Genomic DNA, 57,671 nt, shown 5'->3' with positions numbered 1-57,671 from the left:
GCGCCCGGCGGCGTCCTGGAGCGGCTGCGCGCCCGGCTCCGCCGCGGCCCGGCCGCCCCGGCCCACGGGACGGGCCCCGGCACCACCTCGGCGGCGGGCTCTCGCCCGCCCTCCCGACCGGGTGCCGGATCGGGTTCCACCACGGCCTCGGCATCGGGACAGGGACGGGGACCGGGACCGGGTTCCGCCACGCCCCCCGACGCGCACCGTACGGGCGCCGGCCGCCCCGGGTCGGCGTCGCCGGCGACGCCGACCCGGGCCCGGGGGGCCCACCGGGCCCAGCCGGCGGGGACGGTCTCGACGCTGGGGTCGGTCGCCACGCACGCGGCCGCGGCGCCCGGCGCACGGGGGTCCGCCGGGTCCCCGGGCGCATCCGGAGCGTGGTCCGGCGAGGGCCGCGTACCGCGCCAGGGCGCCGACCCCCGGCCGGCGCCGCCCGCGGTCGGAGACGACGCGCACGGCCCCCACGGGCCCGCGAGCCCCGCACGGGCGGCCGCCGCGCCCGCGGCCGGCACCCCGCCGGCGGCCCCGGGCCCGGCCCTCGGTCTGGCGCCCGCCGACGCGGCCCGGCACGCCCTCGCGCTGCCGGTCCCGCTCGTGGACCCGGCCGACCCCAACGCGGGCTTCCTGGCAGGTCTGATCGCCTCCGCGCCCGCCGAACTCGTCGGCGCCCTGGGCGCTGCCCCCGCCGACTCCGTCGAACTGCGGCTGCGCGAGGTGCGGGCCCGCCTGGAGCTGGGCGAACCCGGCCCGGCCGAGCGGCTGCTGGACCGGCTGGAGGACGAGCACCCCGACGACTGGCGGGTGGTCTGGGCGCGCGGGGTGACCGCGCTGGCCACCGGCGACGACGCGGCTGCCGCGCTGTCGTTCGACGCGGTCTACGACGCCTTCCCGGGCGAGCCGGCGCCGAAGCTGGCGCTCGGTCTGTGCGCCGAGGTGCTGGGGCAGTTGGACAACGCCGCCGAGTACTACGGGCTGGTGTGGTGCACCGACCCCGGGTTCGTGAGCGCCGCGTTCGGGCTGGCCCGGGTGCAGTTGGCGAGCGGGGACCGGGCGGGCGCGGTGCGCACGCTGGAGTCCGTACCGGAGTCGTCCATCCACTGCACCGCGGCGCGGGTCGCGGCGGTCCGCGCGCGGCTGCGCGGGCGGTCGGCCCACGAGCCGCTGCTGGCCGACCTGACCGCCGCGGCCGGGCAGGTGGCGGGGCTGGAGGGGTTCGGCCTCGACGCGGTCCGCCGTGAGCACCTGACGACCGAGGTACTGGGGTCCGCGCTGGACTGGGTACTGTCGGGTAGCCCGGGGGCGAACCCCGGGCGCACCTCGCTGTTGGGCAGTCAACTGGACGAGCGGGGGCTGCGGTTCGGCCTCGAGCGGTCGTTCCGGGTCCTTGCTCGGCTGGCGCAGCGGGGTGAGGAGAGGATCGAACTGGTGGAGCGGGCCAACCGCTTCCGTCCCCGGACGTGGGTGTGAGTATGTCGCGGATGCCATGGCTGTCGGGGTGCCCCAGCTGCGCCGAACCCCTTGAGGAGGGCGACCGCTTCTGCGGCCGCTGCGGGTACTCGCTGGTGGGCGGCCCCGACCGCCCGACGATTCCCCTGCGCTCCGCGGGGGCCCACCCGGCCGGCCCGGCACCGGCCGGCGCCGCGCCGGTCCCGTCGGGCGGCGGGTTTCCGGCGGGCGCGGCCAGTTACGCGCCGCCGGCGCCCCCGGCGCCCCGGGCGGGTCCGTCCCGCCCGGACGCCGGCGCGGCGGGCCGCCCCGCCGCCCCGCTCGCCCCGCCGGACCCCTTCGGCGTGCCCCGGCCCGCCGCCCCGCCGGTCCCGCCCGTCCCGCCCGCTCCGCCGTCGGCGACGGGCCCGTACGACACGGCGGCCACCGCGCCCCACGTCCCGCCGCCCCCCGCCGCGGCCCCGCCCGGCGTGCGCTTCGACGGCCCCGACCACGCGCTGCCCGCCCAGACCGCCGGCTCGCCGGCCGGGCCGTACCCGGCCCCCGGGTACGGCCCCGCGGAGCCCGGCGGCGCGCCGGACGGCCCGTACGCGCCCCGCGCCGAGCACGGCGGCATGGCGGAGCCGGAGGGCCCGTACCCGGTCGCCGGCGACGGGCACCCCGCCGGCCCGCACCCCTTCGGCGGGACCGAGCCGGGCCCCGGCCACCCCGCCGACGGCACCGGTGCGGGCTCCGGTCCCGGTCCCGGCACCGGCACCAGCACCAGCACCAGCACCAGCACCGCCAACGGCACCGTGTGCGTCGCCTGCCGCGGCGGCCGCGTCGACACCGACGGCTACTGCGAGAACTGCGGCCACGCCCAGCCCCGCGAGCGGGACCACATGGAGGAGGCCCTGGAGACCGTGGCCGCGGTCAGCGACCGCGGCCTGCGCCACCACCGCAACGAGGACTCCTTCGCCGTGGCCGCCACCGCCCTGCCGGACGGGTCCACCGCGACGGTGGCCGTCGTGTGCGACGGCGTGTCCTCCGCGAGCCGTCCCGACGACGCCTCCGCGGCCGCCGCGCACACCGCGAACGAGTCGCTGCTCGCCGCCCTCCCCCGCGGCGCGCACCCCCAGCAGGCCATGCACGAGGCCATCCTCACGGCGGCGAACGCCGTCGCGTCCCTGTCCGCCACCCCCGGCCACCAGAACGCCCCGGCCTGCACCCTCGTCGGCGCCGTCGTCATCCGCGGCGTCCTCGTGATCGGCTGGGTCGGCGACTCGCGCGCGTACTGGGTGCCGGACGACCGCTCGACCCCGCCCGCCCGGCTCACCGAGGACGACTCCTGGGCCGCCCAGATGGTCGCCGCGGGCCTGATGGACGAGGCCGAGGCGTACGCCGACGTGCGCGCGCACGCCATCACCGGCTGGCTCGGCGCGGACGCGTACGAGGTGGAACCGCACACCGCCGCCTTCCGGCCCGACCGGCCCGGCGTGGTCGTGGTGTGCACGGACGGCCTGTGGAACTACGCCGAGTCCGCCGACGAGATGGCCCGGGTGCTGCCGGCCGACGCCGCCGCACGGCCGCTGCACAGCGCGCAGGTGCTGGTCGGACACGCGCTGGACGGCGGCGGGCACGACAACGTCACCGTGGCCGTGGTACCCGTCCCGCTGGCGGGCCCGTCCGGACCCGGCGTCCCGCTCCCCGCCCCCGCCCACCCCTGAGCGGCCCCCGCGGCCCTGCCCGCGGCCGCCGTCGCAGTCCGAGGAGCCCGCACGTATGGCCAACTTCGCCAAGCCCCGCGCTCCGCGCTTCGCCGTCGAGGTGTACCAGAACGAGTTCCTGCCCGACGGCGGCCGGGACGTCCACGCCGTCGTCACCGTGACCGCCTCCGGCGGCGCGAGCCTGGCCCGGGCGGCCGGGCCCGACGCCGCCGTGGTGGTGATGGTGGACTGCTCGGGGTCGATGGAGTACCCGCCCACCAAGATGCGCGGGGCCCGGGAGGCCACCGCGGCCGCCCTCGACACCCTGCGCGACGGCACGTCGTTCGCGGTGGTGGCCGGGACGCACAAGGCCCGGGACGTCTACCCCGGCGGCGGCCGGCTGGCCGTGGCGGACCCCGCCACCCGCGCGGCGGCGAAGGAGGCCCTGCGCCGGCTGGGCGCGGGCGGCGGCACCGCCATCGGCACCTGGCTGCGACTGGCCGAGCGGCTGTTCGCCGCCGACGGCCCGGGCTCCGGGGCCGCCGTCCGGCACGCGGTCCTGCTCACCGACGGCCGCAACGAGCACGAGAGCCCCGAGGAGCTGGCCGCGGCCCTGGCCGCCTGCGCGGGCCGGTTCACCTGCGACGCGCGCGGGGTGGGCACGGACTGGGAGGTCAAGGAGGTCACCGCCGTCGCGGAGGCGCTGCTCGGCCGCGCCGACATCGTGGCCGATCCGGCGGGCCTGGCCGCGGACTTCACCGGGATGATGGCGGCGGCCATGGGCAAGGGGGTCGGGGACGTCGCGCTCCGCCTGTGGACGCCGCTGAACGCCGAGGTCCGCTTCGTGAAGCAGGTCTCCCCCACGGTGGTGGACCTCACCGACCGGCGCACCGGGGCCGGCCCGCGCGCCGGGGACTACCCGACCGGTTCGTGGGGCGACGAGTCCCGGGACTACCACGTGTGCGTACGGGTGCCGGCCGCCGGACTCGGCCAGGAGATGCTGGCCGCGCGGGTCTCCCTCGTGGTCCCCGGCGGCCCGGCGACGGTTCCCGGCCGGGGTGCAACCGACGGGGGCGTCCCCGCCGTCCTGTCCCAGGGGTTGGTACGGGCGGTGTGGACGGACGATCTGGTCGCATCGACCGCGATCAGCCCCCAAGTGGCGCATTACACAGGTCAGGCGGAGCTGGCCCAGGCCATCCGGCAGGGACTGGAAGCCCGTAAATCGGGAGATTTCGACTCTGCCACGGCCAAGTTGGGACGGGCCGTACAGCTGGCGAGTGCGTCGGGGAACGAGGACACTGCGAAACTGCTTGCGAAGGTGGTCGACGTCGTCGATGCCGCGACCGGTACTGTGCGGCTGAAAGCGAAGGTGGCGGATGCGGACGAGATGACTCTCGAGACGCGTTCGACGCAGACCGTGCGAGTGAAGAAGTCCTGAATTGCGGCCCCTGGGGGGCCCGACGGGGAGAGGGGGAAGGGCCGACATGCCGACCTGTCCGAACGGACACCATTCGGTCTCCGAAGACTGGTGCGAGGTCTGCGGCCACCGCATGGCCGGAGCGGGCGCGCCCGCCGGGGCGATGCCTCCCCCGCCGGGGCCCTCGTACGGCGGCTACGGCTACCCGGGTCCCGATGGCGGGGCCACGATGCAGGCCGAGCTCTGCCCGCAGTGCCGCACCCCGCGCGAGGCCATGGCGCCGTTCTGCGAGGAGTGCCGCTACAACTTCCAGACCCGGACCCCGAGCCCGTTCCCGCCCGGCCGCCCCGGCCCCGGTGCGCCGGTACCGCCGCACGGCACCGGGCCCGGCGCTCCGGTGCCCCCGCACGGCACCGGCCCCGGCGGACCGCACCCCGGCGCGGGCATGAACATGCAGCCCGGCTACCCGCAGACCCAGGGACCGCGCCCGCAGGACCCGTTCGACTACCAGGGCTCCCGGCCCTCGCAGATGAACCGGCCGGCGGAGCCCCTCCACGGCGACCCCGCCGGCGGCTACCCGCCGCCCGGGCAGCCCGGCGGACCGCAGGGCGGCTACGGGGGCGGCCACCCCGGCGCCCCGGCGCCCGGCCCGCAGCAGCCCGGCGCGGACGACTGGATGCTGCCGCCGCCCGGCGGCCGCGTGCCGCACCCGCAGCAGGCCTACCAGCCCGCCGCCCCGCCGCAGCCGCACGCCCCGCAGCACCAGCAGCCGCACCCGGGCCAGGGCATGCCCGGCCAGCCCGTGCCCGGCCAGCCCGTGCCGGGCCAGCAGATGCCGGGCCAGCCCATGCAGGGCCGGCAGATGCCCGGTCAGCCCATGCAGGGCGGGCACCCCGGCAACCCCGGTCACCCGGGCGCCGGCCACCCCGGCCAGCCGCAGCAGGGCCAGGCCATGTACCCCGGCCAGCAGCAGCCCTACCCCGGCCAGGGCGGCTCCTGGAGCGCCACCATCGGTCCGGACCGCGCGTACTTCATGGCGATGATGCAGCGCAGCGGCCCGGAGGCGTCGGGCCTCAACCTGCCCGCGTACTCGCCCGAGCAGCACCTGCCGCTCACCGGCGGCCAGATCACCATCGGCCGGCGCCGCCAGTCGACCGGGGAGTCCCCCGACATCGACCTGTCGGTGCCGCCGGAGGACCCGGGCGTGTCGCACCAGCACGCCGTGCTGGTCCAGCAGCCCGACGGCAGCTGGGCGGTCGTGGACCAGAACTCCACCAACGGAACCACGGTCAACGGCGGCGACGAGCCCATCCAGCCGTTCGTGCCGATTCCGCTCGGCGACGGCGACCAGGTGCACGTCGGCGCCTGGACCACCATCACCATCCGCCGCGGCTGATCCGCCCCCGGCCCGACCTCCCGGTCGGGCCGCCGGTGCGGTCGGCCCCGGGCACGGTCGGGCCCCGGCACGGTCGGGGCCGTCGGCGCGGTCAGGCCGTCGGCGCGGCGGGACCGTCGGCGCGGCGGGACCGTCGGCGCGGTCAGGCCGCCGGTCTCCCCAGGGGCCACACGTAGGGCCCTCGGGGATCGTCCAACCACGCCCACTCCCCCTCCGCGTTCACGGTCACCCCGAAGCGCTCCCGCCCGGGCCGCCCCTCACCGCGCCACAGGTCCAGGGCCTCGCGCGGGTGCAGCGCCTCGCCGGCCAGCGCCAGCAGGAAGTGGAAGCGGTCGTTCTCCAGCACCTCGTACGGCAGGTGCGCCGGCGGACCCCCGGCCACCCCCTGCCCGTCCCCCGCCCCTGCCCCCGCCCCCGCCCCCGCCGCACCCACGCCCGCGGCCGGCGCGCGTTCCCCGCCCCGCAGCGGCACGAAGTACGCCGGCGTGTGCAGGAAGCGCCCCTCGGCGAAGGCCGCGTCCCGCACCGTCAGGGCGAGCAGCCCGGTGGCCACCGGGCCCAGGATCCGCGCCCCCGGCACGCACTGGCCGAGCCACGCGTGGGGGATCCGGGGCAGTTCGCAGGTCGCCAGGATCCGGTCGTACGGCGCCCGGGCCGGGCAGCCGCGCGCCCCGTCGCCGGTGACCACCGCCGGGTGGTGGCCGAGCCGTGCCAGGTGCGAGCGGGCCGACTCGGTGATCTCCTCGTCCAGGTCCACCGTGGTGACGTGCTCGTCCCCGAGCCGGTGGCAGAGCAGCGCCGCGTTGTAGCCCGTGCCCGCGCCGATCTCCAGGACGTCGTCCCCGTCGCGCACGTCGAGGGCGTGCAGCATCCGCGCCATGAGGGACGGCTGGGTGCTGGACGAGAGCAGCTCGGCCCCGCGCACCCGCGTGGCCAGCGGAGCGTCCGTGTAGACGCCGCGCAGCCAGCGGGCCCGGTGGCCGGGGTCGGGGTCCTCGCCCCAGAGCCGCTCGTACCCGGCCCCGCGGGCGACGTAGAAGTACGGGACGAACACGTGCCGCGGCACGGCCGCGAAGGCCGCCCGCCAGGCGGGGTCCGGCAGGTCGCCGGCCGCGGTCAGCTCCCGCACCTGCGCGGCGTGCGCCACCTCGCGCTCGACCTCGTGCGCGGCGCTGTCCGATCCGTGCGCGCTCCGTGCGCCCATGGGTCCACTGTCCTGCCCCGGGGCGCGCACGGCGAACCGGCCGCGCCCGCGCACCCGCCGCGCGCCTGCGCCCCGGAGGCCCGGGAGAAGTCCTAGGTCCGGGGTCCTCCGTCCGGGTGTCTGAGACCATGGTCGGGTGACTGACATTCCCAAGGGCACGCTGCAGGAGCAGACCTTCTTCGAACAGGTGGGCGGCGAGGAGACCTTCCGGCGCCTGGTCCACCGTTTCTACGAAGGCGTGGCCGAGGACCCGCTGCTGCGGCCGATGTACCCCGAGGAGGACCTGGGGCCGGCCGAGGAGCGGTTCGCCCTGTTCCTGATGCAGTACTGGGGCGGTCCCACCACCTACAGCGAGCACCGCGGGCACCCGCGGCTGCGGATGCGGCACGCACCGTTCGTGGTGGACCGGGCCGCGCACGACGCGTGGCTGCGGCACATGCGGGTCGCGCTGGACGAGCTGGGCCTGGCGCCCGAGCACGAGGAGCAGCTGTGGCGCTACCTGACCTACGCCGCGGCCTCGATGGTCAACACGGCTGACTAGGGCGCCGTCGCGGGTACCCGCCGGGGTACCCGCGCCTCAGACCGGCCGGACCTGGAGCGCGCCCAGCCCGCCGCCGGGTCGGCGCAGGGCGACGGATCCGTACGGGGTGCGCAGCCGCAGCCAGCCGCCGGCGGCCAGCAGCGCCACCGGCTCGGGGGCTCCGGCAGACCCGGCGCCGCCCGCGAGGGCACGCACCGGGCGCAGGAAGCCCAGGGACTGCGCGGCGTGCACGGCACGCAGCGGGAGCTCGGTCCCGGCGACCGTACGGGACCAGATCTCGCGGCCGATGCGGTCGCGTTCGGCGCGCGTGCGCCGATCGGCGGGCAGGGCCTCGTCACGGGCCCGGAACTCGGCGACGGCCGCGCCGACGGCGGCCCGCATGGCCTCCGCGCCCGGCAGGCCGGTGACCTGCTGCCAGCCGCCGCGCGGCGGCAGCACCCCGGCCCACGGCGGGCCGGTCACGGCCGCGGGCACGACCGCCGTACCGGCGGCCTCGTCCACGGACTCCAGCAGCTCGCCCGCCGAGACGGTGACGTCGAGGGGCGCGGCCGGCCCCGGCCCCGCGAGCCGGGCGGTGCGGATCGCCAGGACCTCGAACGACGGCGGCCGCCCGAAGACGGCCAGCGCCGCCCCGCCCGCCTGCGCCTGCAGACGGACGGCGGCGGCCCGGTCGTAGTGCACCAGGCGACCCAGGAAGGCGGCGAGGTCCGCCGCCTCCCCCGAGTCGGCCAGGTGCAGCGGGATCGTCATGCGGCGGCGCGCCCGTCGGAGCTCGCGCTGTCGTCGACGTACTCCTGGAGGAACGTGCGCTCCTCCTCGGTGATGCGGCGCGGCCGCTGCGCTTCGAGGTCGAAGGGCACGACCACCGTCTCGGCGCGCACGTAGACCTGCTCGGGGTCCTTGATCTCGTAGGCGATGACCAGCGAGGCCGCGCCTATCTTCTTCACCCAGGACTCGATGGTCACCGGCTCGTGCCGGTGGACCAGCGGACGGACGTAGTCGATCTCGTGGCGGGCCACCACGGAGCCGCCCTGGAACGACGTGGAGCCGTTCCCCGGTGCCAGCCGGAACATGAAGTCGATCCGGGCCTCCTCCAGGTAGCGGAGGAACACCACGTTGTTGACGTGCCCGAAGGCGTCCATGTCCGACCAGCGCAGGGGGCAGCTGTAGATGTGACGTGCCACGAGTCGATCTGCCTCGGTTTCCTTCTCGGCGGCTTCCCTCTCGACGGAGGCGACGGCGGCGGCCCGGGGACGAGCCCGGGCCGCCGCCCGCGGCCTCAGCCTCGGGTGAGCTTCTTGTACGTGGCGCGGTGCGGACGGGTGGCGTCCGGACCGAGCCGCTCGATCTTGTTCTTCTCGTACGACTCGAAGTTGCCCTCGAACCAGAACCACTTCGACTCGCCCTCGTACGCCAGGATGTGCGTGGCGACTCGGTCGAGGAACCAGCGGTCGTGGGAGACGACCACGGCCGCACCGGGGAACTCCAGCAGCGCGTTCTCCAGGGAGCCCAGGGTCTCGACGTCGAGGTCGTTGGTGGGCTCGTCGAGGAGCAGCAGGTTGCCGCCCTGCTTGAGGGTGAGCGCGAGGTTCAGGCGGTTGCGCTCACCGCCGGAGAGCACGCCGGCCGGCTTCTGCTGGTCCGGGCCCTTGAAGCCGAAGGCGGAGACGTAGGCGCGGGACGGCATCTCGACGTTTCCGACGTTGATGTAGTCCAGCTCGTCCGACACGACCGCCCAGAGGGTCTTCTTGGGGTCGATGTTGGCGCGGCCCTGGTCGACGTACGAGATCTTGACGGTCTCGCCGACCTTGATCTCGCCGGAGTCCGGGGCCTCGAGGCCCTGGATCATCTTGAACAGCGTCGTCTTGCCGGCGCCGTTCGGGCCGATGATGCCGACGATGCCGTTGCGCGGCAGGGTGAAGGACAGGTCGTCGATGAGGACCTTCTCACCGAAGGCCTTGGTGAGGTTGTTGACCTCGACGACGATGGAGCCCAGGCGCGGGCCCGGCGGGATCTGGATCTCCTCGAAGTCCAGCTTCCGCATCTTGTCGGCCTCGGCCGCCATCTCCTCGTAGCGGGCGAGGCGGGCCTTGGACTTGGCCTGGCGGCCCTTGGCGTTGGAGCGGACCCACTCCAGCTCTTCCTTGAGGCGCTTGGCGCGCTTCTCGTCCTTCTTGCCCTCGACCTTGAGGCGCTCGGCCTTCTTCTCCAGGTAGGTGGAGTAGTTGCCCTCGTACGGGTGGGCGCGGCCGCGGTCGAGCTCGAGGATCCACTCGGCGACGTTGTCCAGGAAGTAGCGGTCGTGGGTGACGGCCACGACGGCGCCCTTGTACTGGGCGAGGTGCTGCTCGAGCCAGTTCACCGACTCGGCGTCGAGGTGGTTGGTGGGCTCGTCGAGGAGCAGCAGGTCGGGGGCCTCCAGCAGCAGCTTGCAGAGGGCCACGCGGCGCTTCTCACCACCGGAGAGGGTGGTGACCGGCCAGTCGCCGGGCGGGCAGCCCAGGGCGTCCATGGCCTGCTCCAGCTGGGCGTCGAGGTCCCACGCGTTGGCGTGGTCCAGGTCGTCCTGGAGCTTGCCCATCTCCTCCATCAGCTCGTCCGTGTAGTTGGTGGCCATCTCCTCGGCGATGGCGTTGAACCGGTTGAGCTTGGTCTTGATCTCGCCGACGCCGTCCTCGACGTTCTGCAGGACGGTCTTGGACTCGTCGAGCTTGGGCTCCTGCATGAGGATGCCGACGGAGTACCCGGGCGACAGGAAGGCGTCGCCGTTGGACGGCTGCTCGATGCCCGCCATGATCTTCAGGACGGTGGACTTACCGGCACCGTTCGGGCCGACCACACCGATCTTGGCTCCCGGCAGGAAGTTCAGGAAGACATCGTCAAGGATCACCTTGTCGCCGTGCGCCTTGCGCGTCTTGCGCATGGTGTAGATGAACTCAGCCAAGAGAAACCGTCCGGCAGATCGATGGGTGGGCAGATACACCCCATCTTGCCAGCCGTCCACCCCAGGGGTGAAACCCATATGGTCAGCCCTTGATCGTCCCGGACCACCGCCCCTGCCCCCGCCCGGCCCGGCGCCGGAACGATCACCGGACCCCGCTCCGGCCGCGCGGGGGACCGCTGCTTCCGCCACGCCGTCCGCGACCCTCCGTGACCGCCTGCTACGCACCGTCCCGGCCCCTCCGCCCGAACGCGGCTGCGAGGCGGCCGCGAAGGCGACCGCGAAAGCGGTGACCAGCCGCGCGAACTCGACCTCGGTCCCCGTTTCCCCTCCTGCCGGTCCGCCGGGCTGTCAGTGGTGCCTGCCACGATTCCCGCCATGACTCCGTGGAACCTGCTGGACCTCGACACGGCGCTCCGGACGAGCTGGGCCGCCGACACGTCCACCCCGCCGGAACTCAGCGGGATCGGGTGGAGCCCCGACAACCCCTCGTGGGGCCACTGCGACATCACGGCGCTCCTCGTCCACGACCTCTTCGGCGGCGACCTCGTGGTCGGCGAAGTGGACGTCGACGGCACCGCCGAGGGCTACCACTGGTGGAACCGCCTCCCCAACGGCGTGGAGCTCGACCTGACCAGGGAGCAGTTCCGGCGCGGCGAGCGGGTGACCGCACCCCGGGTCGTCCAGCGCCCTGCCGGGCCGCTGTCCCACCGCTGGGAGGAGTACCTCCTCCTGCGCTCACGGGTCGGCAAGCTCCTCGGCACCCTGCCGGACCCGACCTGACCATCCGGGCTCGCGCCCGAGGCCCGCGCCCGAGGCCTGGGCCGTGCCCGGGCCCGAGCCCGACGCCGGGCAGTCAACGGCGCAGGGGAACAGGGCCCTTGGCATGCTGCTGCCATGCGTGCGATACCTCCCGTGCTGCCGGCCGGCGCGATGAACAGGACCGGCCAACCGGCCTTCACCCTCCCCAACGGCTTCCACCTGCGCCCGTGGCGACCGGACGACGCCGAGGTACTGGTCCGGTCGTGCCACGACCCGGAGATCCGGCGGTGGAACCGGACCGATCCCCTCTCACCGGACGAGGCACGAGCGAAGATCGCGCACTGGGGCCGCCGTTGGCAGGACGAGCAGGCCGCGATCTGGGCGATCGCGCCGTCCCCCGGCGCCGGACCCGTCGGGCTCATCGGGCTCGCGGACATCGACCTCGCCGGCGGCAGCGCCGAGTTCCTCTACTGGCTGCTGCCCGAGGGGCGCGGCCACGGCGCCATGGTCGACGCGACGGTCCGGGTCAGCCGGTGGGCGCTCGACGACCTCGGTCTGCACCGGCTCCGCATCACGCACTCCGTGGCCAACCCGGCGTCCTGCCAGGTCGCGGCGAAGGCGGGCTTCACCCTCGAAGGCACCCTGCGCAGCGCCCTGCTCCACGCGGACGGCTGGCACGACGAACACCTCCACGCCCGCGTTCACGGCGACCCGTGACGGCCCCGGGGCGCGGCTGCTACTCCTGCCGGTCGGGGTCGACCGGGGGCTTGCGGAGGAGGAAGACGACGCCGGCGCCGAGGACCACCAGGCCGACGGCCAGGGCGGCGATGACGGGGGTGGCGTTCGAGCTGCCGCTGGCTGCGAGCCGGGTCTCGGCGGTTTCGGGGCCCTCCCCCTCCCCTCCCGCCGCCTTCGGGGCCGAGGCTCCCGACGTGGTTTCGGGCAGCATCAGCGCATCGGCGTACGTGCGTGCCGCCAGGCGGGTGGGCGCCCACACGCCGGTGGCCGTGGCGGTGGCCGCGGACTCGCTGGAGCCGGCCACGATCTGCGCCTGGCCCGCGCCCTCGCTGGTCAGCACCCGGCCCACGGGTACGCGGGTGGCACCCTGCACCGTCACCGCGCCCACCCCGTCGGGCGTGCCCTCGGGCACGTCGAAGTACAGGCGCGTGCCGTTGGCGGCCCGGGTCACCGGGGTGCCGTCGGCCCCGGTGATCCGCACACCGGCGGCCTGGGCCGCCTGGTCAGGGGCCACCGACACGCTCTGGGCACCGGTGCGCACGGTGACCGGACCGATGCGCCCGCCCGCCGGACCCGTGACCGTGCCGGGCGTCAGGGTCAGCGAAGCCGGCGGCTCGGGCAGTCGCCTGGCCGCCTTCTGCAGGTAGTCGGCGAGCTTCTCGGCCGCCGGGTCCGCCGCCGTCACGGCGACGTGGTCCGAGAACCGCCAGATCGCCACCTGCGTGCCGGCCGCCGCCGCGTCGGCCGTCAGCGCCCCGGCGCCGGCCCGGCGGGCGAGCCCGGCCAGGTCGTTGAGCTGCGGATAGGAGTGCTGCAGGACCCACCGGATGCGTCCCGCGTCCTTGTTGCCCGCCAGCGCACTCCCGCCCCACGCCGATTCCGTGTACCGCGCCTCGCGGGGGGACAGGCCCGCGATGCCCACCCCGTACGTCTGCAGCGTCCCGCCGCCGTCCACCTGCAGCTCGTACAGGCCGGCAGGGATCCGCCGCACCCCGGTCGGGGTGTGCAGCACGGCCTCGCCGCCGGTACTCAGCCCGGCCAGGACCGCCGTCGTGCCGCCCGCGGGCCTGACGATCGGTGCACCGGTCGATCCCGCGTCCGCCCAGGCCACGCCCGCGGAAGCGGAACCCGTGAGCGCGGCGGCGAGGAGGGTCGCGGCCATGGCCGACGGGCGCAGCGCCACGCCCGCCGGTGTGCGGACCGCACGGACCGTACGGACCGTGAGAGATGAGAAACGTGCGAGAGGTGAAGCGGAAACGACGCCAGACACAGTCTTCCCCTTCGGGCCAGCGGCCCTCGTGCCCACGAGTACCGGGGAATCCTAGCGGTCTCGAACACTCAGACCACCGCCACCTTCTGAGCTCCCATCAGTCCCACCTCTCCCCTGGGTAGCCTCCGGAAGGCCGAAGTGCCGCGGCTCAGGTCGTGTCCCACGGCCCACGCGTCCACGTCCGCGGAGAACCAGCGCTTCCCCTCCTCGTCCCCTTCCCTGTCGCGCACCCGCAACCGCCCGTACACCACGAGCGGTTCGCCGACCGATACGGATCCGGCCAGGTTCGCGGCGAGCGCCCGGCGCGCCCAGACCGTGTAGAAGCTGGTCGGCCCGTCGGTCCAGGCCTGTTTCTGGCGGTCCCAGTAGCGCGCCTGGACCGCCAAGCGGAATCTCGCGACGGCCCCTGCGGCCGCCTCCCGGTAGTCGATCGCGGTCGCCGCGTTGCCCATCAGTGTCACCAGCGTGTCGTGCATCCCCGCCCCCTCCACGGTCCGGCCCGACGGGCCGGCGCCCCCGGTGCGGCCGCCCGCGGGGGGCGGCCGCCGGACCGGGCTGTCCGGTCCGGTCTTCATGCTGCGGCCGGGGCCGGGTGCGGGTGTTCGGCCTGTGGACGACGACGCGGCTGTGGACGAGTTTTGGCCAAAGGTTGGTGGGTCGGGTGGTCGGCGCCGCTATCCCGTCGCCGTCGGGAGCTTCGCGACCGTCGCGTACTGCTCCCGCACTTCCCGGTACCGCAGCAGTTCCGCCGCCACCGGCTCCAGGACCCGGGCCCGGCCGCAGCCGGCCGCGGCCTGGCGCAGCCGGTCCTCGGCCTCCTGCCCGTAGCGGCGGGCCGGGCCCCGGGCGGCGACCGTGCACATCCACTCGACCAGGGGACCACCGACGATCCCGGCGATCATCAGCAGGACGGGGGGCAGCAGCCGTGGTTCGAGGACGCCGACGATCTGGCCGACCAACCACAGCCCACCGAAGATCTGCAGCAGCGTCATCGAGGCCTGGGCCAGGACCGCCACCGGCCACCACGCCGGCCGCGGCGGCTTCCCGCCGGGCGCCCCCGCCCCGACTCCGGCCGTCGGCGCACCCCCACCCGCGGTCGCCGCGGTCGCCCCCGGCCCGGCTCCGGCCGCGGACCCGGCGCCGTGGCCCGGTGCGGACCCGCCCCCGCCCCCGGACCCGGACCCGGAACCCGCCCCCGCGCCGACCACGGCGCCGAAACGGATGCCGACCGCGAGCTCGTCCAGTTCCTCCGGCAGCCGCTCCGCCCCGCGCACCGCCGTCTCGCGCACCGCCTGCGCCCACGGCTCGGGCAGCCCGGCCGCCGCGTCGTCCGCGATGATGCGGACGGCCTGCTCGACCCGCTGCCGCGCGGTGACCTCCTCCTCGGCGGGCTGTTCGGGCGCCACCGGGCCCCGCCGCAGCAGCTGCGGCGTGCGCTTGTCGTCGTACCAGCGCCACAGCCGCAGCCAGGGCGTGCCGCAGGCCTTGCCGGCGTTGCGCCGCCAGGCGCGTTCGGCGGCGAGTCCGGCCGCGTGGGCGCCCACGGCCTCGGCGATGCGGTCCTCGAACTCCGCCCGGGCCCGCTCGCCGATCTCGGGCCGGCCGTCGGCGACGTACAGCGGGCGCAGCCGCAGCGCGGCCCGGTCGACGTCGGCGGAGATGCGGCGGGTGGCGGCACCGCGCTCCTGGGTGAACTGGCCGAGGAGTTCGCGCAGCTCGGGTACGCCCTCCCCGGTGAGCGCGGAGAGGCCGAGGACGGTGGCTCCGGGGTCGCCGTGCTCGCCGAGGGCCATGCCGTCCTCGTCGAGCAGCCGGCGCAGGTCGTCGAGGACGAGGTCGGCGGCGTCCGCGGGGAGCCGGTCGATCTGGTTGAGGACGACGAAGGTGATCTCGGCGTGGCCGGCGAGGGGGCGCAGGTAGCGCTCGTGGAGGACGGCGTCGGCGTACTTCTCGGGATCGACGACCCAGATGACGGCGTCGACGAGGGCGAGGACGCGGTCGACGTGGGCGCGGTGGCTGGTGACGGCCGAGTCGTGGTCGGGCAGGTCGATGAGGACGAGGCCGGCGAGGCTCTCGTCGCGGTCGCCGTCGCGCGGGCGGCGGCGGAGCCGGCCGGGGATCTCCAGGCGGTCGAGGAGTCCGGCGGCGCCGTCGGTCCAGCTGCAGGCGATGGGGGCGGAGGTGGTGGGGCGGCGCAGGCCGGTCTCGGAGATCTGTACGCCGGCGAGGGCGTTGAAGAGGGTGGACTTGCCGCTCCCGGTGGCGCCGGCGATGGCGACGACGGTGTGGCGGGGGGACAGTCCGCGGCGGGCGGCGGCCTCGTCGAGGACCCGGCCGGCCTCGGCGAGGGTCAGGCCGTCGAGGCGGGTGCGGGAGAGGCCGACGAGCTGGCGCAGGGCGTCGAGGCGGACGCGCAGGGCGTGCGCCTCGGTGGCGTCCGCCGGGCCGGTGCCGTCGGCGACGGCCCGTACGAGGGCGCCGGTCTCGTCGACGGCGCGGGGGCCGGTGCCGTCGGGGTCGTCGCCGTCGAAGTCCTCGTCGGCGGCGGGCTCGGCGAGGAGGCCGCGGATGCGGGTGCCGGTGGGGCGCTCGCCCTTGGCGGCGCGGCGGGCGATCAGTCCGTCGTCCCAGCCGGTGCGGCCGGTGGCCCCGTGGTTCTCGTGGTCCTCGCGGCCGGGGTCTCCGTACGGGCCCGCGTCGCCGGCGTGGCGGGCCCGATTCCGGTCCCGGCGCCGGTCGCCGTCGCGGCCCCGGTCGTCGGCGCGGTCGGTCATGGTGGTCACCGCGCTCACCTCTCCTTCTGCAGCACGGACAGCGCGGCGATCAGTTCGGCCTGTGGTTCCGGGGTGACGTCGAGGGCGTCGAGGGGGGCCAGGCGGCGGTCGCGCTCGGCCCGCAGGACCTTGTCGAGGTGGCTGGTGACCAGCTCGTTCCCGCGGTCGCGCAGGCGTACGGCCGCGTGCACCCCGATCCGCTGCGCGAGCCGGTCCCCCGCCTGACGGGCCCGTTTGCCGCCGAGCAGGGCCGCGACGAGCAGCGCGGCCACGGCGTCGGCGGCGGGGGCGGACTGCTTGTCCATGTGGCCGACCTCGTCCTCGGCGAGTTCCTCGAGGACGCGCCGCCAGCGGCGTACGGCGATGCCGATGCGTTCCCCCGCCTCGTGGTCGGGGGTCGGCAGCGGTACGGCCCCGGCGGCCGGCTCCCGGCGCCAGGCCTCGGCGATGCGTTCGTCGGCGGCGGCGACGGCGCACTGCAGCAGCGCGGTCAGGCTCTCGGCGAGGGAGTCGAGGAGTTCGTCGGCGGTGGTGTCGAGGGGGTAGCCGCGCCAGCGGGTGAGGGCGTCGCCGGCGAGGACGGCGCCGGCCTGGAGGCGGGCGCGCACCCGCTTGCCCTCGCGCAGGTACGCCTCCTCGACCGCGGTGGTGAGCCGGACGGCGGCGGCGTGCTGGGCCGCGACGGCGGAGGCGAGCTCCGGCATGCGGCTGCCGAGGGACTCCAGGACGCCGACGGCGGTGCGGCCGACGGCCTGCTGGCGGGCGGCGGGGTCCTGGGCGCGGTGGGCGAGCCAGGCGTACAGGGGGGCGACGGCGCTGGCGGGCAGCAGTCCCCCGCCGCCGGCGGACTCGGGGAGTTCGGGGACGGTGAAGCGCGGTACGTCGCCGAGTCCGGCGCGGGTGAGGAGGGCGGCGTACTGGCGGGAGACCTCGGCGAGGAGCTGGTGGGGCACCCGGTCGAGGACGGTGATGAGGGTGGCGTCGTACTCCTTCGCGGTACGCAGCAGGTGCCAGGGGATGGCGTCGGCGTAGCGCGAGGCGGTGGTGACCATGACCCAGATGTCGGCGGCGCAGATCAGTTCGGCGGCGAGGGTGCGGTTCTCCACGACGAGGGAGTCGATGTCGGGGGCGTCCAGCAGGGCGAGGCCGCGGGGCAGGGTGCTGACGGTCTCGATGCGCAGCTCGCGGGTGGTGTCCGGGGCGCCCGGGGCGCCGTGGCCGCGGTCGCGGGCGCGGGCGCGGGCGCGGGCGCGGGCGCGGGCGGCGCCGGGGAGGAGTTCCTCCTCGCCGTGGGGGAGCCAGACGCGCATCAGGTCGGGCAGCACGCGCATGCCGGCGTACCAGTGGTGGTCGTCCGGGTGGCAGACGAGGACCGGGGTACGGGTGGTGGGGCGCAGGACGCCGGCCTCGCTGACCTGACGGCCCACCAGGGAGTTGACCAGGGTGGACTTTCCGGCGCCGGTGGAGCCGCCGATCACGGCGAGGACGGGAGCTTCGGGGGCGCGCAGGCGCGGTACGAGGTAGTCGTCGAGCTGGGCGAGCAGCTCGGACCGGGTCTGGCGGGCCCGTGGCGCGCCGGGCAGGGGCAGCGGCAGACGCACGGCGGCGACCCGGTCGCGCAGGGCGGAGAGGGCATCGAGCAGCTGAGGCCGAACATCCAAGGTCACCACATGCGAAGAATGCCCTTTTTTGTGTCCGTTTTGAAGCTTATACGCCCTGCGCGCGCCGACCGCGACCCGACGAGGACACGGCGGACAGATGGGATGACTGGGGCGCAGGCATAACGAGTGCACAACACGTGAGGCGTGGCTGAGCAAAAGCGGTGCGAGAATCGCACCTGCCTGCGATTATCGGGACCGCTTCACCGAACCTCCACAACGTGGCACGCGAGTGAAGCAACCGGGACAAGGCAAACGGAGCCCTATCCTTGACCCGGCACGGACGCAGTCACATCCCCACCCCGGGGCTCCAGGCCGGAAACGGCCGCCTTCCGGCCCCCGTAGCTCAGTGGATAGAGCAGGCGCCTTCTAAGCGCTTGGCCGCAGGTTCGAGTCCTGCCGGGGGCGCTCCGTCCGTACGATTGTCAGCCCTCCCTCGCGGAGGGCTTTTTCGCAGGTCAGCGCACCTTAGCGTGTCCCCTGTAGCACCCACGTAAGGGTCGGGCGGCCGCCAGCGTCGGGTGGGCGCTGCTGTCACTCCCCTGCCGTAGCCTCGTGTGGTTGATCTCCTTGACCCAGACGGGGGCGGCATGGCGACATGGCTTCTGGCGTGCAACCAAGACATGTTCGAGCTCGACAAGTTCCGGGAAGACGGGCAGACCCTCAGATCGTGGAGCGTCGGGCGGTACCTGAAGGAGCTGACCACGGGCGACCAGTTCGTCATGTGGGTCACGGGGCCCCGGGGCGGGCTCGTCGGCCGGGGGCGCGTCACCGGTGCCCCGACGAAGCAGGCCGGTAGCCCCGTCGAGTACTGGCAGGAGGATCCCGGGGATCGCTGGTACGCGCCGCTGGTCATGGAGGAGTGGTGTGAGCAGCCGATCCCCCGGCAGCGATTCAAGGAAGACGCGCGGTTCCAGGAGAAGTCTCCGCTCGCCACGTTGTTCGCCGCGAACCCCCACAGGGTCACCGCGGGGCAGTGGACCGCCTTCGAAGAAGCCTTCGTGAACGGGCCCGCCGAGGACGCCGGCCCGAGCTGGCACCTCGAGCCCGGGCAGACCATCAAGCGCAAGGCACTGCACGACCGGTACGGCGGCAGTCGCCAGGGCGGCATCAGCAAGTGCGCCAAGTCCGCCAACGTGCTGCTCTTCACCGACCCGAAGACGGGCCACCAGCACGGCTACTTCGACACCTGGGCCGAGGACGGGACCTTCCACTACACGGGAGACGGCCAAAGGGGTCCGCAGACCTTTGACACCTTGGGGAATTCGTCCACTCGGGACCACGTCAGCCTCGGGCTCTCACTCCGGCTGTTCGAGGGTTCGCGCGGCATCGTCCGGTACGTCGGCGAATTCGCGGTGGACCCGGAGGAGCCGTACTCCTGGGGAGAGGCGCCGGAGACGGGCGGCGGGCCGCTCCGGACGGTCATCCGGTTCCACCTGGTACCCGTGGGCAGGACGACACAGCCGCCCAGCGTCCCGGTCGGATGCGGATACCGCGTGGCGGACGAATCGGTGGAGCCGGCACCTGCCCAGCCCGGCCTCACCAACATCGAACTCGCCACGAGGAACCTCACGGCCCACCGCAAGCTGCAGAACGACCTGGCGGCCGCCGCCAGGATCGGCGGGCTGGACGTGTTCTCGCCGGGTGTCGCCGACCCCGACTTCGACCTCGGGTGGCGGCTGACTGACGATGACTTGACCGTGTGCGAGGTGAAGTCTCTGACCCGGGCCAACGAGACGCGCCAGCTGCGCGTCGGCATCGGGCAGCTGCTCGACTACCAGGACAGGCTCGCGGACCGGGCGAACTCGGTGCGCGCCGTGCTGTGGGTCGAGCGGGAGCCGACGGAAGCACGCTGGCTCGCCCTCTGCGAGCGGGTGGGGATCACCCTCGCGTGGCCCGGTCGTGAGGACGACGTGTTCGCCCGGGTCTGATCGCCCGTGCGCCGGAAAGCCGCGTTCCGGCGCACGGGTGTTGCGTTCGGGTGGGGTCGGGGCGGTTGTCCTCGGGGGCAGGCGGCGGTCAGTGGTTGACGTCGATCACCAGGCGGTTCGGGGACGTGAGGGTGTAGACGCGGTAGCTGCTGTACGTGCCGAGGGCCAGGCCGAAGCCTTCGTAGCCCTCGTAACCGCCGGTCAGGGCGTAGCCCTTCACGGACGGGAGGGTCAGGGTCTGGAGGGTGGGGCCGGTGAAGGAGGACTGGCCGGTCGTGGTGGTGTTCGTGACGCCGTGCGTGTCGATGCGCAGGAACGACGTGCCGCCGAGGGGGACCGGCCGGCTCTCGCCGCTGGCGCTGTCGTAGGTCAGCGAGGTGAGTCCGGCCGTGGCCTGCCAGGTGGGCAGGGTCGGGCCGCCGAGGTCGATCACGACGCGGTCGAAGTCCGGGTGCGCGCCGGTGCGGACGCCCAGGAAGCAGGCCGAGGCGCAGGTCGGCGTCACGGCCACGGTCATGGTTGGGGCAGAGGCCGAGGCCGAGCTGGCTCTGAGGGTGGCCGTCGTGGTCGCGGTGGTCGCGGTGGCTGCCGAGACCGTGGGGGCGGTGGCGCCGACGAGGGCGGCTGCGGACAGGAGTGCGCCGGCGGCGGCCGTTGCGGCGCGGGTGGGGATCTTCGCGGGCATGGGGCTGGACCTTTCGTCGGGTGGGTGGCGTGGGGTGGGGTGGGGGCGTACGTGGCGTGGGTGGCGTGGGCGCGGGTGCGCTGGGCAGTCGCCCGCCCTCCGCTCGGTGTACCGAGGGGGTGATGGGCCGCGGGCGGGTGGGCCGGTGGGCGGTGCGCAGTGGCGTCACGCCGCCCGTAGCTCCGTTCGGACCGGGCCGAATGTAGGGGGCGGGGGCACCCGTTCCGGTGGTCCGCGCGTCCCGTACCCGGTCCCGAGACGTCCCGCGGCCTCCCGGGGCGTCCCCGGCAGCGTCCCAGGGCTGTCCGCGAGGGCGTCCCGGGCCGGCCCGGGACACCTCCCCGCGCCGCTGCTCGGCTGTGGGGGGGCGCGACCTGGCGGTGCCCCGCCGGCAGCGGGCGACCCGGCCGAGCGCCCACCCGCGAGGGCGTCGGCGGAGCGTCTACCGGCAGAGGAGGGCCGCGCGGAGGTCGAGGCGGTCGTCGAGGCGGGAGAGGTCGCGGCCCGTGAGGGCCTCGATGCGCTGCACGCGGTAGTGGACGGTGTTCACGTGCAGGTGCAGGGTCTCCGCGGTGCGCGCCCACGAGCCGTTGTGGTCCAGGAACGTGACCAGCGTCTGCAGGAGCGTGCCCGCCGAGGCGTTGTCCTCCTCCAGCAGCGGGCCGAGTGTGCGGGCGCTGAACACCCGGCGCACTTCGGCCGGTACGCCGCTCAGCAGCGCGGCGAGGCTGCCGAGGTGTGCGGTGGAGGTGAGCCGCCCGGCCCCGGGCGAGGCGGTACGGGCCGCGGTGAGCGCGAAGCGGGCCTGCTCGAGGGCTCCGGCGAGGCCGGCGGTGGGTACGGGCCCGCTGACCCCGGCGTGCAGGACGGTCTCCGGGTCGCAGGCGCCGAGGACGTCCCAGACGCGGTCCAGCCCCGGGAGCACTCCTGCCGCGGACCTCGGCCCGGCTCCCGCCGCGGCACCGGCACCGGCCCCGCCTCCGGCCCCGGCTCCGGCTCCGGCTCCGGCCCCGGCCCCGGCCCCGGCCCCGGCCCCGGCGCCATTGTCCTCGTCCGGCAGTTCCACCACCGCCACCGCCTCCCCGGCGGCCGTGCGCCCCACCGCGAAGCCCGCCGGAGCGGCCGTCGCCAGGCCTTCCGCGAGCGCGTCCGCGGCCGCGTGCGCGGTCGCGCCCCCGCGGTGCGCGGCGACTGCGGCGAGCACCGCGTACGTGCCGTCCCCGGGGAGCCCGCAGGCGCGCAGCGCCCCGTCGAGGGCCACGGCACCGCCCGCGCCGCCCGCCACCAGCGCCGCCAGGGCGTCGGCGGCGGCCCGCCGGCCGGCACCGGCACGCAGCAGGGCCTCCTGGCACTGGGCCAGCAACTCCGCGATCTCGCGCAGGGCCCGGGGCGGCACCCGGTCGGCGTCCGGCAGGTGCACGTGCCAACTGTCGTACGCCGACGCGCCGGCGGACTCCACCCTCAGCACCAGGCCGTCCCCCTGGGGCGCACCGCCCCACCCCGGCGGCCCGGTCCGCACGGGCGCCGGGCCTTCCCCTCCCGACGCACCACCCCGTCCCCCGCCCCGACCCGCCGCGCCGGTCCCGGGGACGGGTGCCCGGCCCCCCTCACCCGTCCGGGCGAGCACCCGGCCCGCCGCCGTCACCAGTGCGCAGGGGACGCCGGGCAGGTGGGCGAAGGCCGCGTCCAGCACCTCGCCCGCCGGCGCCCCGGCCGCGACGAGGCGGCGCAGCGCGTCGCGGACGCCCTCGGGCAGTGCGTGCGCCCCGCGCCCCGGGTGCCGGCTGAGCTCGCTCCACTGGCGCAGGTACACCGCGTCGGTGATCGCACGGAAGCTGATGTGGGCCGGTACGGACAGCAGGGCCAGGCCCTGGTCCCGGCAGGCCTGCGCGATCGCGTCGGGCACGGCGCCGTGGGTCTCCTCCCCCGCGGCCAGCGCCGCGGCCCCGGCCTCCCGCACCGCGCCCACGAAGCGGTCCGCCTGGGCCCGCCCGCCCTCGGGCGTCCACCACACCAGTCCGGTCAGCACCAGCTCGCCGGGCCGCAGGAAGCGTGCCGGGTCCTCCAGGTCGGTGGCGGTGACCCCGCTGACCTCGCGGGAGAGGAGGGGGTCGTCGGCCCACAGGAGCCGGAGGCCGAGGGACTCGTCCTGGAGTAGCTGTTCCACCTGCATGATTCCGGCTCCTCGCGCACCTGCCGGGCCTTGTGCTCGACACCGCCGGCCCGCCGGACGATCACATGGCAATCGCAAGGCAAAGCCGCGCTTCAGCATCGTAAATGCAAGCTCAATCGACGAGAACTCCTCTTGGGTAATTCACCAAAGGCGCCCCGCTCCCCCCGGTCGTTTCCGTGCACGCAACCAGTCGTTTCCGGCCATGGCCCGTTGTTTCACTGAGGCGGTGGACCTCAACACGGTGGTGGACATCCTCGACGCGCGGCGGCGACCGGCCTGGCGGCCCGGCGACGCCTGGCTCGGCGGCGGCACGTACCTCTTCTCCGAACCCCAGCCGCAGATCCGGCGCCTGATCGACCTGGGCTCCATGGGCTGGCCCGCGCTCACCGCACACCCCGACGGCTCCCTGGAGATCGCCGCGACCTGCACGATCGCGGAGCTCTACCGGTACGGGCGGAGCAGCACGGCCCCCGCCGCCCCGCTCTTCGGCCAGTGCTGCCGGGCCTTCCTCGCCTCGTTCAAGATCTGGAACATGGCGACGGTCGGCGGCAACCTCTGCAACGGCCTGCCCGCCGGTCCGATGATCTCCCTCACCGCCGCCCTCGACGGGGTCTGCCGGCTGCGCGGCCAGGACGGCTCGGTACGGAGCCTGCCGGTCGCCGACTTCGTCCTGGGTGCCGGCCTGAAGGACCTGCGCCCCGGCGAGCTGCTGCGCTCGGTCACCCTGCCCGGCGCCGCGCTGGGCCGCCGCACCGCCTTCCGGCAGGCCTCGCTGTACGGGCTGGGCCGGTCGGGCGTGCTCGTCATCGGCACGCTCGACCCGCGGGACGGCTCCTTCGGCCTGACGGTGACGGCCGCGACCGTACGCCCGTACCGGCTGTGGTTCCCGGCCCCGCCCACCCGCCGGCGGCTGGCGGTCGCGCTGGACGACGCGGTCCCGGACGGGGCCTGGTTCGACGACATCCACGGCCTGCCCGCCTGGCGCCGGCACATGGCCTTCCACCTGTCCGAGCAGCTCCGCCGCGAACTCACCACGAAGGACATGCCATGAGCTTCGAGATCGAGGTCAACCGGCAGCGCTTCGACGCCGATCCGCGCCCCGGCCAGTGCCTGCGCACCTACCTGCGCGACCGCGGCTGGTTCGGCGTCAAGAAGGGCTGCGACCAGGGCGACTGCGGCGCGTGCACGGTGCACGTGGACGGCAGGCCGGTGCACAGCTGCCTCTACCCGGCCGCCCGGGCCGCCGGGCGGAGCGTCACCACGGTGGAGGGCCTGGCCGATCCCGAGGGCGAACTCCATCCCGTGCAGCGCAGGTTCCTGGAGGCCCAGGGGTTCCAGTGCGGGTTCTGCACCGCGGGCTTCCTGATGACCACGGCCGCCCTGGAGGCCGAGGCCGGCACCGCCGACGACGACGGCAAGCTCGACGACCTGCCGCGCGCCTTCAAGGGCAACATCTGCCGCTGCACCGGCTACCGTGCGGTTGAGGACGCCGTCCGCGGTGTCAAGCACACCGAACTGCCCTGTGCGGGCGGGGCGGTGGGCCGCAGCCTGGGTGCCCCGGCCGGCCCGCAGGTGGTCACCGGCACCGCCCGCTACACGTTCGACGTCACCGTGCCGGGACTGCTGCACATGAAGCTGCTGCGCTCCCCGCACGCGCACGCCCGCATCACGGAGATCGACACCTCCGAGGCCCTGGCCGTGCCCGGCGTGCACGCGGTGCTCACCCACCACGACGCCCCCCGCACGCTGTACTCCTCCGCCCGCCACGAGCACCCCACCGAGGACCCCGACGACACCCGGGTGCTGGACGACACCGTGCGGTACGTCGGCCAGCGCGTGGCCGCCGTGGTCGCCGACAGCGAAGGGGCCGCAGAGGAGGGCTGCCGCCGGATCCGGGTCGTGTACGAGGTGCTGCCGCACGTCCTGGACCCGGAGGAGGCGATGGCCCCGGGCGCGCCCGCGCTGCACGGCGACAAGGGGCCCGAGTGCCGCATCGCCCGCGCCGGGGACAACGTGGCCGGCGAGGTGCACGGCGAGATCGGCGACGTCGCGGCGGGCTTCGCCGAGGCCGCGGTCGTCCACGAGGCGACGTACCGCACCCAGCGCGTGCAGCACGCCAGCCTCGAGACCCACGGCTGCGTCGCGTACTTCGAGCCCAAGGAGGACGGCACCGGCGAGCGGATCACGGTCCGCTCCTCCACCCAGACCCCGTTCCTGACGCGCCGGGCGCTGTGCGCGCTGTACGGGCTGCCCGAGGACGGGGTGCGGGTGGTGGCCGGCCGCGTCGGCGGCGGGTTCGGCGGCAAGCAGGAGATGCTGACCGAGGACGTCGTCGTCCTGGCCGCGCTGAGGCTGCGCCGGCCGGTGAAGCTGGAGTACACCCGCGCCGAGCAGTTCCACGGGGCCACCACCCGCCACCCTTTCACCATCGGCATCAAGGCGGGCGCCCGGGCCGACGGCACGCTGAGCGCGATCCAGATGCGGGTGGTGGCGAACACGGGCGCGTACGGCAACCACGGCCCCGCGGTGATGTTCCACAGCGTCGGCGAGTCCTTCGCCGTCTACCGGGCCCCGCACAAGAAGGTCGACGCCTTCTCCGTCTACACCAACGCCGTGCCCGCGGGCGCCTTCCGCGGCTACGGGCTGGGCCAGGTGACCTTCGCCGTCGAGTCCGCCATGGACGAACTCGCCCGCCTGCTCGGCATGGACCCGCTCGCCTTCCGCGAGAAGAACGTCATCGGGCCGGGCGAGCACATGCTCAGCCCCATCGGCGAGGAGGAGGACCTGCACATCGCCTCCTACGGGCTCGCGCAGTGCCTGGCCGTGGTCCGTACGGCCATCGCCGAGGACACCAGCCACGAGCTGGTCCCCGAGGGCTGGCTGACCGGGCAGGGCACGGCGCTGTCGATGATCGCCACCGGGCCGCCCGGCGGGCACTACGCCGACGCCACGGTCAGCCTGCTGCCCGACGGCACGTACGACGTCGCCGTCGGCACCGCCGAGTTCGGCAACGGCACCACCACCGTCCACCAGCAGATCACCGCGGGCGCGCTGGCCACCACCGCCGACCGCATCGCGATCCGGCAGTCCGACACCGACGTCGTACGGCACGACACCGGCGCGTTCGGCTCGGCCGGCACGGTGGTGGCGGGCAAGGCGGTGCTGCTGGCGGCGACCTCGCTGGCCGAGCGGCTGAAGACCTTCGCCGCCCGGCACACGGGCGTGGCCCGGCACCTGTGCGCCCTCGGCGCCGAGGCCGTCGACTGCGCGGGCCGGGTGGTCACCCTCAAGGAGCTGTACGAGGCCGCGCACGCCACCGGTCGGGGCGCGGAGGTGAGCGCCGAGGGCCACTGGGGCGGCAGCCCGCGGTCGGTGGCGTTCAACGCGCAGTGGTTCCGGATCGCCGTGGACCCGGACACCGGGGAGATGCGGATCCTGCGCAGCGTGCACGCGGCGGACGCGGGCAGGGTGATGAACCCGATGCAGTGCCGGGGGCAGGTCGAGGGCGGGGTGGCCCAGGCGCTGGGGGCCACGCTGTTCGAGACGGTGCGGCTGGACGAGCGGGGGGAGGTCACCACCACCGCCTTCCGCCGCTACCGGCTGCCGCAGTACGCGGACGTGCCGCGCACCGAGGTGCACTTCACGGAGACCTCGGACGCGATCGGGCCGCTGGGCGCCAAGTCGATGAGCGAGAGCCCGTTCAACCCGGTGGCGCCGGCCTTCGCGAACGCGCTGCGGGACGCGACGGGCGTGCGGTTCACGGAGGTGCCGCTCCTGCGGGACCAGGTGTGGCTCACCCTCCAGCAGGAGCGAGGGGAATCTTCGTAGGGACCTCAGAAAAGCGAGTCGAATCAGCCATTGCAGATGGGATATGCGATTCCGGATCGCCGTGGATGGGCACCCTTCGGGCCATGAGCCGACTTGATGTGCACACCGGCGGGACCAGCGACACCGGCGACATCGGCGCCACCGGCGCCACCGCGGTCCGCCCCGCGGCCCCGCTCGTCGTGACGGGCGAGGTGGCGCGGCCGCTGACGCTCGACGTGGCGGAGCTGCGGGCGGGCTGGACGGGCCACCGCGCGGAGGTGGTCTTCGACTGCGCGACGAACGGGCCGCAGCGACACGTCTTCGAAGGGGTGCTGCTGCGCGAGGTCGTGGCCGCGGCCGGCCCCGGCTTCGACCCCGCCCGCCGCAAGGACCGCAGCCGCTTCCTCCTGGCCGTGGACGGCGGCGACGGGCACCACACCGTGCTGTCGTGGGCCGAGGTCGACGAGGACTTCGGCAACGCCCCCGTACTGCTGGCCACTTCCCTCGACGGGACGCCCCTGGACGCGGCGGGCAGCCAGCTGGTGGTGCCCACCGACCGGTGCGGGGCCCGCTACATCAGCGGGATCACCGCGGTCCGGCTGGAGGCCCGTACGCTCATCGGGTGATCGACGAGGACGGACCGCGCATCGACGCGTACGAGCTGGGCGGGGACGCCGTCCCCGCGGTCCGGCGGCCCGCGGCCGCCGAGGTGGCGCTGTGGCGGCTGGACACCACCCGCACGCGGGTCGGCGGCCGGCCGGTGGGGGACGCGCTGCTCGACGCCGCGGAGCGGGACCGGGCCGCGCGCTTCGTCCGGCCGGCCGACCGGGAGCGCTACCGGGCGGCGCACGTGGGGCTGCGGGTGCTGCTGGGCGCGTACCTGGGGGTGCCGCCGGAGGCCGTACCGCTCGTACGGGAGGCCTGTCCGGTGTGCGGCGGGCCGCACGGGCGCCCGGCGATCGGCGCGGTCGCCGGAGGTGGCCCGGTCGACGGAGGCGGGTCGGGCGGGGACGCGGCCGGGGGCACCGGTCTGCACTTCTCCCTCTCGCACAGCGGGGACACCGCGCTGGTGGCCGTCGCCCGGGTGCCGGTCGGCGTGGACGTGGAGGAGCTGCCCGACGCGGCGGCGCTGGCCGACCTGCTGCTGGCGCTGCACCCGCTGGAGGCGGCGGAGCTCGGCGCGCTGCCCGAGGCGGACCGGCCCGCGGCGGTGGCGCGGCTGTGGTGCCGCAAGGAGGCGTACCTGAAGGGCACCGGCACCGGCCTGTCCGAAGGACTCGCCGACCCGTACATCGGCACGGCTCCGGGTCCGGTCCGGCTCCCGGGCTGGACGGTCCGCACGACCACCGCCCCGCCCGGGTACGCCGCGGCGGTCGCCCTGGCCGACCCCGCCGGACCCTGACGGGCGCCCCGGAGCGAGCCCTGACCCGGGCCTGGCGCGGGCGGGTGGCGTGCCCGGGGGGGCGCGGACTCCGACCGGAGGCTCCGCGCCGGCCCGACCCGGGCCCGCTCGCGGCCTCTGATCGGGTGGCGCGGGCGGGACGGCGGCGGCGCCTCGGGCGCGGCCGGGGCCGGTTCGCCGAGCATTCAGCCCATGATCGGACACCGTCTCAGGGCCATCGCCCTGCTCGGCGCCGCCCTCCTGGGCGCCGCCGCGCTCCCCGCCACCGCCCGGGCCCTGCCGCCCGCCGAACCCGAGGAGACCGGCAGCTGGATCGTCGTCCTCAAGGACGGCGCCACGCCGGCCGCCACCCGCTCGCTGGCCGCCGGCTCCGGCACCGAGGTCGCGCACGTCTACGAGAGCGCGGTCCGCGGCTTCGCCGCCCGGATGACCAGCGCGCGGGCCGCCGAACTGGCCACCGACCCCGACGTGGCCTTCGTCGAGCGGGACCCGCAACTGCACGTCCTCGGCGCCCCCACCGGCTCCGTGCGCGACACCGACCCCGTCCTCGACGCCCAGGCCGGCGCGACCTGGGGGCTGGACCGGGTCGACCAGCGCGACCTGCCCCTCGACGGCACGTACGGCTACGAGACCGGGGCCGCGAACGTGACGGCGTACGTCATCGACACCGGCATCACCGCCGAGCACGCGGAGTTCGGCGGCCGCGCCCGCACCGGCTACGTGGCCTCCGACCGCCTCACCCCCGGGGACTGCAACGGCCACGGCACGCACGTCGCCGGCACCATCGGCGGGGCCACGTACGGCGTCGCCAAGGAGATCGAGCTGGTCGCCGTGCAGGTGGCCGACTGCCAGGGATCGGCCTCGGGTTCGGACGTGCTCGCCGGCATCGACTGGGTCAGCCGCAACGCCACCGCCCCCGCCGTCGCCAACATCAGCATGGGCGGCGGCCTGAGCCCGTCCCTGAACACCGCGGTGCGCAACTCGGTCGCCAAGGGCATCACGTACGCCGTCGCGGCCGGCAACGAGGCCACGAGCGCGTGCATGACCTCCCCCGCCTCGGCTCCGGAGGCGCTCACGGTCGGCGCGACCGACCGCGACGACCGGGTGGCGGAGTTCTCCAACTACGGCTCCTGTCTGGATCTGTACGCTCCGGGCGTGTCGATCACGTCCGCATGGCGGACCGGCGGCACCGCGACGGCCACCGGCACCTCGATGGCCACCCCGCACGTGACGGGCGCGGCGGCCCTGTACCTGGCCGGGCACCCGGCGGCCGCGCCGGCCGACGTGGCGGCGGCGCTGACCGGCCGGGCCACTCCGGGCCGGCTCACCGACGTGTCCTCCACCTCGCCCGACCTGCTGCTGTACACGGGCCCCTGAGGGGATCCGGCCGACGGCCCGTACGGGCGCCCGCGACTCCCGTACGGGCCGCCGCCGCGCCGGAAACCCCACCGGAGCGCCGCCGGAGCGCCACCGGACCGCCCCGGGGTCCTGCCCGACCCTGATGGGACATCAATTTCTGTGTGCTTCCGGCGAATCCAGGCCATTGACTTCTCATCATCGTGACGCGTCAATGTCGGCCACCGCACCGGCTCGGCCTCCTCCTCACAGCGGGTGGGTGGAGGGACTCGTCATGACGAAGGAGTCGCGACCGAAGTGAGTACGAGCTACCGACGTAGAATCCTTGCCGGGGCGGGCGCCCTGACCCTGGCTCTGGCGGGTGGCGTGGTGGGTCTGGCGGGGCCGGCTCAGGCGGCCACCAAGACGACCACCATCTTCATGAACTGCGACGCGCCCGCTCCGCAGGCCGACGGCTCCGGGAACCAGAACTTCACCGTCACCCTCCCGGACACCGCGAAGGCCGGGGACACCGTGCCGGTCACGATCGACCCCGGTCCCAGCCCCCTCCTGCCGGCGTTCAGCGTCACCACCGACAACACCACCAAGGTCCACCTGCTGGTCGGGACCAAGGCCGTCACCGTGACCAGCCCCGTCGAGACCGTCACCGTCGTCGCGGGCGTCCCCCTGGACGCGAAGCCCTTCACCGCCAACCTGACGATCCCGGACGGGACCGAGGGCACCACGCTCGACGTCAAGATCGACCAGGCGATCACGGACGCCGTCCTGGGCGGCATGACGTACACCACCACCTGCACGCCGCAGCCGCGCCCGAGCGCGTCGGTGGGCTCCGTCGCGGTCGAGGCCCTCCCGAAGGACCCGGTCACCACGAAGCTGACGCCCAACAGCGGCGGCCCGGGGACGGCCGTCGTGGCCACCGGCGCCAACTTCCCCGCGGGCGCGGTGACCTGTGCCGCGTCGCTGTCGGGCACGGACACCGGTGACACCGGCTCCGGCACGGCGGACGCGAGCGGCGTCGCCACCTGCAACCTCACCATCACGAAGAAGGCCGACTCCGTCCGCATCGGCTCGGCCCCCGGCAAGGCGTTCAGCTACGTCGCACCGGTCGAGGGCGTCCCGCACCCCGTCGACATCGAGGTGCTGCCCGGCCCGCTGGCCCTCGGGCCCACGGCCGGACTGCCCGCGCTGGACTTCGGCTCGATCACCATCAACGGCAAGAAGCAGTCCGTGGTGGGCGCGTTCAACGCGGCGACCGTCCAGGACTTCCGCGGCGGCAGCCTCGGCTGGGACCTCACGGTCACCCGCACGCCGTTCCTGAACACGGCCACCGGCCACGCGATGGCCACGGCCGGCCTCGGCATCCAGCCGGCCTGCACCGTGACCAACCCGGACAGCCCGAGCGCGTGCTCCGCGGGCGCGCCCGGCGCGATCACCGACGTCCCGCTGAAGGTGGCCTCCCAGGCGCCGGGCGGGGACGAGCTCACCGGTGGTGAGTTCGCCGTCGGCGGCGGCGCGATGATCCAGCTGCCCGCCTTCATGTTCGCGGACACCTACCGGTCGGTCGTGACCTTCTCGATCGCCTGATCCGTCCGGCCCTCCCCCGGGGGTGGTGCGGGGCCCCGGCCCCGTACCACCCCCACGCCCGCGTCGCGCAACCCCCGCACCACCCCGTCCCCGTCCCCGCACCGCCCCCGGAGAGAGCCCATGCGCCCGCACCGCCCGCTGGTCCACCTCCTCGGCGTCCTGCCGGCCGTCGCCGGGGCCCTGCTCGTCGTCCTGCTCGGCGCCCCCGCCGCGCAGGCCGCCGACAACGGCACCTGGGCCGTCTTCCCGACCCCCGCGCCGGGCCAGAAGACCACCAGCCGCGCGTACTTCTTCCACCAGGGCGCGGCCGGCACCACCCTCGCCGACAGCGTGACGATCACCAACGCCACCGACGCGCCGATCACCTTCCGGGTGTACGCCACCGACGCGATGAACACCCCCTCGGGCGGGGCCTTCGCGCTGCTGCCCGTGGAGACCCGGCCCAAGGAGACGGGAACCTGGATCCGGCTGCCGGAGCGGACCGCCGACCGACCGGTCACGGTGCCCGCCAAGGGCCGCCTGGACATCCCGTTCACCGTCCGGATCCCCGAGGACGCGAACCCCGGCGACCACGTCGGCGGGATCGTGGCCCTCAACACCAAGGTCGAGGGCATCAAGAAGGACGGCAAGGTGCAGGTCGGGGTCCGCCGCTCGGTCGGCGCCCGGTTCTACCTGCGCGTGCCCGGTCCGCTGACCCCTGCACTGAGCGTCGAGCACCTGCGCGTCGACCGGCGCGCCCCGCTGCTGCCGTGGACGAAGGACGCGCGGGCGGTGGTCTCGTACTCGCTGGTAAACCGGGGCAACGTCGTCCTCGACCCGCGGATCGCGCTGCGCGCGGAGGGGCTGTTCGGCCGCACGGTGCTCGACCGGCGCCCCAAGGACCTGGGCCTGGTGCTGCTGCCCGGCCAGCGGGTCGACCTGACGGAGACCTGGGCCGACGCCCCGCAGCTCGACTGGGTCACCCTCACCGCGAAGGCCACCGCCGCCGGGCAGCCCGGCCTCGCCGAGAGCGCGGAGGCCGGCTTCCTGGCGGTGCCGTGGCCGGCCGTGGGCGGGGTGCTGGTGCTGACCGGGGCGGGCCTCGCCGCCTGGGCCGTACGCCGCCGCCGGAACCGCGGCGACGAGCCGGCCGAGGAGGCCCCGGACACCCCGGACCTGGAGCCGGTGGCCTGACGGACGGGGCGTCCGACGCAGCAGGAACCCCCGGCCGGTGAGGGTGGGCCGGGGGTCTGCTGTGGGGGGCGGAGGGCGTCAGTGGTTGCGCGGGAAGCCCAGGTCGACGCCGGCGTGCGGCTCCGACGGGTCGGGCCAGCGGGTGGTGACGACCTTGCCGCGGGTGTAGAAGTGGATGCCGTCGTTGCCGTAGATGTGGTGGTCGCCGAAGAGCGAGTCCTTCCAGCCGCCGAAGGAGTGGTAGCCCACCGGCACCGGGATCGGCACGTTCACGCCGACCATGCCCGCCTCGACCTCCATCTGGAAGCGACGGGCCGCGCCGCCGTCCCGCGTGAAGATCGCGGTGCCGTTGCCGAACGGCGAGGCGTTGATGAGCGCCACGCCCTCCTCGTAGGTGTCGGCGCGCAGCACGCACAGCACCGGGCCGAAGATCTCGTCGCGGTAGGCGTCGGAGTCGGTCTTGACGTTGTCGAGCAGGGACAGGCCGATCCAGTGGCCGTCCTCGAAGCCCTCGACCGTGTAGCCGGTGCCGTCGAGGACGACGTCCGCGCCCTGGTCGGCGGCGCCGTGGACGTACGAGGCGACCTTGTCGCGGTGCGCCTTGGTGATCAGCGGGCCCATCTCGGAGTCCGGGTCGTTGCCGGGACCGATCTTGATCTTCTCGGCGCGCTCGCGGATCTTCTCGACCAGCGCGTCGCCGGTCGCGCCGACCGCGACGACGGCGGAGATCGCCATGCAGCGCTCGCCGGCGGAGCCGTAGGCGGCGGAGACGGCCGCGTCGGCGGCGGCGTCGAGGTCGGCGTCCGGCAGTACCAGCATGTGGTTCTTCGCGCCGCCCAGGGCCTGCACGCGCTTGCCGTTGGCGGCGGCGGTGGTGTGGATGTAGCGGGCGATCGGGGTGGAGCCGACGAAGGAGACGGCGGCCACGTCCGGGTGGTGCAGCAGGGCGTCCACGGCGACCTTGTCGCCGTGCACGACGTTCAGCACGCCGTCGGGCAGGCCGGCCTCCTTGGCCAGCTCGGCCAGCTTGTTGGCGGCCGACGGGTCCTTCTCGGACGGCTTGAGGATGAAGGTGTTGCCGCAGGCGACGGCCAGCGGGAACATCCACATCGGCACCATGGCCGGGAAGTTGAAGGGCGTGATGCCCGCGACGACGCCCAGCGGCTGGCGGATCGCGGCCACGTCCACGCGGGTCGACACGGACGTGGACAGCTCGCCCTTGAGCTGGGTGGTGATGCCGCAGGCCAGCTCGACGATCTCCAGGCCGCGGGCGACCTCGCCCAGCGCGTCCGAGTGGACCTTGCCGTGCTCGGCGGTGATCAGCTCGGCGATCGCGTCGCGGTTGGCGTCCAGCAGCGCGCGGTAGGCGAAGAGGACCTTGGTGCGGGCGGCGAGGGAGGCCTGGCCCCAGGTCTCGAACGCGGTCTTGGCGGTCTGCACCGCCGCGTCGACCTCGGCGACGGAGGCGAGCGCGACCTGGGTGGTGACCTCGCCGGTGGCGGGGTCGGTGACCGGGCCGAAGTTGCCCGACGCGCCCTCGACGGTCCTGCCACCGATCCAGTGGTGCACGGTCTTCATTGCTGACAACTCCTTCACAGATGGCATCACAGATGGCGACGTCGCGCTGCGGCCTGCCGGTCGTACTCTTCGCGTGCTCTGACGGCCGACGTGCGGGTCGCGGTCTCGGCCACGGGGACATCCCACCACGCCTGTGCAGGGGGCGGGCCCGACACAGTGTCGGGCGTTTCGGTCTCCGCGTAGACACATGTGGGACGGTCGGCGCGGCGCGCCTCGGCGAGGGCTTCCCGCAGGTCACGGACGGTGCGGGCACGGATGACGGCCATCCCGAGGGAGGCCGCGTTGGCCGCCAGGTCCACCGGGAGCACCGCGCCGGTGTACGAAGTGTCCAGTGCCCGCCGGCGGTAGTCGGTGCCGTACCGCTCACCGCCCACGGCCTCGGAGAGGCCTCCGATGGAGGCGTACCCGTGGTTGTCCAGTATGACCACTTTGACCGGGAGTCCCTCCTGGACGGCGGTGACCAGCTCCGTCGGGTTCATGAGGTACGAGCCGTCGCCGACCAGCGCCCAGACCGGCCGCCCGGGCTCGGCGAGGGCGACGCCGATGGCGGCCGGGATCTCGTAGCCCATGCAGGAGTAGCCGTACTCGACGTGGTACTGGCCCGGCGACCGGGTGCGCCACAGCCTGTGCAGGTCGCCGGGGAGCGAACCGGCCGCGTTGACGATCACGTCGGTGTCGTCGACGAGGGCGTCGAGGAGGCCGAGGACCTGCGCCTGGGTGGGACGGGCGGACTCGTCGGGGGTGTGGAAGGCCCGGTCGACGAGCCCCTCCCAGTACCCCTTGGCCTTGCGGTACGTCTGCTCGTACGCGGTGTCGACGCGGTGGCCGGCCAGCTCCGCGCGCAGCGCGTCGAGGGTCTCGCGGGCGTCGCCGACGAGCGGGAGGGCGGCCTGCTTGTGGGCGTCGTACGGGTCGGGGTTGAGGCCGAGGAAGCGGACGCCGGGGTCCTGGAAGAGGGTGGCGGACGCGGTGGTGAAGTCGGTCAGCCGGGTGCCCGCGGCGATGACGAGGTCGGCGGACCGGGCCAGGTCGTCCGCGGTGGCGGTGCCGGTGTGGCCGACGGCGCCCACGTCGGCGGGGTGGTCGTGGCGCAGGGAGCCCTTGCCGGCCTGGGTGCTCGCGACCGGGATGCCGGTGGCCTCGGCGAAGGCCGCCAGTGCGGCCTCGGCGCCGCTGTGGCGGACGCCCCCGCCGGCGATGAGCAGCGGGCGCTCGGCGGCCCGGATCGCCGCGGCGGCCGCGGCGACCTCGGCCCGGTCGGCCCGTGGCCGGCGTACCGTCCAGACCCGTTCCGCGAAGAAGTCCTCGGGCCAGTCGTACGCCTCGGCCTGCACGTCCTGCGGCAGGGCGAGGGTGACGGCGCCGGTGGCCACCGGGTCGGTGAGCACCCGCATCGCCTGGAGGGCGGCCGGGACCAGGGCCTCGGGGCGGGTGATCCGGTCGAAGTAGCGGGAGACGGGGCGCAGCGCGTCGTTGACGGACACGTCCCCCGCGTACGGGACCTCCAGCTGCTGGAGCACCGGGTCGGCGGGCCGAGTGGCGAAGACGTCGCCGGGGAGCAGCAGGACCGGGATCCGGTTGATCGTGGCGAGCGCGGCGCCGGTGACGAGGTTGGTGGCGCCGGGCCCGATGGAGGTGGTCACGGCGTGGGTGGAGAGCCGGCCGCGGGCGCGCGCGTACCCGACGGCGGCGTGCACCATGGCCTGCTCGTTGCGGCCCTGGAGGAACGGCATGGCCGCGGGGCCGGTCTCCAGGAGGGCCTGCCCGATCCCGGCGACGTTGCCGTGCCCGAAGATCCCCCAGGTGGCGGCGATCAGCCGCTGCCGGAGGCCGTCGCGCTCGGTGTACTGGTGCGCGAGGAAGCGGACGAGGGCCTGCGCGGTGGTGAGCCGGACGGTGCGCGGCGTGCTCAACGGTCCTCCTCGGGGGCGGCTGCGGGCGCCGGGCGCCGGGGGCGGTGCCCGGGCCGGTCACGGTGCCGGAACGGCAGCCTGGGATCGACTTCCTGCCCCGCCCACGCCTCCCGAACCCACGCGTGCTCGGGATGATCCCGAATGAGCCACTCCCGTTCGGGGTCCGGTCCGGCCATGACGTTGAGGTAGTACATGTCGTGCCCGGGCGCGGCGATGGAGGGCCCGTGCCAGCCGTCCGGGATGAGCACGGCGTCGCCGGTGCGCACCTCGGCGAGCACGTCGGTCCGCCCGGCCGGGGAGGGGCTGACGCGCTGGTAGCCGAGGCCGGGGGTGCCGTCGTGCGGGGCGATCTCGTAGTAGTAGATCTCCTCCAGCCGGGACTCGTGGCCGGGGTGGCGCTCGTCGTGCTTGTGAGGCGGGTACGAGGACCAGTTCCCGCCGGGGGTGAGGACCTCGACGGCGATGAGCCGGTCGCAGTCGAACACCCCGGCGGCGGCGAAGTTGTTCACCTGCCGCGAGCACACCCCGGCCCCCCGCAGCTCGACCGGCACCCCGCCGACCGGCCCGTACCGCGCGGGCAGCACCCGCTCGCACACGGCCCCGGCCAACGCGAACCGCCCACCGCGCGCGCTCACGATCTCCGCCCGACCGCCCCGCGGCAGGTAGGCGAAGTCACTGGGCCCGTCGAAGACGGAGTCCCGCCCGCGCAACTCGAAGACGACCCCGCCACCCCCGGCCGCAGAGCCCCCGGCCGCAGGACCGCCGGCCCCGCCATCCCCGGCCCCGCCGGCGTTCGAGGCGCGGGGGTCCGGGGGCGGAGCCCCCGGGGAGGGGGGCGGGGACACGGCCCCGGTTCCGGGAAGGGGCGGGGAGGGGACCGGCTCCACGCAGCGGACCTCGCAGCCCCCGGCCAGCGGCACCACCACCCACTCGCACTCCCCGGCCTCGTGCACGTACACCTCGCCGGCCCCCAGCGTCAGCACCCGCAGCCGGGCGTGCGGCAGCACGTGGTCGACCACGCTCACCCCAGCACCTCCTCGATCTCGGAGAGCACCGGCATCGCCGACGAACACGCCAGCCGCCCCGCCACGATCGCCCCCGCCGCGTTCCCGTACCGCAGCACCCGCTCCACCGGCCACCCGGCCAGCAACCCGTGGCACAGCGCGCCCCCGAAGGCGTCCCCGGCCCCGAGCCCGTTCACCACGTCGACCGCGACCGGCGGCACCTCCGTGACCGTGCCGTCGCGGTGGAGCGCGAGGACGCCCTCGGGCCCCCGCTTGACCACCGCCAGCTCGACGCCCGCCGCCAACAGGGCACGACCGGCGGCCCACGGATCACGCTCGCCGGTGGCCACCTCGCACTCCTCCGCGTTCCCGACGGCCACCGTCGCCAGTCCGAGCGCCCGCGCGTAGAGCTCCGGGACCCGGCACCGCTCGCCGTCGGCCCAGAGCATCGGCCGCCAGTCCAGGTCGAACACCGTGACCCCGCCCCGGTCACGGGCCTCCAGCGCCGTGAACGTCGCCCCCCGGCTCGGCTCGGCGCTCAGCCCCGTCCCCGTCATCCAGAACACCCGCGCCGCCCCGATCGCCTCGAGGTCCAGCTCCTCGGCGCGGATCTCCAGGTCGGGCGCCTTCGGCTCGCGGTAGAAGTAGAGCGGGAACCGGTCCGGCGGGAAGATCTCGCAGAAGGTCACCGGCGTCGGGTACGCCGCCACCTCCGCCGCCCACCGGTCGTCCACCCCGAACCCCCGCAGCTCGGACCGCAGGTACGCCCCGAAGGGGTCCGCCCCGGTCCGGGTGACGACCGCGGTCCGGCGGCCCAGCCGCGCGGCGGCCACGGCCACGTTCGCGGGCGAGCCGCCCAGGAACTTCCCGAACGTCTCCGCCTCGGCGAGCGGCACCCCCGTCACCAGCGGGTACAGGTCGACCCCGATCCGCCCCATGGTGATGACGTCGTACGGCTCGTCGCTCAAGCCCGTCACTGCCGTTCCTCCGTCGTCCCTCATGCAATCCCCCTAAGCTGGCCGCATGACCTCCTCCCCGCCCGCGCCCGCCCGCATTCGGATCGGTTCGGCCCCGGACTCGTGGGGGGTGTGGTTTCCCGACGACCCCCGGCAGACCGGCTGGGAGCGGTTCCTGGACGAGGTCGCCGAGGCGGGCTACGAGTGGATCGAACTCGGCCCGTACGGCTACCTGCCGACCGATCCCGAACGGCTGGCGGACGAGACGGGCAAGCGAGGCCTGCGGGTCTCGGCCGGCACCGTCTTCACCGGACTCCATCACGGACCCGCCGTATGGGACGGCACCTGGGAGCACGTGTCGCGGATCGCGGCCCTCACCCGGGCCACGGGCGCCCGGCACCTGGTGGTCATCCCGTCGTTCTGGCGGGACGACAAGACCGGCGCGGTCCTGGAGGACTCCGTCCTGACCGCGGACCAGTGGCGCGAACTGGCCCGGCAGACCGAGCGGTTGGGGCGCGAGGTGGGTGACCGGTACGGGCTGCGCATCGTGGTCCACCCGCATGCCGACACGCACATCGACACGCCCGAGAACGTGGCCCGTTTCCTCGACGCCACCGACCCGGACCTGGTGTCCCTGTGCCTGGACACCGGGCACTACGCGTACTGCGGCGGGGACAGCGTCGAGCTGATCGAGACGTACGGGGAACGGATCGGCTACCTGCACCTCAAGCAGGTCGACCCGGCCGTCCTGGCCGAAGTGCGCGAGCAGCGCGTGCCGTTCGGACCGGCCGTGGCGCGCGGGGTGATGTGCGAGCCGCCGCGCGGGGTGCCGGCGCTGGAGCCCGTACTGGAGGCGGCCGGGCGGCTGGGCACGGAGCTGTTCGCGATCGTCGAGCAGGACATGTACCCGTGCCCGCCCGAGCAGCCGCTGCCGATCGCCCGCCGCACCCGCGCCTACCTGCGCTCGTGCGGACTGCGCTGACCGCAGTGCGGCGGCCCGCCGGGACGGGACGACCGCACGTCACCGGGGCGGTGCCCGGCACCACGACCGCGCGTCACGAGGAGGGGGACCGATGACCCGACCGCTCGGCATCGCCGTGCTCGGCACCGGCCGCATGGGCGCCGACCACGTACGCCGCATCGACCGGGTGGTCAGCGGCGCCCGGGTGGCGGCCGTGGCCGACCCGGACGGCGAACGCGTCAAGGAGGTCGCCGCCGGTATCGACGGCTGCGCCGCCTTCACCGACCCCGGGGCCGCCCTCGCCGCGCCGGGGGTCGAGGCCGTACTGATCGCCTCACCCGGACCGGCGCACGAGGAGGCCCTGCTGGCGGCCTTCGCGCGGGGGCTGCCGGTGCTGTGCGAGAAGCCCCTCACCCCGGACGCGGCGGGCGCCCTGCGGGTCATGGAGGCGGAGCAGCGGGTGGGCCGGCGGCTGGCCCAGGTGGGCTTCATGCGCCGGTACGACGCCGAGTACCAGCAGCTCAAGGCGCTGCTCGACGCCGGGGGGCTGGGGCGGCCGCTGTTCCTGCACTGCCGGCACCGCAACGCCGCCTCGCCGTCGTTCTTCACCACCGAGATGCTGATCAACGACTCGGTGGTGCACGAGGTCGACGCGGCCCGCTGGCTGCTGGGGCAGGAGGTCACCGCCGTCACGGTGCTCTCGCCCGCCTCGTCCTCGCAGGCGCCCGAGGGGTTGCGCGATCCGCAGCTGGTGGTGCTGGAGACCTCCGGCGGCGTCGTCGTCGACGTGGAGATCTTCGTCAACTGCGGCTTCGGCTACCAGGTGGTGTGCGAGGCCGTGGGCGAGTCGGGCAGCGCCCGGATCGGGGACGGGCAGTCGATGCTCGTCCAGTCGGGCGGCCGGTGGGGCGGGGAGATCGTGCAGGACTACACGGTCCGGTTCGCCGACGCCTACGACCGCCAGGTGCGGCGCTGGGTCGAGGCCACCCGCCGGGGCGAGGTGACCGGCCCCGGCGTCTGGGACGGGTACGCGGCGGCCGCGGTGAGCGAGGCCGGGGTCGACGCCCAGCGCACCGGCGCCCGTACGCCCGTCGAGCTGGTGCCCCGTCCGGCCTTCTACGCCTGAGGCCTCCGTCCCGCTCCGTGCCACTTCCGTCACGGCGGTCCGCCGCCCGTGACGGATGTCCGCATTACGCGGGTCTTCCGTCACAGGCGCCCCACAACGCCTCCCCCACTTCGATCGGGGTCGTTTCTCCGGGCACAGGCTGAGTGATCGTCAGCGCCCACGCCCGGCTTCCCCGACGGCCTCCCGGCCGACCCGCGGCGTGGCCAAGGAGGTGCCCCGCATGACCGACCGGAAGCTGTGGTCGTACAAGGAGATCGCCGCGCACATCCGGGTCCAGCCCGACACCGTGCGTTCGTACCGCAAGCACGGGCTCCTCCCCGCCCCCGACCACGTCGAGTCGGGCAAGCCGTACTGGTACGCGGACACGATCCGCGCCTGGGTCGCCCGCCGGCCCGGGAACCGGGGCCGGCGCGAGGAGTGACCTCCTCGGCCGCCGACCCCGGCCCGGACCCGGCCCCGGACCCGGACACAGACCCGGACCCGGGCCCGGACCCGGACCCGGGCGCGGTCCTAGCCCACCCGCTCCGGCACCGGGTCGGGTTCCGGGGCGGCGGGCGCGGCCTCCGGGCCGCCGGCCGGGGCGGCGGGGGCGGGGGCGGCGGATCCGCCCTCGCTGAGGCCGAACCGGTCGTGCAGGGCGCGCAGCGGGCGGGGTGCCCACCAGGTGGCCCGGCCGGTCAGCTTCATGACGGCCGGGACCAGCAGGCTCCGCACCACCATGGCGTCCATGAGCACCGCCAGCGCGATCCCCAGGCCCAGCATCTTGGTGTTGGTCACGCGCGAGGTGCCGATGGCCACCATCACCACGGCCAGGATCACGGCCGCGGCGGTGATGAGGCCGCCCGTCTTGGCCAGCCCCGTGCGGACGGCCCGCTCGTGGTCGCCGGTGTGCTCGTACTCCTCCTTGATGCGGGATATGAGGAACACCCCGTAGTCCATCGAGAGTCCGAAGGCGATGCAGAACATCAGCACCGGCAGGGTGGTCTCGATGTCACCGGTGGAGGTGAACCCGAGCGCCCCGGACAGGTGGCCCTCCTGGAAGACCCAGACCAGCGCCCCGAACATGGCCGTCAGGCTGAGGGCGTTGAGCAGCACCGCCTGGAGCGGGATGAGCACGCTGCCGGTGAGCAGGAACACCAGCAGCAGGGTGGCCACCACGATGAGGGCCGCCGCCTTCGGCAGCTCCCGGGCTATCGCGTGCTTGCCGTCCTCCAGCCGGGCCGCCTGGCCGGCGACGGAGGTCTTGAAGGGCGCGTCGACCTTGCGGACCTCGCCGACCAGGTGCTGCGCCTCGGGGCCGACGCCCTCACCCTCGGGCAGCACGCTGAAGTAGGCGTACCGGCCGGCCCGCACCGGCCCGTCGGTGCGCACCACGCCCGGCAGGCCGGCGAGGCGGCCGCGGTAGGCCTCGTACTGGGCGGGGGTCGCGGACCCCTCGGCGAGGACCACGAGTCCGCCGCCGGGGCTGCCGGGGAAGTCCTCGCGGATGTGCTGCTGCACCACGTGCGACTCGGCGGTGGCGGGCAGCTGCCGGTCGTCGACCGTGCCGAACTTGACGCCGAGGAACGGCGTTCCGAGGAGCAGCAGGCCGGCGGTGGTGAGCACCGCGAACACGGGTGCCCGGCGCATCACCAGGGCGGCGGCCCGCAGCCAGCCCCGGCTGCCGTCCCGGGTGTCGGCCGCGGCGTCGGCCGGCCGGCCGCGGCGCCACAGCCGGCGCAGGTCCCAGGAGTTGACCCGGTGGCCCAGCAGGACCAGGGCCGCCGGGAGCAGGGTGAGCGCGGCGGCCGCGGCGAGCAGGACGACCGCGACACCCGCGTAGGCGAAGGAGCGCAGGAAGTACATGGGGAAGAACGCCATGGCCGACAGGGAGACCGCGACGGTCAGCGCCGAGAAGAGCACGGTGCGCCCGGCGGTGCGCAGGGTGGTGCCGACGGCTGCGAGCGGCTCGTGTCCGGCGGCCAGCTCCTCGCGGAAGCGGCGCACGATGAACAGGGCGTAGTCGATGGCGAGTCCGAGGCCGAGCGCGGTGGTCAGGTTCTGGGCGAAGACCGACACGTCGGTGATCTCGGTGAGTCCGCGGAGCACCGCGTTGGTGCCGAGGATGGCGACCAGGCCGATGCCGAGCGGCAGGACGGCGGCGACGGCGCTGCCGAAGACCAGGACGAGCAGCACGAGGGTGATCGGGAGGGCGATCAGCTCGGCGGTGAACAGGTCCTCCTGGATGGTGGTGGTCACCTCGCGCTGGACCGCCACGGGCCCGCCGAGCGAGACCGTGACCGGCCCGTGCGTCCCCCGGTAGTGGGGGGCTATCCGGTCGAGGGTCTTGATGTGCTCCTTCTCCTCGCCCTGGACACGGGCGGCGATGAGCGCCTGGTGCCCGTCCGTCGCGCGCAGCGCGGGCGACTTGATGCGCCAGTACGAGCCGACGCCGGTGATCCCGGGTTCGGCGGCCAGGCGCGCGGTCAGCCGCTCGGCCTCGGCCGCGACGGCCGGGTCGTCCACCCCGGCCGCGCCCGCGTCGACGAGCAGGAGGAGGTTGGGCTGGCTGGCCGGGAACTCCCGCTCCAGGGCCTTGGTGGCGTACGTGGAGCTCGCGTCGGGGTCCTCCCAGCCGCCGCTGCCCATGCGCTCGGCGACCCCGCCGCCCGCGAAGACGGCGAGGACGGTGACCACGAGCGCGGCCAGCAGCGTGAAACGCGGCCGGGCGGTGACGAACCGCGTCCAGCGCCCCTGCCCGCTCCCGCCGGCACCGGCACCGGCACCGCCGCGCGTACCGCCGGTACCGCCCACCTGCGCGGTCTTGCGCCCGGACGCGCCCGGGCCGTCGGGCCCGCGGGCCCCGGCCACCCCCGACAGCGGATTCTTGACTTCGGACATGCCTCGGTGTCCCCTTCACCTGACCCGCTGCCACGGGTCGACCGTTGCCGTCGTCCACCACCGTCGAGAACCACGAGAGCCGTAGACTGGCAAACACGAGAGATCGCTCGCGTTCCCCAAGAATGCGAGCGACCACTCGCGTTTGTCAATCGCCCCTGGGAAGGAGAGGGACCGAGTGCCGAAGTCGCCGGAAGCCGCGAGCGCCGGACCGACCGAAGCGTCGGCCGCACCGCGCCGCCGCCAGGCCCGCGGAGAGCGCCGCGTCGCGCAGCTACTGGAGGCCGCCGCGGGCGTGTTCTGCCGCAACGGCTACGCCGCCGCGAGCACGAACGCCATCGCCCGCGAGGCGGGCGTGTCGCCGGGCACGCTCTACCAGTTCTTCCCGAACAAGGAGGCCATCGCCGTCCAGCTGGGCGACACGCTGCTCCACAAGGCGTACGAGACGCACGGCCAGGCGTTCCAGCCCGAGAACCTCCGGCTCCCCCTCCCCCGGATGCTGGACGCCGTCATCGACCCCGTGATCGCCTTCCAGTGCGAGAACCCGGCCCTCTGGGCCCTCATGCACGGCTCCGGCATCCCCGGCCACATCGACGCGGAGCACAAGGCCTTCCACGAGACGCTCCAGCTGCGCGTCGAGGGCACCCTGAGCACCTTCGCCCCCGGCCTGACCCCGGCCGAGCGGGCCCGGACGGCCAACATGGTCCTGTCGATCTTCAAGTCGGCCCTGGACCTGATCCTCACGACCGAGGGTGACGAGCGGGCCGCCTACGTCGCCGAGCTGAAGACCGTCCTGCTGCGCTACCTGGAGCCCCTGGTCACCGTCCACCCCGCGACCGCCTGACCGCCCCGGCCGGCCCCGGCAGCCCCGACGGGCCGCCGGGGCCGACGCGTGCCCGCACACGAACCACCCGGGCGGAGACGGGTCGCCTTGATACCCCCTAGGGGTATAGTGTGCGTACGTGGCGGGGGACCGTGGAGGAATCCACGGGCTTCCGGCGCCCGATCGCGCACGCCCGACAGGCGCGCCTTCAGAACCCCTCGAAGAGGAGAACGACATGACCGCCGAGACGGAAACCCAGCCCACCGCCGGCTCCTGCTGCTCCAGCACCGGCTCCTGCCACGGCGGCGGTGCGGCCGACGCCGTCGAGGTCGGCGTGACCACCGTCTACAAGGTGTCCGGCATGACCTGCGGCCACTGCGAGGGCGCCGTGACCGCCGAGGTCTCCGCCCTCCCCGGCGTCACCTCCGTCAAGGCCGTCGCCGCCACCGGCGAGGTCACCGTGGTCTCCACCACCGCCCTCGACGCCGAGGCCGTCCGCGCCGCCGTGGACGAGGCCGGCTACGAGCTCGTCGGCGCCTGACACCGGGCGGCACGCAGGAGCCCGCGGGCCCCGTCCCGTACGCAGGACCACCGCCGGGCCGTGCCGGCCAGCTGATACTGGACCCGTACGGCCCGGCCCTCCCCTTGGAGCCGGACATGAGCAGCACCCTGCACGACGACCCGATAGCGCCCGCCGCGCCGACCCGCGAGGTCGAGCTCGCCATCGGCGGGATGACCTGCGCCTCCTGCGCGGCCCGCATCGAGAAGAAGCTCAACCGCATGGACGGGGTCACGGCCTCGGTGAACTACGCCACCGAGAAGGCGAGGGTCGCCTACGCCGACGGGGTCGAGGTCGCCGACCTGATCGCGACCGTCGTGAAGACCGGCTACACCGCCGAGGAGCCGCCCCCGCCGGCCGAGCCGGAGCCCGTGGCCGGCCCCGAGGTCACGGCCGGAACCGGAACTGGAACCGGAACCGGAACTAGAACCGGAGCAGGGTCCGGATCCCGATCCGGGGCCGACGGTGCGCGGACCGACCCCGAGCTCTCGGTGCTCCGCCACCGCCTGCTCGTCTCGGCGCTGCTCGCCGCCCCCGTCGTCCTGCTCGCCATGGTCCCCGCCCTCCAGTTCGACAACTGGCAGTGGCTGTCGCTGACCCTGGCGGCACCCGTGGTGGTCTGGGGCGGCCACCCCTTCCACAAGGCCGCCTGGACCAACGCCCGGCACGGCGCCGCCACGATGGACACCCTGGTCTCCCTCGGCACGCTGGCGGCCTTCGGCTGGTCCCTGTGGGCGCTGTTCTTCGGCCACGCCGGCATGACCGGCATGCGCCACGGCTTCGACCTCACCGTCTCCCCGGGCGAGGGCGACTCCACCCTCTACCTGGAGGTCGCCGCCGGGGTCATCGCCTTCATCCTGCTCGGCCGCTACCTGGAGGCCCGCTCCAAGCGGAAGGCCGGCGCAGCCCTGCGCGCCCTGCTGGAGCTCGGCGCCAAGGACGTGGCCGTGCTGCGCGGCGGCACCGAGGTGCGCATCCCCGTCGCACAGCTGGCCGTGGGCGACCGGTTCGTCGTCCGGCCCGGCGAGAAGATCGCCACGGACGGGCTGGTGGTCGAGGGCTCCTCGGCCGTGGACGCCGCCCTGCTCACCGGCGAGTCCGTCCCCGTCGACGTCACCGTCGGCGACTCCGTCACCGGCGCCACGGTGAACGCCTCGGGGCGGCTGGTCGTCGAGGCGACCCGCGTCGGCGCGGACACCCAGCTCGCCCGGATGGCCAAGCTGGTCGAGGACGCCCAGAGCGGCAAGGCCGAGGTGCAGCGGCTGGCCGACCGGATCGCCGCCGTCTTCGTCCCGATCGTCCTGCTGATCGCCCTGGGCACCCTGCTGACCTGGCTGTTCGTCGGAGGCGACGCCACCGCCGCGTTCACCGCCGCCGTGGCCGTACTGATCATCGCGTGCCCCTGCGCGCTGGGCCTGGCCACGCCGACCGCGCTGCTGGTGGGCACCGGGCGGGGCGCCCAGCTCGGCATCCTGATCAAGGGACCGGAGGTGCTGGAGTCCACCCGTCGCGTGGACACCGTCGTCCTCGACAAGACGGGTACGGTCACCACCGGGCGCATGGCCCTGTACGACGCGGTCGCCGCCGACGGCACCGACCCCGCCGAGCTGCTCCGGCTGGCCGGCTCGCTCGAGCACGCCTCCGAGCACCCGGTCGCCCGGGCGATCGCGGCCGGCGCCGCCGAGCGCGTCGGGGCCCTGCCGGTCCCGGAGGGCTTCCGGAACGTCGCCGGACTCGGCGTCGAGGGCGTGGTCGACGGCCACGCGGTCCTGGTCGGCCGCGAGAAGCTGCTCGCCGAGTGGTCCGTCACGCTCCCGGTCGAGCTGGCGCGGGCGAAGGCCGCGGCCGAGGCGGCGGGGCGCACCGCGGTCCTGGTGGCCTGGGACGGGGCGGCCCGCGGCGTCCTGACCGTCGCCGACGCCGTCAAGGACACCAGCGCCGAGGCGGTCGCCCGGCTGCGCGGCCTGGGGCTCACCCCGGTGCTGCTGACCGGCGACAACCGGGCCGTGGCGGAGTCGGTGGCCCGCGAGGTGGGCATCGACGAGGTGATCGCCGAGGTGCTGCCGCAGGACAAGGTCGACGTCGTCAAGCGCCTCCAGGCGGAGGGTCGTACGGTCGCCATGGTCGGGGACGGGGTCAACGACGCGGCCGCCCTCGCCCAGGCCGACCTGGGCCTGGCGATGGGGACGGGCACGGACGCGGCCATCGAGGCCGGGGACCTCACGCTGGTCCGGGGCGACCTGCGCGTGGCGGCGGACGCGATCCGGCTCTCGCGGCGGACGCTGGCCACCATCAAGGGGAACCTGTTCTGGGCCTTCGGCTACAACCTGGCGGCGCTGCCGCTGGCCGCGGCGGGCCTGCTCAACCCGATGATCGCGGGGGCCGCGATGGCCTTCTCCTCGGTCTTCGTGGTGTCGAACAGCCTGCGCCTGAGGTCCTTCCGCTGATCCTCCGATGATCCTCCACTACCGCCCCGTAACCCTTCCCGTGGGGGTCGCGGGGCGGTAGCGTTCGCAGCTCCCGCACAGATCCTTCACACGAGACACAGATCACAGGGACACGAACGTAACCATCCGGGGGTGACGCGAGTCTAATGAGCTGATGCCATGAACGTCTTGGGGGACGTTCGGGGACGTCTTGGGGGACGTCCGGGCGTCGGCCGGCCGGGGCACCGTACCGTCGGGGAGCTTGAGCGGCCCTCCCGACACCGTGCGGGTCCCGGCAGACAGCGCAACCCATTAGGGGTCGCGGCCCGTGAGGGCGCGCGACCCCTTCGCCGACACCCGGCTCGGGTCCCGTGGGGGGAATCCGCTCCGGGGATGGGAAAGCGCCCCGTCTTCGACCCGTGGGGGGATCGACGGCGGGGCGCTTTTCGCGTGCCTCGGGGCCTTGCTGCGGTCAGCGGGCCTCGACCGGGACGAAGTCGCGCTCGACGACGCCCGTGTAGATCTGGCGCGGGCGGCCGATGCGGGAACCCGGCTCCTTGATCATCTCGTGCCACTGGGCGATCCAGCCGGGCAGCCGGCCGAGCGCGAAGAGCACGGTGAACATCTCGGTCGGGAAGCCCATGGCGCGGTAGATCAGACCCGTGTAGAAGTCCACGTTCGGGTACAGGTTGCGCTCGACGAAGTAGGAGTCCGCCAGGGCGTGCTCCTCCAGCTTGAGGGCGATGTCCAGCAGCTCGTCGCTCTTGCCGAGCGCCGAGAGGACGTCGTGCGCCGCCGCCTTGATGATCTTCGCGCGCGGGTCGAAGCTCTTGTAGACGCGGTGGCCGAAGCCCATCAGGCGGACGCCGTCCTCCTTGTTCTTCACCTTGCGGATGAAGGAGTCCACGTCGCCGCCGGCGGCCTGGATGCCCTCGAGCATCTCCAGCACCGACTGGTTGGCGCCACCGTGCAGCGGGCCCCACAGGGCGCTGATGCCGGCGGAGATCGAGGCGAACATGTTCGCCTGCGAGGAGCCGACCAGGCGGACGGTGGAGGTGGAGCAGTTCTGCTCGTGGTCCGCGTGCAGGATCAGGAGCTTGTCGAGCGCGGAGACCACGACCGGGTCGAGCTCGTACTCCTGGGCCGGCACGGAGAAGGTCATGCGCAGGAAGTTCTCGACGTAGCCGAGGTCGTTGCGCGGGTAGACCACCGGGTGGCCGACCGACTTCTTGTACGCGTACGCGGCGATCGTCGGCAGCTTGGCCAGCAGCCGGATCGTCGAGATGTGGCGCTGCTTGTCGTCGAACGGGTTGTGGCTGTCCTGGTAGAACGTCGACAGCGCGCTGACCACGGAGGACAGCATGGCCATCGGGTGCGCGTCGCGCGGGAAGCCGTCGTAGAAGCGCTTGACGTCCTCGTGCAGCAGCGTGTGCTGGGTGATCTCGTTGCGGAACGACGCGAGCTGGTCGACGGTCGGCAGCTCGCCGTTGATCAGCAGGTAGGCGACCTCGAGGAACGTCGAGCGCTCGGCGAGCTGCTCGATCGGGTAGCCGCGGTAGCGCAGGATGCCCTGCTCACCGTCCAGGTAGGTGATCGCGGATTTGTAGGCAGCGGTGTTGCCGTAGCCGCTGTCCAGGGTGACCAGACCGGTCTGGGCGCGGAGCTTCGAGATGTCGAAGCCCTTGTCGCCGACGGTGCTGTCGACCACCGGGTAGGTGTACTCACCGTCCGCGTACCGCAGTACTACAGAGTTGTCGCTCACGTCATCCCTCACCGACGTAGTGCCTCTTCTTCGAGGTGCCCTGACTGCCTCTACCTTCCCCCATTTGGCGCAGGAGAGTGCACTCGGGGTCGGCCTTCGGGCCCTATGGCGGCACTGAGTGCCGTCAACCTGCTCATACTGCCCCCTCCGCACCAGAGGTGGAAACCCCAATGATCGATCATTTCTTGGTGATGTTTCCCACCGGTATCCGGCCGGACAGCCTGGGGGCCACCGCTGTGTACCTCCTGCCTGCGGAAACGGTACGCACCGCCTGACCGAGGGCCTTGCGGGAACCGACCAGCACGACCAGTTTCTTCGCTCGGGTGACCGCCGTGTACAGAAGGTTCCGCTGGAGCATCATCCAGGCGCCGGTGGTGACGGGGATCACCACAGCGGGATATTCACTCCCCTGGGAACGGTGGATGGTGACGGCGTACGCGTGCGCCAGCTCGTCGAGCTCGTCGAAGTCGTACCCGACCTCCTCGTCCTCGTCGGTACGGACGGTCAACCGCTGATCATCGAGGTTGAGGGCGGTCACCACGCCCACTGTGCCATTGAATACCCCGTTCGCGCCTTTCTCATAGTTGTTGCGGATCTGGGTGACTTTGTCCCCCACGCGGAAGACCCGGCCGCCGAACCGCTTCTCGGGCAGTTCCGGCCGCGCCGGGGTGATGGCCTGCTGGAGGAGCCCGTTGAGGTGACCCGCGCCCGCCGGGCCGCGGTGCATGGGCGCCAGCACCTGTACGTCGCGCCGCGGGTCGAGCCCGAACCTGGCCGGAATCCGACGGGCCGCCACGTCCACCGCCAGCCGCCCCGCCTCCTCGGTGTCCTCCTCGGCGAAGAGGAAGAAGTCCGGCAACCCCTGGGTGAGCGGCGGCTGGCCGGTGTTGATCCGGTGCGCGTTGGTCACCACCCCGGACTGCTGGGCCTGCCGGAAGATCCTGGTCAGCCGGACCGCCGGGACCGGCCCGCCCTCGGCCAACAGGTCCCGGAGCACCTCGCCGGCGCCGACCGAGGGGAGCTGGTCGACGTCCCCGACCAGCAGCAGGTGGGCCCCCGGGGCCACCGCCTTGACGAGCTTGTTCGCCAGCAGCAGGTCGAGCATCGAGGCCTCGTCGACCACCACCAGGTCGGCGTCCAGCGGGCGGTCCCGGTCGTAGGCCGCGTCGCCGCCGGGCTTCAGCTCCAGCAGCCGGTGCACCGTGGAGGCCTCGGCCCCGGTCAGCTCGGCCAGCCGCTTGGCGGCCCGGCCGGTGGGCGCGGCCAGCACCACCTTGGCCCGCTTGGCCCGGGCCAGTTCCACGATCGAGCGGACGGTGAAGGACTTTCCGCAGCCGGGCCCGCCGGTGAGCACGGCCACCTTGCGCGTGAGCGCCAGCTTCACCGCGTCGCGCTGTTCGGGGGCGAGCTCGGCCCCGGTGCGGGCGGCCAGCCAGGACAGGGCCTTGTCCCAGTCGACGTCCCCGAACCCCGGCATCCGGTCCTCCTCGGCCGACAGCAGCCGCCGCACCTGCCCGGTCAGTGACAGCTCGGCCCGGTGGAACGGCACCAGGTAGATGGCCCGGAGCGGGGTGTCCCCACCCTGTGGATCCGGTACGGACTCCCGTACGACGCCGCCCTCGCCGGCCGCCCCCTCCGCGGCCAGCTCGGCCAGGCACTCGATCACCAGGCCGGTGTCGACCTGGAGGAGCTTGACCGCGTCGGCGATCAGGATCTCCTCGGGCAGGAAGCAGTGGCCCTGGTCGGCGGACTGGGACAGCGCGTACTGCAGGCCCGCCTTGACCCGCTCGGGACTGTCGTGCGGGATCCCCACGGCCTGGGCGATCCGGTCGGCGGTCAGGAAGCCGATGCCCCACACGTCGGCGGCCAGCCGGTAGGGCTGGTTCCGCACCACCGAGATGGAGGCGTCCCCGTACTTCTTGTAGATGCGCACCGCGATGGAGGTGGAGACCCCCACGCCCTGGAGGAAGACCATCACCTCCTTGATGGCCTTCTGCTCCTCCCACGCGGCGCCGATGAGCTTCGTCCGCTTCGGGCCGAGCCCGGGCACCTCGATCAGGCGCTTCGGCTCGGCCTCGATGACGTCGAGCGTGTCCGTGCCGAAATGCTCCACGATCCGGTCGGCGATGCGCGGGCCGATGCCCTTGATCAGGCCCGAGCCGAGGTAGCGGCGGATGCCCTGCACGGTCGCGGGCAGCACGGTGGTGTAGTTCTCCACGCTGAACTGCCGCCCGTACTGCGGGTGCGAGCCCCAACGGCCCTCCATCCGCAGGGACTCACCGGGCTGCGCACCGAGCAGCGATCCGACGACCGTGAGGAGGTCGGCACCGCCGCGTCCGGTGTCCACCCGGGCGACCGTGTAGCCGTTCTCCTCGTTGGCGTACGTGATCCGCTCGAGTACCCCTTCCACCACCGCCAGATTCGACATGCCCCGACGCTACCGCCGCGCGCCGACAGCACGTTGGGCCTGTGGACGACCGCTCGGCCGGAAACGGCGGAGGAGGAGGCTGCGCACGTGGCGACTGGGGGCGGACCGCGGAGAACAGCGAAGGGGGTCCGGCCGCAAGCGACCGGAACCCCCTCGCGTGGGTCCCCACCCTCGTCGGAGACTTCCCGATCCCCCCAGATCCCCTCCCGGAAGTTCCGACGCCATGTACGACCCACGACCCCCGCGGACGGTTGCACGCTCGGACGAGATTTATTTTTCCGTTACCTAAACGGCCTCAAGGCGATCATGACACGCCGCCAAATGACCACACACGTAATGTTTCCGGCATGGCAGGGGTGCTCGCGAAGCCCGGCAGGCCGGCATCCGCCCCTCACCCGTACGGGCCCGGCCGGGCTATTTTGGGCCCCATGGACACGGCCCGGCCCCGCCCTTCCCGCGACGACGTACGGCTGCGCGACCCCGAACCCGGCGACCTCGGCTGGATCGTGCAGCGGCACGGTGCGCTCTACGCCGCCGAGTACGGCTGGAACGCCGACTTCGAGGGCCTCGTCGCCCGGATCGTCGCGGACTTCGCCGAGGACCACGACCCGCACCTGGAGCGGGTGTGGATCGCGGAGCTCGACGGCCGCCCGGTGGGCTCCGTCATGTGCGTGCGCGACGAGGCCCCGGGCACCGCCCGGCTCCGGCTGCTGCTGGTCGATCCCGAGGGGCGGGGCCTGGGCATCGGCACGCGCCTGGTCGACGCCGTCATCGCGTTCGCGCGCGAGGTGGGCTACCGCGAACTGGTGCTGTGGACCAACGACGTGCTGGACGCCGCCCGCGGGGTCTACCAGCGGGCCGGGTTCACGTTGACGGCGGAGCGCCCGCACCGCTCGTTCGGAGCGGACCTGAAGGGGCAGGACTGGCGGCTTCCCCTGCAGGAGGGCCACCCGCGCTGACCGGGCCGCCGGTACGGGCCCCGACCGGCCCGAACGACGTCACCGCCACGCCCCCCACCAGCAGCACCGCCGCCACCCACCGCAGCGGGCTCACCGGCTCCCCCAGCACCACCGCCGCCGAACTCATCCCGAACACCGGCACGAGCAGCGAGAAGGGCGCCACGGACGAAGCCGGGTAGCGCCGCAGCAGGTACCCCCAGGCGCCGAAGCCGCACACCGTCGACACCCAGGCCACGTACGCCAGGACGCCGACCCCCGACCAGTCCAGCGACCGCAGCGCGGCCACGTCGCGCCCGGGGCCCTCCAGCAGCAGCGAGAGCCCGAACAGCGGCAGCACCGGGACCGTGCAGACCCAGACCATGAAGTTGAGGGCGTCCGGCGGTGCCGCCTTGCGGGTCAGTACGTTGGACACCCCCCAGCAGGCCGCGGCCGCGACCACCAGCACGAACCCGAGCACCGGACCCGAGGTGCCTTCGTCCACCGCCGCCACCGCGATCCCCGCGAAGGCCACCGCCATGCCGGCCAGCCGTACCCGCCCGGGCCGCTCCCCCAGCGCGGCGGCGGCGAACAGGGCGGTGAAGACGGCCTGGATCTGCAGCACCAGCGAGGACAGGCCGGCCGGCATGCCCTGCGCCATGCCCGTGAACAGCAGCCCGAACTTGGCCACCCCGAGGGCCAGCCCCACGCCCACGATCCACTTCCACGCGACCGTCGGCCGCCCCACCAGGAACACCGCGGGCAGGGCGGCCACCAGGAACCGCAGCGCGGACAGCAGGAGCGGCGGGAAGTGGCCGAGCCCGATCTCGATGACGACGAAGTTGACGCCCCAGACGGCGGCGACGAGCACGGCGAGGGCGATGTGTACGGGACGCATGCACCGAGCATCGATCCCTCGACCATGAAGCACCAGCGCGCATTTCTACCGGGTCGGATTCATCTTTGCTGAATCGGGGACCGGGGACCACACTGGACCCCATGCTCGACCTGGCCCGCCTCCGCGCCCTGCACGCCGTCTCCGTCCACGGCTCGGTCGCCGCCGCGGCCGCCGCCCTGGGCTACACGCCCTCCGCGGTCTCCCAGCAGATCACCAAGCTGGAGCGGGAGACCCGCACCACCCTCCTGGAACGCCGCGGCCGGGGCGTGGCCCTGACCGAGGAGGCCCGCCACCTCGCGGCCACGGCCCAGGAGCTGCTGGCCATCGTCGAACGCGCCGAGACCACCCTGGAGGAGCGCCGGGGACGGCCCAGCGGCCGCCTCACGGTCGCCGCCTTCGCCTCCGCCGCACGCGGCCTGCTGCCGGCCGTCCTGGCGGACCTGGCGCGCCGTCACCCGGCCCTGGACGTCCGCCTGTCCGAGGTCGACCCGCACCTGTCCGTGGACCTGGTCGCCCGCGGCGTCACGGACCTGGCCGTGGCCCACGACTGGGACATCGCCCCGCTGCCCGCCCCCGAGGGCGTCGAGCAGGCCCTGATCGGCGAGGACCGCTGCGACCTGCTGGTGCCCGAGGACCACCCGTTCACGCGGCGGGCCCTGGTGCGGCGCGAGGACCTGGGCGGTCAGCGCTGGATCTGCCAGCCGCCGGGCCGGGTCTGCCACGACTGGCTGATGCGCACCCTGCGCGCGGCCGGGTACGAGCCCGAGATCGTGCACACCGCCGAGGAGAACCACACCATCGTGGCCCTCGTCGCGGCCGGCCTCGGCGTCGCCGTGATCCCCCGCCTGGGCACGGGGACCCTGCCGCCGGGGGCGGTCGCCGTCCCCGTCGAACCGGCCCCCGTCCGCCGCCTCTACGCCCTCTGGCGCACCGGCGCCGCCCGCCGCCCCGCCATCACCGAGACGGTCCGCACCCTCCGGTCCCACTGGCCACCGGCGCCGGACGTAACGCCGCGATGACGGGCCGTGCGTGCCGCGTGTCCGACGGGGGGCGGCCGGGGGCGGGGGTAGTTTGCGGGGGATGGTGTGGACTTCGCGACGGGGGTTGTTGGGGGCGGCCGCCGTGGCCGTGGTGACGGCTACGGGGGCGTCCGCGGCGGAGCCGCGGGGCGGCGTACCGCGGCCGCAGCCGTGGGTGCGGCGGGTCGTCGGGCGGATGAGCCTGGCCGAGAAGGTGGGGCAGCTCTTCGTCAGCCGGGTGTACGGGCATGCGGCGACCGGGCCGGACGAGGCGGACGCGGCGGAGAACCTCAGGGCGTTCGGGGTGCGCACGGCCGCGGAGGTGGTGCGGCGCTACCACCTCGGCGGGGTCGTCTACTTCGGGTGGGCGCACAACACGCGGGACCCGCAGCAGGTCGCGGAGCTGTCCAACGGGCTCCAGCGGGCCGCGCTCGACGGCGGGACCGGGGTGCCGCTGCTGCTGTCCGTGGACCAGGAGCACGGGATCGTGGCCCGGATCGGGCGGCCCGCCACGCTGTTCCCGGGGGCGATGGCGCTCGGCGCCGGGGGGTCGGCCGAACGGGCCCGGGAGGCCGCGACGGTGGCGGGGACCGAGCTGGCCGCCCTCGGACTGCGGCAGGACTACGCGCCGGTGGCCGACGTGAACGTCAACCCCGCCAACCCGGTGATCGGCGTGCGCTCCTTCGGCGCGGACCCGGAGGCGGTCGCGCGGCTCGTGGCGGCGCAGGTGCGCGGCTACCGGGCGGCCGGGATCGCCGCCACGGCCAAGCACTTCCCCGGGCACGGGGACACCGACACCGACAGCCACGTGGGGCTGCCCGTGATGCGGCACTCGCGGGAGGAGTGGGAGCGCGTCGACGAGCCGCCGTTCCGGGCCGCGGTGGCGGCCGGGGTGGACGTCGTGATGACCGCCCACATCGTGTTCCCGGCGCTGGACCCGAGCGGGGACCCGGCCACGCTGTCCCGCCCGATCGTGACCGGCGTGCTGCGCGAGCGGCTGGGGTTCCGGGGCGTGGTGGTGACGGACGCCCTCGACATGGCGGGGGTACGGCAGAAGTACGGGGACGACAGGGTGCCGGTGCTCGCCCTGAAGGCTGGCTGCGACCAGCTGCTCAACCCGCCCGACCTGGCGCTGGCCCAGCGCGGCGTGCTGGCGGCGGTGCGGGACGGCGAGATCGACGAGGGCCGGATCGACGAATCCGTGCTCCGGATCCTCCAACTCAAGGCGCGGCTGGGACTGTTCGGCAGGGCGTTCACGACCCCGGAGGAGGTACGGGCCGGGGTGGGCACGCAGGCGCACCTGAGGGCTGCGGACGCCGTGGCCGCCGGGACGACGACGCTGCTGGCCAACCCGCGCGGCGTGCTGCCGCTGTCGGCCGCGAGGACGCCGCGGGTGGTGGTGACCGGGGCCGATCCGGCCTCCCCGAGCGGGACCACCGGGCCGCCGACCGCCGTGCTGGCACGGGAACTGGCCGCCCTGGGATTCGCGGCGCGGGCCGTGCCGACCGGGCTCGCGCCCGATGCCGCCGCCGTGGCCGGGGCCGTGCGCGCGGTCCGGGCCGGGGCCGACGCGGTCGTGGTGTGCACGTACAACGTGGCCGAGGGCGAGGGCCCGCAGCGGACGCTGGTGCGGGCCCTGCTCGACGCGGGGGTGCCCGTGGTCGGGGTGGCGGTGCGCAACCCGTACGACGTGGCCCGGCTGCCGGAGTGCGCGGCGAGCGTCGCGACGTACGCGTGGACGGACGTGGAGATGCGGGCCGCGGCCCGGGTGCTGGCGGGGGCGACCCGGCCGGCCGGGCGGCTGCCGGTCGCGGTGTCGGGGGCCTATCCGCTCGGGTTCGGGCTGTCGTACTGACCGAACTGGCCGTCGTGGCCGTGCTGGTCGCCGTGGCGGCCGTGCCGGTCGTCGTGGCCGTGCCGGTCGTCGTCGTGGCCGTGCCGGTCGTACCGGCCGGGATGCGCCGGGGCCCGTTCGTGCCTGCACGAACGGGCCCCGGTCTTGGTGCTGCGGGTACTGCGGGTACTTCGGGTCCTGCGGGTCCTGCGGGTCCTGCGGTACTACGGGCGCAGGGCCGGCTCGCGCTCGACGTCGCGGCGGTCCAGCTTGGCGTCCGGCTTGGCCAGCGGGCGGGCCTTGGCCGCGTCCGCCTTCACGGCGGCCGGGGCGACACCGCCCCACTCGAGGATGCGGGCGGTGGCGAGGGCCTTCTCCGCGTCCTTCAGCTTGGCGACGTTGGCACCGTGGTTGGCGCCGGGGGCCACCATGACGTAGCTGTCACGGGAGCCGTACCCGAGGTGGAACGGCTCCGCGCCCCACGGGTCGTTCTGCCCGTACACGAACAGCATGTGACGGGCGTTGTGGCGCACCCACTGGTCCACGTCGTGCATCGCCCGCGGCTGGAACGCCATGGGGATGGAGCGCGGCACGAAGTTGCGCGGCGGCTGGTAGCCGTAGCGGCTCAGGCCCTTCAGCCACGGCTGCTTGATGTCGGGGGAACCCAGCTGGGTGCCCGCCTGGTAGTAGTACGGGGTGTACGTCTCCAGGCCCTGGTCGGTGTAGGCCGAGAAGCCGGAGATGGCGTCGACCGAGTCCCAGATCTGCTGGTCCGTCGCCGTCGCGGCGGCCGGGATGGAGCCGCAGTCGGCGAGCAGGCTGTACTGCCAGAACGCCCACGTGTAGTCCAGGACGACGGCCTCGTACGCCTTGTCGAGGCTGCCGACGGTGGTGAAGGTGTAGCCGTTCTCGGCGGCGTACGCGGCGTACTTGGTCTCCAGCGCGTCGCGGCGGACCAGCGCCTCGCGCTGCACGCCGTTCAGCTTGTCGCGGCACTCCTTGGTGCCGACCCGCTGGAAGAAGCGGTCGTAGGCCGAGTCCTCCTTGTTCACCACGTCGTTGGGCGCGACGTACGCGACGACGCCGTCCATGTCACGCGGGTAGAAGCGCTCGTAGTACGTGGCGGTCATGCCGCCCTTGCTGCCGCCGGTGGCGATCCACTTCTTGCCGTAGACCGCCTTCAGCGCCTTGAAGAGGCGGTGCTGGTCGCTGGCGGCCTGCCAGATGTCCAGCTTCGACCAGTCGGCGGGCGCGGGCCGCGACGGGGTGAAGAACCGGTACTCCAGCGACACCTGGTTGCCGTCGACGATGGTCGTCGGCTCGGAGCGGCGCGGGTTGGTGTTGACGTTGTAGCCCGACGTGTAGAAGACGGTCGGGCGCGAGACGTCCTTGTGGAGCAGGGTGAACCGCTGCTCGAAGGTGCCCTTCCACGGCTTCCGGTGGTCGACCGGCTGCTTGTAGTTCAGTACGAAGAAGCGGTAGCCGTCGTACGGCTTCTCCTCGATGAGGCTCACTCCCGGGATCGCGAGGATCCGGTCCTTGATGTCCGGGCCGTTCCCCGGCCCGGCGGCGGTGGCCGCCCCGGCCGTGGCGCCGGCCGCGCCCATGGTGCCGATGAGCACCACGAGCGACAACAGCCATCTGAGCGCCTTGCGCATGCACCCTCCCCTTGAGTTCACTGCGGTCGCGGCGAACCTAGCGGGGTCAACACGCCCATGACCAGACCCGGTTGGTGCCGATCCGGTCAGGGACGGTCCGTTTGTGGTGGTAATTCGACGCAAAGGCGCCCTTGTCGAGCGCGGGGGACCGTCAGGTTCAGGTGTGACGTCTCAGCAGAGGATCCAGCCGGACGCGACCGATCCCGCGCCCACCGCACCCCTCACATAGACACACCGGGTCAGCGCGTACACGGTGACGGGCCCGGCCAGCCGGGTGAACCTCCCGCTGTCGGACACCGGCACACCGCCGCGCGGCTGGATGCTGACCGACATCTGCTGCCGGCCGCCCGGCCTCCGCGGGATCGTGACCGCACAGGCGTGCGTACGCGTCTTGTAGACGTACGTCGTCCCGGTGCTGAACGGCAGGGCCTTCATCAGCCGCCCCGCGCACCCCGACGCCGCCTGCGCCGGCGCGGCCCCGAGCACGCCGAGCAGGACGGCCGCACCGGTGACGGCGACGCCCGCGGCCCTGGCGGCCCCGGCGGTCGTGCGCCGGGCCGGGGCCCCGGTCCGGACCCCTTCCCCGGAGCGGGTCCTTCCCCCAGAAGAAAACACCCTCGTCCCCCTCGTCCCCTCACGCATCCGAACGTGCGTACCTACTTCGGACGCGCGAGCGGACGCCTTGGTTGCACGGAGTCGGGCGGGGCAGGCCGCCGTGGGCACGGGGGGAAACGATCCGGCCAGGGAGTGGTGCGGGTGGAGTGGGTGGCGGGTGGGCGGGTGGGCTGGCGCGGCCCGGTGGGTGGGCGGACGCGGCCCGATGGGTGGGCGGGTGGGTCGGCGCGGGCCCGGGGGGGGGGCCCCCCCCCCGCGCCCCCCCCCGCGGCGGCCCGCGCCGCCCCCCCCCAGGAACGTCGCCCCAACACCGCCGACCCCCCCCCCCCGGCCCCCACCCCGCCGGGGCGGGC

Annotated in this window: 43 protein-coding genes, 1 tRNA gene and 1 pseudogene (1 of these 45 running past the window's edge); 25 read left to right on the top strand and 20 right to left on the bottom strand. The window is 74.4% G+C overall.

The window, feature by feature from the left end; translation table 11 throughout:
• The 4 genes in view from ACIQCH_RS27240 to ACIQCH_RS27225 are tightly spaced (at most 55 nt apart) and all read left to right on the top strand, a layout consistent with a single transcriptional unit that may run on beyond the window.
• On the top strand, positions 1–1,470 hold the 3' portion of the coding sequence (locus ACIQCH_RS27240) for a tetratricopeptide repeat protein (protein WP_402585079.1). The gene continues 1,635 nt to the left of window position 1, outside the view; 1,470 of the gene's 3,105 nt are visible here — the last part of the coding sequence; the start codon falls outside the window, past its left edge; the stop codon is at positions 1,468–1,470.
• 2 nt (positions 1,471–1,472) lie between these two features.
• Positions 1,473–3,155 carry a protein phosphatase 2C domain-containing protein gene (locus ACIQCH_RS27235; protein WP_402585048.1) on the top strand — a complete coding sequence of 561 codons (1,683 nt, stop codon included), beginning with the start codon at positions 1,473–1,475 and terminating at the stop codon, positions 3,153–3,155.
• A gap of 55 nt (positions 3,156–3,210) precedes the next feature.
• Positions 3,211–4,572: a VWA domain-containing protein gene (locus tag ACIQCH_RS27230; RefSeq protein WP_402585047.1), complete on the top strand. Its 1,362-nt coding sequence runs from the start codon at positions 3,211–3,213 to the stop codon at positions 4,570–4,572.
• 46 nt (positions 4,573–4,618) lie between these two features.
• A complete protein-coding gene (locus tag ACIQCH_RS27225; protein ID WP_402585046.1) occupies positions 4,619–5,947 on the top strand; it encodes an FHA domain-containing protein in 1,329 nt (442 codons plus the stop codon).
• A gap of 142 nt (positions 5,948–6,089) precedes the next feature.
• On the opposite strand, the gene ACIQCH_RS27220 is transcribed toward ACIQCH_RS27225, so the two are convergent.
• Complete coding sequence (locus tag ACIQCH_RS27220; RefSeq protein WP_402585044.1) at positions 6,090–7,151, bottom strand: methyltransferase domain-containing protein; 1,062 nt, start codon at positions 7,149–7,151, stop codon at positions 6,090–6,092.
• Between the two features lie 136 nt (positions 7,152–7,287).
• Between ACIQCH_RS27220 and ACIQCH_RS27215 the strand changes: the two genes are divergently transcribed.
• Positions 7,288–7,692, top strand: coding sequence for a globin (locus tag ACIQCH_RS27215; protein ID WP_402585042.1), 405 nt, complete (start codon positions 7,288–7,290; stop codon positions 7,690–7,692).
• Positions 7,693–7,728: 36 nt separating this feature from the next.
• Here the strand turns inward: ACIQCH_RS27215 and ACIQCH_RS27210 are convergent, their stop codons facing one another.
• From ACIQCH_RS27210 to ettA, 3 genes are all read right to left on the bottom strand, one after another.
• The gene (locus tag ACIQCH_RS27210) at positions 7,729–8,442 is read right to left on the bottom strand and encodes a hypothetical protein (protein WP_402585040.1); all 714 of its coding nucleotides are present in this window, start codon (positions 8,440–8,442) and stop codon (positions 7,729–7,731) included.
• Complete coding sequence (locus ACIQCH_RS27205) at positions 8,439–8,876, bottom strand: acyl-CoA thioesterase (RefSeq protein ID WP_402585039.1); 438 nt, start codon at positions 8,874–8,876, stop codon at positions 8,439–8,441. Before ACIQCH_RS27205 ends, ACIQCH_RS27210 begins: the two co-directional genes overlap by 4 nt.
• A gap of 95 nt (positions 8,877–8,971) precedes the next feature.
• Positions 8,972–10,636: an energy-dependent translational throttle protein EttA gene (gene ettA, locus ACIQCH_RS27200; protein ID WP_402585037.1), complete on the bottom strand. Its 1,665-nt coding sequence runs from the start codon at positions 10,634–10,636 to the stop codon at positions 8,972–8,974.
• Between the two features lie 375 nt (positions 10,637–11,011).
• On the opposite strand from ettA, the gene ACIQCH_RS27195 reads away from it, so the two are divergent.
• A complete protein-coding gene (locus ACIQCH_RS27195) occupies positions 11,012–11,416 on the top strand; it encodes a hypothetical protein (protein ID WP_402585035.1) in 405 nt (134 codons plus the stop codon).
• 114 nt (positions 11,417–11,530) lie between these two features.
• Positions 11,531–12,112 carry a GNAT family N-acetyltransferase gene (locus tag ACIQCH_RS27190; protein ID WP_402585033.1) on the top strand — a complete coding sequence of 194 codons (582 nt, stop codon included), beginning with the start codon at positions 11,531–11,533 and terminating at the stop codon, positions 12,110–12,112.
• A 19-nt stretch (positions 12,113–12,131) separates the two neighbouring features.
• Here ACIQCH_RS27190 and ACIQCH_RS27185 read toward each other — a convergent pair whose 3' ends face one another.
• The 4 genes from ACIQCH_RS27185 to ACIQCH_RS27170 all read right to left on the bottom strand — a co-directional run bounded on the left by ACIQCH_RS27185 (position 12,132) and on the right by ACIQCH_RS27170 (position 17,838).
• Positions 12,132–13,316, bottom strand: a complete 1,185-nt coding sequence (locus tag ACIQCH_RS27185; RefSeq protein ID WP_402585032.1) for a TQXA domain-containing protein — start codon at positions 13,314–13,316, stop codon at positions 12,132–12,134.
• 155 nt (positions 13,317–13,471) lie between these two features.
• A complete protein-coding gene (locus ACIQCH_RS27180) occupies positions 13,472–13,879 on the bottom strand; it encodes a single-stranded DNA-binding protein (RefSeq protein ID WP_402585030.1) in 408 nt (135 codons plus the stop codon).
• A 198-nt stretch (positions 13,880–14,077) separates the two neighbouring features.
• Positions 14,078–16,177, bottom strand: coding sequence for a GTPase (locus ACIQCH_RS27175; protein WP_402585077.1), 2,100 nt, complete (start codon positions 16,175–16,177; stop codon positions 14,078–14,080).
• Between the two features lie 14 nt (positions 16,178–16,191).
• Entirely contained in the window at positions 16,192–17,838 is a 1,647-nt protein-coding gene (locus ACIQCH_RS27170) for a dynamin family protein (protein ID WP_402585029.1), read from the bottom strand.
• Positions 17,839–18,170: 332 nt separating this feature from the next.
• Between ACIQCH_RS27170 and ACIQCH_RS27165 the strand changes: the two genes are divergently transcribed.
• Both ACIQCH_RS27165 and ACIQCH_RS27160 read left to right on the top strand, forming a co-directional pair.
• A tRNA-Arg gene (locus ACIQCH_RS27165) sits at positions 18,171–18,243 on the top strand.
• Positions 18,244–18,425: 182 nt separating this feature from the next.
• Positions 18,426–19,766: a hypothetical protein gene (locus ACIQCH_RS27160; RefSeq protein ID WP_402585027.1), complete on the top strand. Its 1,341-nt coding sequence runs from the start codon at positions 18,426–18,428 to the stop codon at positions 19,764–19,766.
• 88 nt (positions 19,767–19,854) lie between these two features.
• Here the strand turns inward: ACIQCH_RS27160 and ACIQCH_RS27155 are convergent, their stop codons facing one another.
• Together ACIQCH_RS27155 and ACIQCH_RS27150 are read right to left on the bottom strand one after the other, a co-directional pair.
• Positions 19,855–20,451 (bottom strand): hypothetical protein, encoded by a 597-nt coding sequence (locus tag ACIQCH_RS27155; protein ID WP_402585025.1) that lies wholly within the window; start codon positions 20,449–20,451, stop codon positions 19,855–19,857.
• A 442-nt stretch (positions 20,452–20,893) separates the two neighbouring features.
• The gene (locus tag ACIQCH_RS27150; RefSeq protein ID WP_402585023.1) at positions 20,894–22,624 is read right to left on the bottom strand and encodes a helix-turn-helix domain-containing protein; all 1,731 of its coding nucleotides are present in this window, start codon (positions 22,622–22,624) and stop codon (positions 20,894–20,896) included.
• A gap of 226 nt (positions 22,625–22,850) precedes the next feature.
• On the opposite strand from ACIQCH_RS27150, the gene ACIQCH_RS27145 reads away from it, so the two are divergent.
• The 7 genes from ACIQCH_RS27145 (at position 22,851) to ACIQCH_RS27115 (ending at position 31,946) form a co-directional block, all read left to right on the top strand.
• On the top strand, positions 22,851–23,675 hold the full coding sequence (locus ACIQCH_RS27145; protein WP_402585022.1) for an FAD binding domain-containing protein: 825 nt from the start codon (positions 22,851–22,853) through the stop codon (positions 23,673–23,675).
• Positions 23,672–26,452 (top strand): molybdopterin-dependent oxidoreductase, encoded by a 2,781-nt coding sequence (locus ACIQCH_RS27140; protein WP_402585020.1) that lies wholly within the window; start codon positions 23,672–23,674, stop codon positions 26,450–26,452. Before ACIQCH_RS27145 ends, ACIQCH_RS27140 begins: the two co-directional genes overlap by 4 nt.
• Positions 26,453–26,535: 83 nt before the next feature.
• Complete coding sequence (locus ACIQCH_RS27135; protein WP_402585019.1) at positions 26,536–27,057, top strand: molybdopterin-dependent oxidoreductase; 522 nt, start codon at positions 26,536–26,538, stop codon at positions 27,055–27,057.
• On the top strand, positions 27,054–27,833 hold the full coding sequence (locus ACIQCH_RS27130; RefSeq protein ID WP_402585017.1) for a 4'-phosphopantetheinyl transferase family protein: 780 nt from the start codon (positions 27,054–27,056) through the stop codon (positions 27,831–27,833). The genes ACIQCH_RS27135 and ACIQCH_RS27130 overlap by 4 nt, the downstream gene beginning before the upstream one ends.
• Positions 27,834–28,025: 192 nt before the next feature.
• Positions 28,026–29,210 (top strand): S8 family peptidase, encoded by a 1,185-nt coding sequence (locus ACIQCH_RS27125; RefSeq protein WP_402585016.1) that lies wholly within the window; start codon positions 28,026–28,028, stop codon positions 29,208–29,210.
• Positions 29,211–29,555: 345 nt separating this feature from the next.
• The gene (locus ACIQCH_RS27120; protein WP_402585014.1) at positions 29,556–30,773 is read left to right on the top strand and encodes a hypothetical protein; all 1,218 of its coding nucleotides are present in this window, start codon (positions 29,556–29,558) and stop codon (positions 30,771–30,773) included.
• A 120-nt stretch (positions 30,774–30,893) separates the two neighbouring features.
• Complete coding sequence (locus tag ACIQCH_RS27115) at positions 30,894–31,946, top strand: WxL protein peptidoglycan domain-containing protein (RefSeq protein ID WP_402585012.1); 1,053 nt, start codon at positions 30,894–30,896, stop codon at positions 31,944–31,946.
• A 78-nt stretch (positions 31,947–32,024) separates the two neighbouring features.
• Here ACIQCH_RS27115 and ACIQCH_RS27110 read toward each other — a convergent pair whose 3' ends face one another.
• Genes ACIQCH_RS27110 through iolC form a run of 4 tightly spaced genes read right to left on the bottom strand, consistent with a single transcriptional unit; the run spans position 32,025 to position 37,409 of the window.
• Positions 32,025–33,524, bottom strand: a complete 1,500-nt coding sequence (locus tag ACIQCH_RS27110; protein ID WP_402585010.1) for a CoA-acylating methylmalonate-semialdehyde dehydrogenase — start codon at positions 33,522–33,524, stop codon at positions 32,025–32,027.
• Between the two features lie 26 nt (positions 33,525–33,550).
• A complete protein-coding gene (iolD, locus tag ACIQCH_RS27105) occupies positions 33,551–35,437 on the bottom strand; it encodes a 3D-(3,5/4)-trihydroxycyclohexane-1,2-dione acylhydrolase (decyclizing) (protein WP_402585008.1) in 1,887 nt (628 codons plus the stop codon).
• Entirely contained in the window at positions 35,434–36,462 is a 1,029-nt protein-coding gene (gene iolB, locus ACIQCH_RS27100; RefSeq protein ID WP_402585006.1) for a 5-deoxy-glucuronate isomerase, read from the bottom strand. The genes iolD and iolB overlap by 4 nt, the downstream gene beginning before the upstream one ends.
• Positions 36,459–37,409, bottom strand: coding sequence for a 5-dehydro-2-deoxygluconokinase (gene iolC / locus ACIQCH_RS27095; RefSeq protein ID WP_402585075.1), 951 nt, complete (start codon positions 37,407–37,409; stop codon positions 36,459–36,461). Before iolC ends, iolB begins: the two co-directional genes overlap by 4 nt.
• Before the next feature lie 55 nt (positions 37,410–37,464).
• On the opposite strand from iolC, the gene ACIQCH_RS27090 reads away from it, so the two are divergent.
• From ACIQCH_RS27090 to ACIQCH_RS27080, 3 genes are all read left to right on the top strand, one after another.
• Positions 37,465–38,379: a sugar phosphate isomerase/epimerase family protein gene (locus tag ACIQCH_RS27090; protein WP_402585004.1), complete on the top strand. Its 915-nt coding sequence runs from the start codon at positions 37,465–37,467 to the stop codon at positions 38,377–38,379.
• 91 nt (positions 38,380–38,470) lie between these two features.
• Entirely contained in the window at positions 38,471–39,484 is a 1,014-nt protein-coding gene (locus ACIQCH_RS27085; RefSeq protein ID WP_402585002.1) for a Gfo/Idh/MocA family protein, read from the top strand.
• Positions 39,485–39,704: 220 nt separating this feature from the next.
• The gene (locus tag ACIQCH_RS27080; protein ID WP_030204746.1) at positions 39,705–39,905 is read left to right on the top strand and encodes an AlpA family transcriptional regulator; all 201 of its coding nucleotides are present in this window, start codon (positions 39,705–39,707) and stop codon (positions 39,903–39,905) included.
• An 89-nt stretch (positions 39,906–39,994) separates the two neighbouring features.
• Here the strand turns inward: ACIQCH_RS27080 and ACIQCH_RS27075 are convergent, their stop codons facing one another.
• Positions 39,995–42,364: an MMPL family transporter gene (locus tag ACIQCH_RS27075; RefSeq protein WP_402585001.1), complete on the bottom strand. Its 2,370-nt coding sequence runs from the start codon at positions 42,362–42,364 to the stop codon at positions 39,995–39,997.
• 175 nt (positions 42,365–42,539) lie between these two features.
• Here ACIQCH_RS27075 and ACIQCH_RS27070 point away from each other — a divergent pair, with 175 nt between their 5' ends.
• The 3 genes from ACIQCH_RS27070 (at position 42,540) to ACIQCH_RS27060 (ending at position 46,190) form a co-directional block, all read left to right on the top strand.
• Positions 42,540–43,205, top strand: a complete 666-nt coding sequence (locus ACIQCH_RS27070) for a TetR/AcrR family transcriptional regulator (RefSeq protein WP_402585000.1) — start codon at positions 42,540–42,542, stop codon at positions 43,203–43,205.
• Between the two features lie 214 nt (positions 43,206–43,419).
• The gene (locus ACIQCH_RS27065; protein WP_402584999.1) at positions 43,420–43,725 is read left to right on the top strand and encodes a heavy-metal-associated domain-containing protein; all 306 of its coding nucleotides are present in this window, start codon (positions 43,420–43,422) and stop codon (positions 43,723–43,725) included.
• 116 nt (positions 43,726–43,841) lie between these two features.
• The gene (locus ACIQCH_RS27060; protein WP_402584997.1) at positions 43,842–46,190 is read left to right on the top strand and encodes a heavy metal translocating P-type ATPase; all 2,349 of its coding nucleotides are present in this window, start codon (positions 43,842–43,844) and stop codon (positions 46,188–46,190) included.
• Between the two features lie 451 nt (positions 46,191–46,641).
• Here the strand turns inward: ACIQCH_RS27060 and ACIQCH_RS27055 are convergent, their stop codons facing one another.
• Both ACIQCH_RS27055 and ACIQCH_RS27050 read right to left on the bottom strand, forming a co-directional pair.
• Entirely contained in the window at positions 46,642–47,931 is a 1,290-nt protein-coding gene (locus ACIQCH_RS27055; protein ID WP_030204765.1) for a citrate synthase, read from the bottom strand.
• Positions 47,932–48,109: 178 nt separating this feature from the next.
• Positions 48,110–50,359 (bottom strand): ATP-dependent RecD-like DNA helicase, encoded by a 2,250-nt coding sequence (locus tag ACIQCH_RS27050; RefSeq protein WP_402584995.1) that lies wholly within the window; start codon positions 50,357–50,359, stop codon positions 48,110–48,112.
• A gap of 449 nt (positions 50,360–50,808) precedes the next feature.
• Between ACIQCH_RS27050 and ACIQCH_RS27045 the strand changes: the two are divergent.
• Positions 50,809–51,318, top strand: a pseudogene (locus ACIQCH_RS27045) (GNAT family N-acetyltransferase); the annotation flags it as partial.
• Here ACIQCH_RS27045 and ACIQCH_RS27040 read toward each other — a convergent pair.
• Entirely contained in the window at positions 51,224–52,192 is a 969-nt protein-coding gene (locus ACIQCH_RS27040; protein ID WP_402584993.1) for an EamA family transporter, read from the bottom strand. The pseudogene ACIQCH_RS27045 and the gene ACIQCH_RS27040 sit on opposite strands and share 95 nt — an antisense overlap.
• Positions 52,193–52,293: 101 nt before the next feature.
• Here ACIQCH_RS27040 and ACIQCH_RS27035 point away from each other — a divergent pair, with 101 nt between their 5' ends.
• Both ACIQCH_RS27035 and ACIQCH_RS27030 read left to right on the top strand, forming a co-directional pair.
• Positions 52,294–53,211 carry a LysR substrate-binding domain-containing protein gene (locus ACIQCH_RS27035; protein WP_402584991.1) on the top strand — a complete coding sequence of 306 codons (918 nt, stop codon included), beginning with the start codon at positions 52,294–52,296 and terminating at the stop codon, positions 53,209–53,211.
• Between the two features lie 61 nt (positions 53,212–53,272).
• Positions 53,273–55,066 carry a glycoside hydrolase family 3 protein gene (locus tag ACIQCH_RS27030; RefSeq protein ID WP_402584989.1) on the top strand — a complete coding sequence of 598 codons (1,794 nt, stop codon included), beginning with the start codon at positions 53,273–53,275 and terminating at the stop codon, positions 55,064–55,066.
• Between the two features lie 203 nt (positions 55,067–55,269).
• Here ACIQCH_RS27030 and ACIQCH_RS27025 read toward each other — a convergent pair whose 3' ends face one another.
• Together ACIQCH_RS27025 and ACIQCH_RS27020 are read right to left on the bottom strand one after the other, a co-directional pair.
• Entirely contained in the window at positions 55,270–56,703 is a 1,434-nt protein-coding gene (locus ACIQCH_RS27025; protein ID WP_402584987.1) for a S28 family serine protease, read from the bottom strand.
• Between the two features lie 171 nt (positions 56,704–56,874).
• On the bottom strand, positions 56,875–57,318 hold the full coding sequence (locus tag ACIQCH_RS27020; RefSeq protein WP_402584985.1) for a hypothetical protein: 444 nt from the start codon (positions 57,316–57,318) through the stop codon (positions 56,875–56,877).
• Positions 57,319–57,671: the final 353 nt, after the last annotated feature.

It is taken from the genome of Streptomyces sp. NPDC093225, from assembly GCF_044753805.1.
Lineage (GTDB): Bacteria > Actinomycetota > Actinomycetes > Streptomycetales > Streptomycetaceae > Streptomyces.
Note: the sequence above shows the minus strand (reverse complement) of the source record. Positions and strands in the feature narration are given on the sequence as shown.

Bases quoted from the DNA above. Each gene is read 5' to 3' on its own strand.
- ACIQCH_RS27235 (WP_402585048.1), top strand. From the start codon at position 1,473: ATGTCGCGGATGCCATGGCTGTCGGGGTGCCCCAGCTGCGCCGAACCC.
- ACIQCH_RS27230 (WP_402585047.1), top strand. From the start codon at position 3,211: ATGGCCAACTTCGCCAAGCCCCGCGCTCCGCGCTTCGCCGTCGAGGTG.
- ACIQCH_RS27225 (WP_402585046.1), top strand. From the start codon at position 4,619: ATGCCGACCTGTCCGAACGGACACCATTCGGTCTCCGAAGACTGGTGC.
- ACIQCH_RS27220 (WP_402585044.1), bottom strand. From the start codon at position 7,151: ATGGGCGCACGGAGCGCGCACGGATCGGACAGCGCCGCGCACGAGGTC.
- ACIQCH_RS27210 (WP_402585040.1), bottom strand. From the start codon at position 8,442: ATGACGATCCCGCTGCACCTGGCCGACTCGGGGGAGGCGGCGGACCTC.
- ACIQCH_RS27195 (WP_402585035.1), top strand. From the start codon at position 11,012: ATGACTCCGTGGAACCTGCTGGACCTCGACACGGCGCTCCGGACGAGC.
- ACIQCH_RS27190 (WP_402585033.1), top strand. From the start codon at position 11,531: ATGCGTGCGATACCTCCCGTGCTGCCGGCCGGCGCGATGAACAGGACC.
- ACIQCH_RS27180 (WP_402585030.1), bottom strand. From the start codon at position 13,879: ATGCACGACACGCTGGTGACACTGATGGGCAACGCGGCGACCGCGATC.
- ACIQCH_RS27175 (WP_402585077.1), bottom strand. From the start codon at position 16,177: ATGACCGACCGCGCCGACGACCGGGGCCGCGACGGCGACCGGCGCCGG.
- ACIQCH_RS27160 (WP_402585027.1), top strand. From the start codon at position 18,426: ATGGCGACATGGCTTCTGGCGTGCAACCAAGACATGTTCGAGCTCGAC.
- ACIQCH_RS27155 (WP_402585025.1), bottom strand. From the start codon at position 20,451: ATGCCCGCGAAGATCCCCACCCGCGCCGCAACGGCCGCCGCCGGCGCA.
- ACIQCH_RS27150 (WP_402585023.1), bottom strand. From the start codon at position 22,624: ATGCAGGTGGAACAGCTACTCCAGGACGAGTCCCTCGGCCTCCGGCTC.
- ACIQCH_RS27140 (WP_402585020.1), top strand. From the start codon at position 23,672: ATGAGCTTCGAGATCGAGGTCAACCGGCAGCGCTTCGACGCCGATCCG.
- ACIQCH_RS27135 (WP_402585019.1), top strand. From the start codon at position 26,536: ATGAGCCGACTTGATGTGCACACCGGCGGGACCAGCGACACCGGCGAC.
- ACIQCH_RS27125 (WP_402585016.1), top strand. From the start codon at position 28,026: ATGATCGGACACCGTCTCAGGGCCATCGCCCTGCTCGGCGCCGCCCTC.
- ACIQCH_RS27115 (WP_402585012.1), top strand. From the start codon at position 30,894: ATGCGCCCGCACCGCCCGCTGGTCCACCTCCTCGGCGTCCTGCCGGCC.
- ACIQCH_RS27110 (WP_402585010.1), bottom strand. From the start codon at position 33,524: ATGAAGACCGTGCACCACTGGATCGGTGGCAGGACCGTCGAGGGCGCG.
- ACIQCH_RS27090 (WP_402585004.1), top strand. From the start codon at position 37,465: ATGACCTCCTCCCCGCCCGCGCCCGCCCGCATTCGGATCGGTTCGGCC.
- ACIQCH_RS27085 (WP_402585002.1), top strand. From the start codon at position 38,471: ATGACCCGACCGCTCGGCATCGCCGTGCTCGGCACCGGCCGCATGGGC.
- ACIQCH_RS27080 (WP_030204746.1), top strand. From the start codon at position 39,705: ATGACCGACCGGAAGCTGTGGTCGTACAAGGAGATCGCCGCGCACATC.
- ACIQCH_RS27075 (WP_402585001.1), bottom strand. From the start codon at position 42,364: ATGTCCGAAGTCAAGAATCCGCTGTCGGGGGTGGCCGGGGCCCGCGGG.
- ACIQCH_RS27065 (WP_402584999.1), top strand. From the start codon at position 43,420: ATGACCGCCGAGACGGAAACCCAGCCCACCGCCGGCTCCTGCTGCTCC.
- ACIQCH_RS27060 (WP_402584997.1), top strand. From the start codon at position 43,842: ATGAGCAGCACCCTGCACGACGACCCGATAGCGCCCGCCGCGCCGACC.
- ACIQCH_RS27050 (WP_402584995.1), bottom strand. From the start codon at position 50,359: ATGTCGAATCTGGCGGTGGTGGAAGGGGTACTCGAGCGGATCACGTAC.
- ACIQCH_RS27040 (WP_402584993.1), bottom strand. From the start codon at position 52,192: ATGCGTCCCGTACACATCGCCCTCGCCGTGCTCGTCGCCGCCGTCTGG.
- ACIQCH_RS27035 (WP_402584991.1), top strand. From the start codon at position 52,294: ATGCTCGACCTGGCCCGCCTCCGCGCCCTGCACGCCGTCTCCGTCCAC.
- ACIQCH_RS27030 (WP_402584989.1), top strand. From the start codon at position 53,273: ATGGTGTGGACTTCGCGACGGGGGTTGTTGGGGGCGGCCGCCGTGGCC.
- ACIQCH_RS27025 (WP_402584987.1), bottom strand. From the start codon at position 56,703: ATGCGCAAGGCGCTCAGATGGCTGTTGTCGCTCGTGGTGCTCATCGGC.